Genomic DNA, 56,346 nt, shown 5'->3' on the forward strand with positions numbered 1-56,346 from the left:
ACGGCGGGCGCATCGCTCAGCGAGGCCGACGAGGCGCTGCGCCAGCGCCTGCAGCGCTATGGCGATCCGGCGGCCCTGGCGGGCAGCCGTGGCGTGGACGCGGCCCTGGTGCAGCTGCGCGCCGGCCTGGCGCGCGCCATGGGCGAGCTGCGCGAGGCCAACTGGCCGGGGCCGGACCAGCGGCCCGCCAAGGGCACCGAGGACGAACGGCAGCAGCTGCAGCGCGTGCTGCGGCTGCTGCTCGGTGAAGCGCTGGACCCGCCGCTGACGGCCTTGCCCTCTGAAGACGGCGGCGAGGTGTCCATCGCCCTGGGCCGCTTGCCCCCGCTGCAGGCCCAGCGCACCTTGCAGGAAAACGTGTTCGCCCGCGCCCAGGCCCTGTTCCAGCTGGCCAACGCGGGTCGGCGCACCCACCTGCAGGCGCTGCTGGAAGACGACCTGGCGGGGCTGGGCACGCAGTTTCGCCGCTACACCCGCCGCTCACCGGAGCGCAGTGCCACGGCGCTGCTGGTGCGTGAACTGCTGGGGCAGCCCCGGCTGGTGCCGCAGGCGGCCGGCCCGCGCCGTCGCATCACGGTGCAGCTGCAGCCGGTGCAGAACTCCGGTGACGACGCGGCGCTCAACAGCCCGGCGGGCCACACCCTGCGGCAACTGCTGGCGGAGTACTACCTGCGCTTTGACGAATACGACCAGATGTCGTTTCCGCTCTACTACGACACCGGCACCAGCGAGCCGGCCGCGGTCGAGGTGGTGCGGGTCAGCCCGGAGGACGCGCCCAGCCTGGTGCCGCCGCAGGTGGGGGGGCGGCGCAAGCTGGCGGGCGACAGCCTGTTCCACTTTGGCGGCTTCCTGGACGCCCGCTGGCGCCGCAACGACATCATGTGGGGCCGCCTGGACGGGGCCGAACGTCTGCTGGCCGCGTTGCTGCCCGGCGAGGACGATACCCGCCTGCGCGAGGCGCTGCTGGCCCAGGCCCAGCGCGCCATTCTGCGCGAGGAGATGGCGCCCGAGGGCTACGACGAGCTGGTGCACCGCTTCGCCGACGCGCTGCTGGCCCAGGGGCAGCCGACGCTGCAGCAGGCCTTCGGGGCGTTGTGGCAGCAGCTGGGGCCGGACGACGCCGCGCGCGGCCAGCGCACCGCGCAGGCCCTGAAAGCGGTGCTGGGCGATGGCGGTCTGCTGGCCTATGTGGCCGGGCAGTACGAGGTGAACCGCCAGCTGGACACGCCGCGCATGCTGGACAACGCCGCCCGTGCGGTCACCGTCACCGGGCGGCTGCTGCAGGCCCTGGAGCAGAAGCAGCGCATGCAGGCCAGCCGGGCGGTGTGGCTGACCCGGTCCGGCCTGGCGCTGCAGGCGCTGCTGGCGGTGTCGCTGCCCGGCAGTCTGCCGCGCGCGGTGCTGCGCCACGGGCTGGTGCTGCTGTACGGGGTGGAAGGGCTGGTGCTGCTGGGCGGCTGGCTGCTGGCCGCGCCGGGGGCGCGCAACTTCGCCCTGGCCGCCCTGGCCCTCACGGCGATGGTGCACCTGGCCACCGTGCTCACCGGCGACCTGATGGTGCGGCGCACCGGCCGGCTCAAGGCCGCGGCGGCGCTGCTGGCCCTGGTGCTGGGCTGCCTGGCCGGGGTGGGCGGCTGGACCCTGTGGCAGTTCGGGCCGACGGCGGTGCTGTGCACCGTGCCGGCCCTGGCCGATGGCCTGGGCCGGCTGTGTGACGAACCCACCGACCCCGCGCCCGATGGCTCGGACGAGGACGTCAGCCCGCCACCAACCTGAGCAGCGTGATCTCGGAGGGGGCGCCCACCCGCTTGGGCGGGCCCCAGTAGCCGGTGCCACGGCTGACGTAGACCCACATCTGCCGGACCCGGTGCAGGCCGGCCACGAAGGGCTGCTGCAGCGGCACGAACCAGCCCCAGGGCCAGAACTGGCCGCCGTGCGTGTGGCCCGAGAGCTGCAGGTCGAAACCGGCGGCCGCCGCCGCCTCGGCGCTGCGCGGCTGGTGGGCCAGCAACACCTTGGCGCCGGCCCCGGCCGGGGCGCCGGCCAGCGCGGCCTGCGGGTCGCTGCGGTGGCTGGGCTCGAAATGGTGGGCGCTGTAGTCGGCCACGCCGGCCAGCACCAGCGGGCTGCCATCGTGCTGCAGCGTCACATGCTCGTTCATCAGCACCCGCACACCCAGGCGCTGCACCTCGGCCACCCAGTCGGGGCCGCCGCTGTAGTACTCGTGGTTGCCGGTGACGAAGAAGGCCCCGTGGCGGGCCCGCAGCTGGGCCAGCGGGGCCACCTGTTCGGCCAGCTGCGCCACCGAGCCATCCACCAGGTCGCCGGTGATGGCCACCGCGTCCGCCTGCAGCGCGTTGACCGTGTCGACCATGGCTTGCAGCTGCGCGCGGCGGATCGTCGGGCCGATGTGGATGTCGCTGAGCTGGGCGATGGTGAAGCCCTGCAGTGCCGCGGGCAGGCCGGCGATGGGCACCTCCACCGTCACCACCGGCGGGCGGCGGCGGGCCTGCCAGGCGCCCCACAGCGTCAGCGCCAACGCTCCGGTCAGCACCGTGCCGGCGGAATCGGTGGCCAGGCCGGCGGTGTTCAGCGCCCACAGGCCCAGCGCGTGGCCGGCGGCGGCCGCGCCCAGCAGCACATCACGCAGCAGGGTGAGCACCAGCAGCGAGGACATCCAGCCCATGGCCACCAGCCCGGCGATGGTCAGGCCGCGGTGGGCACTGCCGTGGCCGCGCCGCCCCAGGCCTTGCGGCACCAGCCAGGCCGAGAGGATCAACAGGACGGCGGTCGCCACGGCCGCAGGGCCGGGCAGGGCAGGGAGCAGCCGCCAGCCCAGGTAGGCGTGCAGCAGGGCCGACAGGGTCGGCAACGTCAGGCGAGGCATCCTGATCAGATGGGGGCACTGGCCCGGGCTTCAAGCCAGCACGATGGAGCAGCCGGCGCGGCTGAGGGCTGCGTAGCCGGGTGTCTTGGCCGCACGGGGGTCGGTGATGAGTCGCTCGATGCGTTCCAGCGGGCAGAAGCTCACCCGGCTGGTCTGGCCGATCTTGCTGTGGTCGGCGAGGATCACGGTCTGGCTGGCCTGCCGGGACATGGCGCGGGCCACCTCGGCCTCGTGCAGCTCGTAGCTGCTGGCGCCCAGTTCGGCGCTGACGCCCACCGGCGAGAGCATGGCCCAGTCGGCCCGCCGGCTCAGGATGGCGGCGATGGTCTCATCCCCATAGGTGGCGCCGGTGGTCGGCCGAGGCTGCCCCCCCAGCAGCCGCACTGTGTGGCGGCACTGCGCGGCCGTGTCATCGGCCACCAGCTTCTGGGCCACGTCCAGCGAGTTGGTGATCACCGTCAGCCCGCGCAGCGAGGCCAGTTCATCGGCCAGCAGCGAGACGGTGCTGCCGGCGTCGACGAAGACCGTTTGCCCGGGCTGCAGCAGCCGGGCCGCGGCCCGCACGATGCTCCGCTTCTCCAGCAGATGGGCGCGGGCCCGCTGCTGCAGCGGCGGCTCCGGCAGGGCGGCGGTGCGTTGCACGCCACCATGCACCCGGCGCAGCGCACCGAGCGCTTCCAGGGCCACGACATCGCGTCGCACGGTCTCCCGCGAGACGTCCAGGTCCAGCGCGATCCGCTCCGTGGTCACCAGCTCGGCGTTGGCGAGCAGGGCGCGGATGCGCTGGTGGCGTTCCTCTTGCAGCATGGCCGCGATGATGCCGCAGGATGGCGGGCGTGCACGGTGCACGGGCCCGCCAGGGGGGCGGTCAGCCCACCTTCAGCTGGTCGGCCACGGCCGTGCCATGCATGGCCGGGTCGCTGATCGAGTCCTTGCCGGTCTCGACACGGCCCGCCACGCGGCGGCTGTAGCCGCTCAGCCCCTCCACGGTGATGCTGAAGTCATACCAGTGGCCGCTGTCCTTCAGGCCCCAGATGAGGGTCTCGGTCGCACCCGGCTGCACCGTGCGCTTCTTCGCGCTGGTGCTCAGGTAGGCGTTGGCCGTGATCTGGAAGGTGCAGGCCGCCGTGCCGGTGTTGTGCAGGGTCAGCTGCAGATCACCGTTGGCCACGTCGTAGCAGGTCTTCAGCTCGGGGTTGGGCTGGCTGGCGCTGGCGATCGCCGTGGCGTTGCCGGTGAAGTGGCGGTGGAAGCCGTTCGGGCCCAGCACCCACAGGTCGTAGGCGCCCTTGTCGGCGGCCACGTTCCAGACGCCCTCCAGCTGCTTGCCGGCTTCCACCGTGTAACGGCGGGGCTGGGCATCCAGGTGCAGGCGGTCGTAGACGTGGAACACCGCGGCGGCGCTGCCGGTGTTGGCGAAGTCCAGCGTCACGCTCTGGTCAGCCGGCACCACCTGGGCGTGTGCATGCAGCTCGTAGGGCAGGGCCCGCGAGGGGCGCACGCCCTGGACCTGCTGAGGCATCTGCGCATCGCTGGGCGGCAGCGGCGTGGTCCGACCCGGCAGGGCGCGGGCCTTGGCCGCCAGCGCGGTGGTGTCGGGCAGGCTGGCCAGGAAGCTGTCGTCGTTCGGGTTGGCGAAGTTCAGCGCGCTGGTGAGGTCACCGCACACGGCCCGGCGCCAGGCGGAGATGTTGGTCTCCTTCACGCCGAAACGCTTCTCGATGAACTGCAGCACCGAGGTGTGGTCGAACACCTGCGAGTTGACCCAGCCGCCCTTGCTCCACGGCGAGATCACGTACATCGGCACGCGCGGGCCCAGGCCGTAGGGGCGGTGCAGCAACTCGGCCTCGCTGGGCGTGTTGTGGTAGCTGACCAGGATCTCGTGGTACTCGGCCGTGGTGTCCACGGTGCTGGCACCGGCCAGCACGGCCTGGGCCGGGTCGGCGTTCCAGGTCACGTAAGACGGCGGGGCCGGGGGCGGCACATGGTCGAAGAAGCCGTCGTTCTCGTCGAAGTTCAGGATCAGGACGGTCTTGCTCCAGACGTCCGGGTTGGCCGTCAGCGCATCCAGCACCTGGGCGGTGTACTCCGCGCCCTGGGCGGGGCTGGACGGGCCGGGGTGCTCCGAGCCTTCGGCGGTGGCGATGATGAAGCTGACCTGGGGCAGGGTGCCGTTCAGCACGTCCTCCTTGAGCTTGTCCAGGTCGCGGGTGCTGACGCCGCGCTGGCGCAGGGATTCCGAGTAGCCCGGACGCTGGAACCAGGCGTCGCGGAAGCTGTGGAAGCCCGCCAGCGGGTTGTCGGTGAAGTTGTCGTCCATGTTCTCGTAGACCTGCCAGCTGATGCCGGCCGCTTCGAGACGCTCGGGGTAGGTGGTCCAGGTGTAGCCACCATCGCCGTTGTCGGCATCGAACCAGTCGTAGTCGTTGTAGGTGGCCGGCCCGTTGCCCTGACCCAGGCCGTCGTTGGTGCCGGTCCACTGGAACAGGCGGTTGGTGTTGGTGCCCGTCTGCGAGGCGCAGTGGTAGGCGTCGCAGATCGTGAAGGCGTTGGCCAGGGCGTACTGGAAGGGCATGTCCTTCGCGCCGAAATAGGCCATCGAGTGGTTGTTCTTGTAGGTGGTCCACTGGCCCATGCGGCCGTGGTCCCAGGCCCGCTGGGCATCGGACCAGCTGTGCGGCGTGCCGCTCACCCGCATGTACTCGAAGGTCTGCACCGTGTTGATGTGGAACGGCGCGATGACCGACGGGGCGGCGGTGGCGCTGGCATTGGGCTGCGACCAGACCGTCTTGCCGGCGATGTCACCGCTGTCGGGCACGGGGATGGGGAAGGGGTCGGCGAAGCCGCGCACGCCGTTCAGGCCGCCGAAGTAGTGGTCGAAGGAGCGGTTTTCCTGCATCAGGATGACGATGTGCTCGACGTCCTGGATGGTGCCGGTGCGCTGGTTGGCCGGAATGGCCAGCGCGCGCTGGATGGCCGGGGGGAAGGCGGAGAACGCGGTGGCGGCACCGGCGGTGCCAGCCAGCGAGCGAAGGAACTTGCGACGGGATTGCGTCATGGTGTGGGGTCCTGAGACAGCGAGGACGTGGGCGGAAGGGGCGGGATCAGGGCGCGCAGCGCAGGCTGCGGGGCTGGCCCTCGGAGCCGTTGTCGTTGCTGCTGTCGCCGCAGCCGGCCAGTGCCAGGCTCAGGCCCAGGCAGAGCGCCAGGCAGGCTCGCAGACCGAGCCAGCGGGACGTGCGGGTGCCGTTGGAGGTGAAGTGGGTCATGGTGTCGAGATCGGAGGAGCTGGGAAGGGAAGGCCCGGTCGGACGCCGGGATGCAGGTCATGCTATGTGTACTTATTTGCATTTGTGTGACTCTGTGCATTCAATTTCGGACCCCTCGTCGGGTGGCTTGTGACGGTGGGCGGTGCCCGAGGGCTGTGAAACGCGGACAATCCGAGGGCCTGTACTGCCTGCTTCCCATGACCGACGCCTCTTCTGCCCCGACCTTCAAGCTGCCCCAGCCCCGCCATGCCAGCCGTGTGCCGGCCCACATCACGCCGGAGCAGTTCGAGCGGGTGCGTCAGGCGGCCTACAACCTGCCGCAGGTGGTCAAGCCGGGGGATTTCCTGCCCGAGGACAGCCCCGACCTGGAGCAGCACCTGGACACGCTGGGGCTGATCCTGTTGCAGAAGGCCGTGCCGCATCAGCGGCCCAGCCGCTGGATCTCGCCCGCGCTGATCGACGGCGCGCTGCGCCACCTCGACGAGGTGGGCGTGGGCCGCGAGACGCGGGCCATCATGATCGAGCGGGCCGCCACGCTGGAGGCCCTGGGCATCACCCGGGCCACGCAGGAGGGGCCGGGCGATGGCTGGGAGCGCCAGTTCCGCCAGCCGCTGCCGGTGCGCCATGCCGCCTGGCAGGGCAAGGGCCGGCTGGAGGTGGCCTTCCGGGCCGCCATTCCCGCCGAGCCGGTCTGGGACTTCTTCCGCCATGGCGACAAGCGGGCCCTGCTGGGGGCCTTGGCCGATACCCCCACCTGGCCGCACGCGGCGGAACTGGCCGCCCACCTGGATGCGCTGGCCGAACGCAGCGCCTGGTGCGACGAGAAGGCGATGGACTCGCTGCTGCCGCGCCTGCAGGCCGAGTGCCTGCGGCCACAGAGCCTGGACGAGCTGAAGGCCGCCTGCACCCGCGCGCAGGATCGCTGGGAGCGCCAGGTCAATGAGCAGCAGACCCTCTCCAGCCTGAACCACGAGCTGGCCTTCCAGGGCTACCCGGACAGCTTCCCGATCGCCCGGCAGTTGAAGCGCCAGGTCACGCTGTTCGTCGGCCCACCCAACAGCGGCAAGACCCACGCGGCTTTCGAACGTCTGTCGCAGGCCATGGACGGCGCCTACCTGGCGCCGCTGCGCCTGTTGGCGCTGGAAGGCCGCGATCGCCTGGTGGCGCGCGGCGTGCCCTGTTCGCTGCTGACCGGCGAGGAGAACGTGCCCGCCGACGCGGCCCGTGTCGTCTCCTCCACGATCGAGATGGTCAACACCCGCGACCCGATCGACGTGGCGGTGATCGACGAGGCGCAGATGCTGTTCGACAACTCGCGTGGCTGGGCCTGGACCCAGGCCATCGTCGGGGTGCCGGCGCGCGAACTGATCATCATCTGTTCCGAGTACGCGGTGCCGGCCATCGAGAGCCTGCTCAACCTGTGTGGCGAGAGCCCGTTGGTGCGCAAGTTCGTGCGCAAGCAGCATGTGGAGCTGCTGAAGTCGCCGGTGCCCATCACCTCGCTGAAAAAGGGCGACGCGGTGGTGGCCTTCAGCCGGCGCGAGGTGCTGATGCTGCGTGACCAGATCGCCGCCAGCGGGGCGTTGGTGTCGGTGGTCTACGGTGCACTGCCACCCGAGGTGCGCCGGCGCGAGGCCGAGCGCTTTGCCTGCGGCGAGTCGCACATCCTGGTGGCCACCGATGCCATCGGCATGGGCCTGAACCTGCCGATCCGCCGGGTGCTGTTCTCCACCATGACCAAGTTCGACGGCGTGGGCGACCGGCCGCTGACCGAGTCCGAGGTGCACCAGATCGCCGGCCGGGCCGGGCGCTTCGGCCTGCACGAGGAAGGCTTCACCGGCGTGCTGCACGAGGCCGAGCCCGGCGCCGCACGCACGCTCAAGGAGCTGCTGCCCCGCGTGCCGCGGGCGCCGCGCAACTTCAAGGCGCCGGTGGCCCCCAACTGGTGGCATGTCAGCACCATCGCGCAACGCCTGGGCAAGCAGAAGCTGCACGAGGTGCTGACGGTGTTCATGGAACAGCTGCGTCTGGACAACGCCCACTTCCAGGTGGCCGAGCTGGAGCAGATGCTGGACCTGGCGACCGAGCTCGACCGCAATGCCCCGGGCCTGAGCCTGCGCGACCGTTTCGTCTATGCCCAGGCGCCGGTGGATGCGCGCACCGAATCGCTGGTGGAGGCCTTCCTGGGCTGGGCCTGGGAGCATGCGCAGAAGGGCAGCGTCAGCCGCCCCTCGGTGCTGGACGGGGTGGATGAACACAGCCGCCTGGACCGCATGGAGCAGGCGCTGCGCACCTGCACGCTGTGGCTGTGGCTGGACCTGCGCTTCCCTGGCATCTACGGCCAGGTCGACGAGGTGGTGGGCCTGCGCAGCCGCCTCAACGACGGCATCGAGCACCAGCTCAAGGGCAAGAAGCCGCTCTGGCAGATGCGCCAGCGGGGCCGTCGCTGACGCTCTGGAGCCTCAGGCCAGCCTGAAGAACGCCACTTCCTGGCTGAGCTGACGGGCCGAATCGGCCAGCGCGGTGGCGGCCGAGGTGGTCTGCTCCACCAGCGCGGCGTTCTGCTGCGTGGCGCTGTCCAGGGCCTGCACGGCCGATTCCACCTCGCCGATGCTGCGGGACTGGCTGCGTGCGGAGTCGGCCAGCGTGCCCATCAGGCCGCTGGCCTGGCTGGCATGGCTGACCACCTCGTGCATGATCTCGCCGGCCCGCGTCACCACCTGGGTGCCGCTTTCCACCTGCGCCATGCTGCTCTGGATCAGGTCCTTGATCTCGCGGGCAGCGGTGGCGGAGCGGCCGGCCAGGGCGCGCACCTCGGCGGCCACCACGGCAAAGCCGCGGCCCTGCTCGCCGGCGCGGGCCGCTTCCACCGCCGCGTTCAGGGCCAGGATGTTGGTTTGGAAGGCGATGCCGTCGATCACGCCGATGATCTCGCCGATCTTGGCCGAGGCCGTGCGGATGTCGTCCATCGTGCGAACCACCTCGCTGATCGCCGCGCCGCCGCGCTGGGCGGCCTGGGCGTTGGTGCTGGCGCTGTCGGCCGCGGAATGCACATGGTGGGCGGCCCCCTTCACCGAGTCGGCGATCTGGGCCATGCTGGCCGCGGTCTGCTGCAGGTTGGCGGCGTTCTGCTCGGTGCGCTGGGACAGGTCCTGGGACGCGGCGGCGATCTCCTGCGAGGCGGTCTGCACCGTGGCCGAGCCCGTCAGCACCACCGAGACGATGTGGCGCAGGCTGGCCTGCATCGCGCCCAGCGTGGTCATCAGCTGGGCGGCCTCGTCCTTGCCCCAGGGCGTGGGGACGGTGGTCAGGTTGCCCTCGGTGATGTGGCGCAGGTGCTCCGACACTTCTCGCAGGCCGCCCATCATCACGCGGTAGAAGGCCAGCAACAGGTAGGCGGCGATCGCGACGCAGACCAGGCTCACACCGAGCTTGAGCCCGAAGGCGTTCCAGAGCCGGTCGACCCGTGCCTGCAGCCGCAGGTCGAGCTGGCGGGCCACGGCGGCGCACAGGGCCGCCTGCCGCGCCACGGCCGACTGGCCAAGCTGCCGGAACTGGTCTGCGGTGCCGCCCATGGCCTCGCCCATCAGCTGCTGGGCGATGGCCTGGCGGAAGGCGTCTGAGGCTGCGTCGGTGCCTTTCATGTCGAACTGCGCAGCCACCGCGGGATAGGCCTCGATGCCTTCGGCGTATTCGTTCTCGACATCGTCGTCGAGGTACTGCTGCATCGTCTGCCACTCATCGAGCCGCTGACGGCGCTCCGGCGTCAGCTGCTGGCTGGCCAGGGCCAGGTGGCCCAGCGCCAGCAGCTTGGCGGTGTTCTCGTACTGGCGCGGGCCGCGCACCAGCGAGAACGCCATCATGTGATAGGTGTCCGCCTCGGGGTCCAGGATCAGGCCGGAGCCATCGGTGACCTCGCGCATCAGCGTCAGCAGGGCGGCCACATAGGCGTCGTGCTGCTCGAAGGTGGCGTCGGGCGCGGCCGCCACGGGTTGTGCCTGCAAGGCAGCCTGCAGCTGTGCCAGCTTGGCAAAGGCGTCGTCGGTCTTGAAGGCCTGACCGTGCTGCCCCTGTTGCGCGCGCACGGCCTCGAAACGGGTCTGGACCTCGTTCTGCAGGCGTGTCAGGTCGGGCGACTGTTCGACGGCCGCCAGGCGCCGTTCCTGGGCCACCTGGAGCAGGTCCAGCGCGGTCTTCACATAGCCCAGGCCCTGCTGCTCGGCATGGGTGGCGGCGATCTGGGTTCGGGTGTCCTGCCAGACCTGGCCCATCAGCATGGCCAGCGGGGTCAGAAAGGCCAGGGCGACCCAGGCGGCCTTGGCCGGGAAGCTGAGCCGGCGGAACAGCCGGATGCCTGGCGCGAGCCAGCCGTGGTAGCGGAAGAACTCACCAAAGCCGGAGGCAAACGAGTGGGGATCGGGGGAATGTGTGGCAGGGGCGGGCACGTGGGACGCTCTCTGTGTCAGGGATCGCCGGATTCTTGAGGCCCATGACGTTTACGTCACATGAAAAAAGACCCCTGCCAGCCCCCAATTCCCGGGCCGCCTCCCGGCCAGGTGGGGCGCCTTCAAAAACTGGTGGCGCACAGCACCACCACCGAGACCGCCATCAGCCCGGTGGCCGTCCAGCCCAGCAGCCGGTGGCGCAGGCTGATCGTCAGCGTGCCCATGCGCTCGCTCGACTGGCCGATCCGCAGCATCACCGCCATGATGGGCACCGAGATCACGCCGTTGACGATGGCGCTCCAGACCAGGGCCTGGATCGGGTCCAGCGCGAGGGCCCCCATCACGCTGCCGACCACCGTGGCGGCGATGATGAGCAGGTAGAAGCCGCGCGCCTCGCGAAAGCCGCGCGACAGGCCGGTCCGCCAGCCCGCCACCTCGCTGACCGCATAGGCGGCCGAGCCGGCCAGCACCGGCACGGCCAGCAGGCCGGTGCCCAGGATGCCCAGCGCGAACAGCGCGAAGGCCAGTTCGCCGGCCACCGGGCGCAGGGCTTCGGCGGCCTGGGCGGCGGTGTCGATGTGGGTGATGCCCTGGCGGTTGAGCGTCACCGCGGTGGCCACCACGATGCAGATGGCCACCAGGTTCGAGAACACCATGCCGACATAGGTGTCCAGGCGGATGCGGGCCAGGTGTTCGGCGGTGTAGGCCGGGTGCTGGCGCAGCGCGGCGGCCTCGGGGCGGCGCGCGTTGTCCTCGACCTCCTGGGCCGCCTGCCAGAAGAACAGGTAGGGGCTGATGGTGGTGCCCAACACCGCCACCACCATCGCGGCGTAGTCGTGCAGCGTGGTGCCCACCGGCAGGTGGCGCCAGGGGCGCAGCGTGGCGTCCAGCAGCTCGGCGCCCGGCACCGAGACGCTGAGCACCACGGCCACGTAGGCGAACAGCACCAGCGTCAGCCACTTGAGCAGGCGCACCGTGCGCTCATAGGTGAAGCCCAGCTGCATCGCCAGCGACAGCAGGCCAAAGCCCAGGCAGTGCAGCCACACCGGGCCGCCGGCCAGCAGGTGGCCGGCCGCGCCCATGGCGCTGATATCGGCCGCGATGTTGAGTGTGTTGGCCAGCACCAGCAGCCCCACCAGCCCGCGGGCCTGCCAGGGTGGGCAGCTGCGGGCGATGTTGCGCCCCAGGCCTTCGCCGGTGACCCAGCCGATGCGGGCCGACAGCAGCTGGATGCCGATCATCAGCGGCGTGGTGATCAGCAGCGTCCAGGCCAGCGAGAAGCGGAACTGCGCGCCGGCCTGGGAATAGGTGGCGATGCCGCTGGGGTCGTCATCGGCCGCGCCGGTGATCAGGCCGGGGCCCAGCTTGCGGGTGAATTCCTGGACCTTGGGGGCGCGGTTCATCCGCCGGCATGCTAACCGCAGCCAGGGTGCCCCGGTCCTCGGGCGATCCGCAGGGCCGGGGGGGCTTCAGGCCGGCCGCGTCAGGGCCTGCTGTTGCTGGCGGCGCGGGGGGCGGCCAGCTGGCAGTGGTCGTCCTCGCCGCAGGCCTGCTCGCGCACGTAGCGCTGCACCAGCGCGAAGAAGCGGTCGTAGAAATTGCCCGCCGGGATGGTCTCGCTGCCCACGCGCACCAGCGAGTCGTCGGACGAGGACAGCGGGATGGACAGCGAACCGACGGGCAAGCCCACGCTGGCCGAGGTGGAGGCCTTTTTCAGCGCGTAGCGTTCCTGCACCGCATTGACGAAGACGGTGGAGAGCTTGGGCTCGCGGGCGTCTGGTGCGCAGGTGACCGTGAAGTTGATCTCGATGTGCATGTCCCCGTCGGGCTGGAAGCGCTTGTTGCCGGTGACCACATCCTTGTTGGCGGTGTTGATCACATAGCCCTGGCTGAGCAGGGCCAGGCGCGCGGCCTCGCAGGTGGCGGCCGCATTGGCATCGAACAACCTGGAAAAGGTCTCATCGGGCTTGAAGTGCTCGTTCTGGTAGACCGAGGCCGCCTTGCGGGCTTCGGTGCCGCAACCCGCCAGGGCCAGCGCCAGCACCATGGCCCCGCCCATGCATCCCTGACGCCACCCACACCGTGGCAAAAACATTGTCATGCTCCTGAAGAGTCGTTTGCGACCGGGGGGTTCCCAGCGAAACCTGACCGAAACCTGTCGTGCAGGCGTTCAAATTATCCAGCCTTCACGCTCAACTGCCGGGCCCCCGTGTGGGATGACAGGCCCAGGGCCTGGGCCAGGCGTTCGCGCGGGGTGCGCTGCAGGCGGCACAGCAGGGCGTGGTCGGCCGGCCGGCCCGCCAGATCGGTGGCGAAGCGGGTCCGCAACTCGTCTTGCAGGCGGGCCAGCAGATGGGCGGTCAGGGTGGCGTCCGACAGGGCCCGGTGGGCCCGGCCATCGCGCGCCAGCCCCAGCCAGGCCGAGAGATCGCTCAGGCGGTGCGACGGGGCCTGGGGAAAGAGCCGCCGGCTCAGCAGCAGGGTGCAGGCGAAGTCCGGCGGGGTGGTGTCCAGGGCGCGGCCGGCCCGCCGGGCTTCGGCCAGCCAGAAGCCGCGGTCGAAGGCCGCGTTGTGGGCCACCAGCGGGGCCTCGCCCACGAAGTCCAGCACCTCGGCCATGACCTGTTCGGCCGGCGGGGCCTGGGCCAGCATCGCGTTGCTGATGCCGGTCAGCCGTTCGATGAACGGCGGCACCCGCACCTCGCTGCGCATCAGGTTCTGGTAGGTGCCCACCACCTCGCCGTCGCGCAGCAGCACGGCGGCGATCTCGGTCGCCCGCGCGCCCTGCTGCGGGCCCATGCCGGTGGTTTCGAAGTCGATCACCGCCACGGTCTGTGCTGCGGCGCTGTGCAGGCTGTGCATGGGCCGCATTGTGCCGCTGCTCCCAGGGCGGGCATGGATCATGCTCCCTGGAGCGGCATGTCCGAGTCCAATTCGATCACCCAGCACACGCCGTTCGAGGATGCCCAGGCCATCTTCACCGGCACGCTGTTCATCTCGCTGGCCATGATTCTCTTCGGCCAGGTGGGCCTCATCACCGGGGGCACGGCCGGGGTGGCCTTTGTGCTGCACCACCTCACCGGCATCAGCTTCGGCAAGCTGTTCTTCGCCATCAACCTGCCGTTTTACGGATTTTCCTGGAAGCGGATGGGGCGGGAATTCACACTCAAGACCTTCGGCGCCATCACCACCCTGTCGCTGATGACCGACCTCTCGCCCCAGCTGTTCGCCATCGAGCGGCTGCACCCGGCCTATGCCGCCGTGCTGGGCGGGCTGCTGCTGGGCTCGGGGGTGTTGTTCCTGGCGCGGCACCACGCCAGCCTGGGCGGCGCCACCGTGATCTCGCTCTACCTGCAAGAGGCCAAGCAATGGCGGGCCGGCAAGATCCAGATCGGCATGGACCTGGCCGTGCTGGCCATGGCCCTGCCGGTGCTGCCGCTGCGCCAGCTGGCCTACTCGGTGCTGGGCGCCGTGGTGATGGGCCTGTTCATCGCCATCAACCACCGGCCGGGGCGCTACACCGGCACCTGAGCGCGTCCTCTGCCCTGGGGAGTCCACCCGGTGGCCGGGCGGCTCCATTGCCTCTACAGTGGCCGGTCCACTGCCCGGAGGCGTGCCCGCCCATGCGCATTCTCTTTTCCGAGAAGCCCGACTGGATGCCCATCCTGCAGCAGGCGTTTGCCACCGAGGGAGGGCACACGCTGGGCTTTGCGCCGCTGACGACCGAGCGCATCCGCGACAGCGACCTGGTGGTGCCGCTCACCGTGCCGGCCCTGTTGGCACTCACCCCGGCGCAGCGGGATCTGCTGCGCGACAACCCCATTCCCATCCCCGCGGCGGACCAGGTCCAGCTGTGCGACGACAAGGCCCGGCTGAACCGTTTCTTCAGCGAACAGGGCTTTGGCGCGCACATCCCGGCCATGGGCGTGCGGGACCGCTATCCCTTCATCCTCAAGCGCAGCCAGGATGTCTGGGGGCGGCACAGCCACATCCTGCGCAGCCCGCAGGAGGCCCAGGCCTTCCAGCAGCAACTGGACGACCCGGCCTACTTCACCCAGGAACTGGTGCGGGGCACGGTGGAATACACCACCCACCTGATCCGCCGCCGCGGTCAGCTGGTGGCGGAGGTGACGCTGGCGATGCAGTTCCCGTCCGATCTCTTCGTCAAGGGGCCGGAGAAGCCGGTGAACCAGCGGCGCCTGTCCACACCCCACCTGCCGCTGTTGGAACGCATGCTGGCGGCGCTGGACTTCGAAGGTCTGTGCTGCTTCAACTACAAGGAACGGGATGGGGTGCCGATGGTGTTCGAACTGAACCCGCGCTTTGGCGCCAGCCTGTGCAAACCCTTTCCGGCGGTCGTGGCCCGGCTGTGAGCCGGCCGGCCAATGTTAAAGTTCGCAGCTGTTGGTGCCTGGGCCGTCCGTCGTGACAGCCTGGGGTAAACGGGAAGCAGGAAGACGGATCTCTCCGAGAGATGTCCAACCTGCGCTGCCCCCGCAACGGTAAGCGGACGTGGTGCTGAACAGGGTTCGGTGCTGCCGCTCGTGCTCCCAGTCACTGAGGGTGATCCCCTCGGGAAGACCGCACGGGTCGTTCCGCCAGCCCGGATACCGGCCAACGGGGGGCGTGGTGCCAAGGCACTGCGCCATGGGGTGAAGACTGGCGGGGAAGCCGGTCCTCACGTGGCCGTGATGGCTGTCGTGGTTGGTCGTGTCGCCTGGGTTCATCAGGCCCGCCGCCGCCAGCTGCCGGCTCTGTTCGAGAGTTCCTTCACATGTTCCTGCGCACGCCTGTCGCGCTCGCCGTGGCGCTGTCCGCGCCCTTGTTCGCGCACGCCCAGACCAGCGGCTCCGCCGACGCCTCCACCAACGACTACGTCGTCACCGCCAGCCGCATGCCCGAAGCGGCCCGGCAGGCCGTGCGTCCGGTCACCGTCATCACCGCCGAGGACATCCGCCAGGCCGGGGCCAGTTCCGTCATCGACCTGCTGCGCACCCTGGGCGGCGTCGAGGTGGTCCAGAACGGCGGCCTGGGCAGCGCCAGCAGCGTCTTCATCCGCGGTGCCAACAGCGACCACACCGTGGTGCTGGTCGATGGCGTGCGCATCGGTTCGGCCACCACCGGCACGGCCGCCTTCGAGGCCATTCCGCTGGCCCTGATCGACCGCATCGAGGTGCTGCCCGGTTCGTCCAGCAGCCTCTATGGCTCCGACGCCATCGGTGGCGTGATCCAGATCTTCACCAAGAGCGCGCAGCGTTCGCCGGGCGCCTCGGTGGCGCTGACCAGTGGCAGCCACGACCTGCGCCAGGCCACCGCCAGCTACGCGGCCCAGGTGGCCGAAGGCACGCAGCTGTCGCTGGGCCTGAGCTACCTGAGCACCGATGGCATCAATGCCACCGTGCCCTCCAACGCCTCTTACTACACGCCCGACCGCGATGGCTTTCTGCAGCGCAGCGGCCAGCTCAAGCTGACCCAGCAGGTGACGGCAGACCATGAGCTGGGTCTGCAGTGGCTGCGCAGCAGCGACAAGACCCACTACGACGCCTACGGCCCGGAGGACGCCTACGCCCAATCGGTCACCCAGACCCTGGGCGCGCACTGGAACGCCCAGTTCACCCAGGCCTGGCGCAGCGAGCTGAGCGTGGCTCGCTCCTTCGACCAGTACGAGGACGTCAGCAGCTACCCCAGCCAGTTCAACACCCGGCAGGACCAGGCCAGCTGGCTCAACCGCCTGCCGGCCTTCGGTGGCACGGCCACCGTAGGCCTGGAGTGGCTCAAGCAGGCGGTGGACGGCAGCACGGCCTACGATGTGGATGAGCGAACCACCCGCAGCGGCATGCTGGGCTGGAAGGGGCAGTTCGGCGCCCATTCCCTGCAGGCCGATGTGCGCGAAGACCGCAACAGCCAGTTCGGCCACCACACCACCGGCCAGTTGGCCTGGGGCTGGCAGTTCGACACCGACTGGCGGCTGCGCGCGGCCTGGGGCAGCGCCTTCCATGCGCCGACCTTCAACTACCTCTACTACCCCGGTTTCGGCAACCCGGACCTCAAGCCCGAGAAGTCCGACAGTTATGAACTGGGCCTGGACGGCAAGCTGGCGGGCCTGGAGCTGGGCGCCACGGTGTTCGACAACCACATCCGCGACCTGATCGCGGCCGATGGCACCACCGACTGGACGCCCGCCAACATCAACAAGGCCCGCATCACCGGGGTGAGCCTGAAGGCCGGTGGCGCGCTGATCGACCGCGACACCCGCTTCAAGCTCAACCTGACCTGGCAGGACCCGAAGAACGACGAAACCGACCAGTTGTTGCGCCGTCGGGCCCGTCTGTTCGGGGGGCTGCACCTGACCCACACCGCCGGTCCGGCCCAGATCGGCACCGACCTGAGCTGGGTGGGGCGTCGCTTCGACTCCAACGACCAGGCCGCCGGCACCGCCATGGGCGCCTATGGGCTGGTGGCCCTGTTCGGCAGTTGGACCTTCACGCCCGAGTGGCGCCTGGAAGCGCGGGTGAACAACCTGGGGGACAAGCGCTACACCACGGCCCAGGGCTACAACGCGCCGGGCCGCGAAGGGCAGGTGACCCTGCGCTGGACGCCGGCCTTCTGAGCCACGGAGCACGGGAGCACCGACCATGACCCTGCGCCCGCCCACCGAGCCCCCGCGCTGGCGGCGCGTCGGGCTGCCGCGTGCGGGCGGGGTGTTGGCGGTGTTGGCGTTGCACGGCGTGGCCGTGGCCGCCTGGTGGCTGGGCCTGCGGGCGGCGCCCCCGGCCGCGGCGGCCCCGGAGCGGGTCGGCCAGCTGGTGATGCTGAGTTGGCCGGTGGCGGCCGCTTTGCCGGTGCCCGCAGCGCCGGCGGTGCCGGCCCCTGCGCCAGCCCACCGGGCCGGTCGCACGGTGGCGCCCTCGACCACGCCCTCGCTGTCGGTGCCTGCCGCCACCCGGTCTTCGGCCCCCGTGGGCCCGAGCCACGACCAGCCCCCGCTGGCGACGGCGGGGGCGCCGGGCGCCGGTCCGCAGACATCGCCCGCCGCCTCGCAGGGTGGCACCACCGCCGTGGCCATGGCCGCGCCGGCCTCGGTGGCGGCGCCGGTGTCCCATCCACCGCGTGCCTTGGCGGGTAACCCGCTGCCCGCCTACCCGGAGGCCGCCCGCGAGGACGGCCTGGAAGGCTCGGTCCGCCTGGCGGTGGACGTGGATGCGCTGGGCCACGTGACCAGCGTGCGCTGGGACCGCCGCTCCGGCGTGATGCTGTTGGACGTGGCCGCGCGGGACGCGGTGCGCCAGTGGCGCTTCGAGCCCGCGCGCCATGCGGGCCAGGCCGTGTCCGCCACTGTGGCGGTGACCCTGCAATTCCGGCTGGACGCCCCGGTGCGCTGGCTGGCCCAAGCCGATAGCCGATGATCCTTCACCGTCCCGTCACCCTGGCGCGCGCCCTGGCCGTCTGCGGCGCGCTGCTCGCACTTGGCGTGCTGGTGCTGGTCTGGTCGCTGGCCAGCGGCAGCGATGCGCTGTCCTGGGCCGACCTGCCGCGCCTGCTGCTGTCGCCCGACGACAGCACCGCCTCGGAGATCCTGCACCGGCTGCGCCTGCCGCGCGCGCTGGCGGCGCTCAGCACCGGCGCCTTGCTGGCCTTGTCCGGGGCCTTGATGCAGGTGCTGCTGCGCAACCCGCTGGCCGATCCGTATGTGCTGGGCCTGTCGGGCACGGCCGCGCTGGGCGCCTTGCTGATGCTGGCGCTGGGCTGCAGTTTTCTGGCGGTGCAGGCCGGGGCGTTCGTGGGCGCGCTGGCGGCCATCGCCATCGTGTTCCTGCTGGCCCGGCACGACCTGGGCCGGCTGGAGGCCACCAGCAGCCAGGACAGCACGCCGCGCCTGCTGCTGACCGGCGTGATGCTGTCCTCCATGGCCATGGCCGGCGTCAGCCTGGTGCTGAGCCTGGCCCCCAATGAACAACTGCGCGGCATGCTGTTCTGGATGATGGGCGACCTCTCCGGCGCGGATGTGCCGGCCACCGTGCTGCTGCTGCCGGTGCTGCTGCTGGCCTTGCTGCTGCCCTTCGGGCGCGATCTGAACCTGCTGCTGCGCGGCCCGGGCCCGGCGCAGATGCTGGGTGTGCCGGTGCGGCGGGTGCGGGCGCTGATCTATCTGTGCGCCTCGGCGGCCGCGGCCACCGCCGTCACCGTCGCCGGCTCGGTCGGTTTCGTCGGCCTGGTGGTGCCGCACGCATTGCGCCTGCTGCTGGGCAACGACCAGCGCCTGCTGCTGCCGGCCAGCGCGCTGACCGGGGCCGCCTTTCTGCTGGCCGCCGACACCCTGGCCCGCACCCTGGCCGACCCGCTGCAACTGCCGGTGGGCGTCATCACCGCCCTGGTGGGCGCGCCCACCTTCATCGTGCTGCTGACGCGGCGGGGGCGGGCATGAGCCGGGCGCTGCAGGCCGTGCCCGGCGCGCCCTTGCTGGCGGCCCAGGGCCTGGGCGTGCAGGTGCCGGGGGCCCGGGGTGAGGCCCCGCGCTGGTTGCTGCGCGGCCTGACGCTGGCGGTGCAGCCCGGCCAGTGCTGGGCGCTGCTGGGGCGCAATGGCGCCGGCAAAACCCAACTGCTGCACACGCTGGCCGGGGCCCGCGCGCCGGCCGTGGGCACGCTGGCCGTCGCCGGTCAGCCGCTGGCGGCCTGGCCGTTGGGCGCGCTGGCCTGCTGGCGCGGCTACGTGCCCCAGCAGGTGGTGGACGCCTTTCCGGCGCCGGTGCTGGACGTGGTGCTGCAGGGCCGGCACCCGCACCTGTCGCGCTGGCACTGGGAGGGCGAGACCGACGAGGCCCTGGCCCGCGCCGCGCTGGCCCGGGTCGGCCTGGCCGGCTGGGAGGCGCGCGACGTGACCACCCTGTCCGGTGGTGAACGCCAGCGCGTGGCGCTGGCCACGCTGCTGACCCAGGACCCGCCGCTGGCGCTGCTGGACGAACCGCTGGCCCACCTGGACCTGGCGCAGCAGCTGCGCATGCTGGACCTGCTGGGCGAGGACGTGCGCAGCGGCCGCCGGGCGCTGATCGTCTCCATCCACGACCTGAGCCTGGCGCAGCGCGTGGCCACCCATGCCCTGCTGCTGGACGGGCAGGGCGGGCCGGCGCTGGCGGGGCCGGTGGCCGAGGTGATGCGCGAGGACACGCTCTCCGCCGCCTTCGACCACCCCCTGCGCCGCCGTGAAATGGACGGCCACATCTGGTGGCTGCCCGCCTGAAAGCCCCCGATGCCGGACCACGACACCCCGACCGACCCCGCCGCCACCGAGGCCCGCCACCAGGCCAAGATGCAGCGCCACAAGGCCGCGGTCGATGCCCGCATCGCCCGCGCCGACCAGGACGCCGGCCTGCTGCTGGTGCTGACCGGCCCCGGCAAGGGCAAGAGCAGCTCGGCCTTCGGCATGGTGGCCCGCACGCTGGGGCATGGCGGCAAGGTGGGCGTGGTGCAGTTCATCAAGGGCGCCATCCCGACCGGGGAGGAGCGCTTCTTCCGCCGCTTCCCCGACGAGGTCGAGTTCCACGTCACCGGCGAAGGCTTCACCTGGGAGACCCAGAACCGCGCCCGTGACATCGCGCGTGTCGAGGCCGGCTGGGCCATCGCCCGCGGCCTGCTGCAGCGTCCGGACATCGCGCTGGTGGTGCTGGACGAACTCAACATCGTGCTCGCGCACGATTACCTGCCGGTGGCCACCGTGCTGGCCGACCTGGCCGCCCGCCCGGCCGGGCAGCATGTGGTCGTCACCGGGCGCGGCGCCCCCGCGGCCCTGCTGGACGCCGCCCACACCGTCAGCGAGCTCAAGGTCGTCAAGCACGCCTTCAAGCAGGGCATCCGCGCCCAGGCCGGCATCGAATACTGAATCACCGCTCACCGAGAACCACACACCATGACCACCTTCCACGTTGAGATCCCCGCCCTGCCCAGCGCGCTGGACGCCGCGCTGCAGCACAAGATCGACACCAAGACCAAGCCGCTGGGCGCGCTGGGCCGGCTGGAGTCGCTGGCCTTCCAGATCGGCCGGGTGCAGCAGACGCTGACGCCGCGCCTGTCGCAGCCGCGCGTGCTGGTGTTCGCCGGCGACCACGGCATCGCGCTGGAAGGTGTCAGCGCCTATCCGCAGGACGTGACCTGGCAGATGGTGATGAACTTCCTGGCCGGCGGGGCCGCCGTCAACGTGCTGGCCCGTGACCAGGGCCTGTCGGTGCAGGTGGTGGATGCCGGCGTGAACCACGACTTCGGTGGCCTGCCGGGCCTGGTGCACGCCAAGATCGCCCCGGGCACCGCCAACAGCGCGGTGCAGCCCGCGATGACGCTGGCCCAGGCCGTGCAGGCGCTGGAGACCGGCCGCGCCATGGCCCGTCAGGCCCGCGAGCAGGGCTGCAACGTGCTGGCCTTCGGCGAGATGGGCATTGCCAACACCAGCGCGGCCTCGCTGCTGCTGCACAAGCTGGCCGACGTGCCGCTGGACGTGGCCACCGGCCGCGGCACCGGGGTGGACGAGGCCGGTCTGCAGCGCAAGCAGGCGGTGCTGGCCCGCGCGGCGGCCCGCACCGGCGCGCTGCGCGACCAGCCGCTGCAGGCGCTGGCCGAGTACGGCGGTTTCGAGATCGCGATGATGGCCGGCGCCATGCTGGGCGCGGCCGAAGCCGGCATGCTGGTGCTGGTCGACGGCTTCATCACCAGCAGCGCGATGCTGGTGGCCTCGCGCCTGGCGCCGGCCGTGCTGCAGTACGCGGTGTTCGCCCACCAGTCGGCCGAGCGCGGCCACCAGGCCATGCTGCAGGCCATGCAGGCCCAGCCGCTGATGATGCTGGACCTGCGCCTGGGCGAAGGCACGGGCGCGGTGCTGGCCTATGGCCTGGTGCGCGCCGCGGTGGCCTTCCTCAACGAGATGGCCAGCTTCGAGTCGGCCGGCGTGTCCAACAAGGACTGAGCCCGGTGGCCGCCTGCCGCGCACTGATGGTCAGCGCCCCGGCCTCTGGCCAGGGCAAGACCACCGTGACCGCCGCGCTGGCCCGCCTGTGGCGCCGCCAGGGCTGGCGGGTGCGGGTGTTCAAGACCGGGCCGGACTTTCTGGACCCGATGATCCATGCCCGCGCCAGCGGTCAGCCTTGCTGGCAGCTGGACCTGTGGATGGGCGGCGAGGCCCACTGCCGCCGCCTGCTGGCCGAGGCGGCGCAGCGCAATGACATCGTGCTGGTGGAAGGCGTGATGGGCCTGTTTGACGGCACCCCCAGCAGCGCCGACCTGGCCCAGACCTTCGATCTGCCCGTGCTGGCCGTGGTGGAAGCCGCCGCGATGGCCCAGACCTTTGGCGCGCTGGCGCTGGGCCTGCAGCAATACCGGCCGGGCCTGCCGTTCAGCGGCGTGCTGGCCAACCGGGTGGGCAGCCCCGGCCATGCGCAGATGCTGCGCGAGAGCCTGCCGCCCGGCCTGACCTGGTACGGCGCGCTGCCGCGCGAGGCGGGCTTTGAGCTGCCCTCCCGCCATCTGGGCCTGGTGCAGGCCGACGAGCTGGCCGACCTGGACGCCCGGCTGGACCGGGCCGCCGATGCCCTGGCCGCGCTGGACCTGCCCTTGCCGCCCGTGGTGGACTGGGCGCCGCCCGCACCCGACCCGGACGCGGCCGTCTATGCCGCCGCCCCGCTGGCCGGCCAGTGCATCGCCATCGCCCGCGACGCGGCCTTCGCCTTCCTGTACCCCGCCAATGTGGACGTGCTGCAGCGCCTGGGCGCCGGCATCTGCTTCTTCTCCCCGCTGGCCGGCGAGCCGGTGCCCACCGGCGCCACCGCGGTCTACCTGCCCGGCGGCTACCCGGAGCTGCATGCCGCCACGCTGGCCGCCCAGCACGGCGTGCGCGACAGCCTGGCGGCCCACTGCGCCGCCGGCCGGCCGCTGGTGGCCGAATGCGGCGGCATGCTGGCGCTGGCCGACGGCCTGACCGACGCGCAGGGCGTGCGCCATGCCGGCTGGGGCCTGCTGCCCGGCGAAGCCTGCATGCGCCCGCGGCTGGTCAACCTGGGCCTGCAGTCAGTGGATCTGCCCGAAGGCCCGGTGCGGGGCCACACCTTCCACCACGCCACTTTTGAGAGCCCGCTGACACCGATCGCCCAGACCCGGGCCCAGCGCCAGCACGGCCGACCCGAGGCCGTCTACCGCCAGGGACGCCTGCAGGCCAGCTTTCTGCACGCCTATTTCCCCAGCGCGCCGGCGGCGGTGGCGGGGTGGTTTGCGGTGGGGTGAAGGCCTTGGGTGGGGACAGGCAGGGATGCCTGTTGGATCCCGCGTGAGACGGCCGTTGGTTCACCGACGGCTTCACCAGCCAGACCCGCGTGCTCACCGCGCTCCTCGACCAGGCGCGCATCGCTGGCCGAGGCATTGGAGCGGCGCTCAGGCCTGACCAGGCCACCTGCATTCACCGAATTCTTCGCAGAGCGCTCAATCACCCGGCGCCTGATAATTGGCCAGAAGAAAAATACGCCGCAGGAGAATCACTGCAAGAGCCAAAAAAGCTGCTAAAAGTTGGCAGAGCATGAAAAGAAGCAGCGGCCCCATGTCGTGCATTTCACTCCAGGTCCGCCCCATGCCTCCCGGCAACGCGAGGAGGCCGAGAAGCGGCGTTGTCATGCATAGCAGAAAGGTGAGATATGTTTGCAACGATTTCCTTGGCCTGATCTCTGCTGAAGACATTTCTTCCGGCTTGGTTTTTTCGCCGCATTTCCTCATCCAAAAAAAGAATGCAACTTCTAGAAATGCCGCGCCGCTTGCAATGCAGGCAATAGCCAAAACTGCAGTTTCTATTGCAGTTTCTTCGGCATAAGCGGGATTGGTAATTTGAAGCAGTGCGCCTGTTAAGTTTGCTAAAAAGGAGAAGATGCTAGAGTAAAATATGAAAGGCAGTAACTTGTTGGAGAAATAAATCTGTATTTTATTAAGCCTAAATATAATTGATTGACTATTATTTTGCGGGTGAAAAGTCAGTGTGAAATACTCTGCATCACCATTTCGAAAGAACACCGGCCCTCCCTTTTTAATAGGTTTTCAAAAACTTGATTGTTCAATTGTAAATCAACAGTTGGCACGAAAATAGGCGTTCGCCCAGCACTTCGTCGAATATCATTGCATGTACCGCGTTGTACGTAGGTGGACGCCCGGAACAGAAGGCTGTTCAACCACCACCACCAGGTGAACCCGCTGGGCTACAGGCGCACCGAAGCCCCATCACCTTCGACAACGCACTGGTCAGACCGCGACCGTCTGACTTAAACCTACTGGCCTCCGCGAAACCCGGGGCGACTCAGTTCGCCGTGCACGGCATCAACGAGGCCGGACGTCCTGAACTGGTACGACCGGCGGTGCAGCGCAATAGGCTGCAGGCCCTGGTCTCGGCGCTGCCTCCCTGAGTGGTCGGCTTGGATGCCTGCTCTGTCGCCCACCACTGGGCTCGCAGAGGATACGCCGAGGCACGGTGGGTTAAACCCTCCGTGCCTCGACAGTAGGTGGGGCCCGGACTACACGGGCACAGGCCCTCAGAACGCCGGCACCACCGCGCCCTGGTACTTCTGCTCGATGAACTGGCGCGTCTCGGCGCTGTGCAGCTCGGCGTTGAGCTTTTGCAGCGCGGCGCTGTTCTTGTTGTCCGGCCGGGCGACCAGCACGTTGGCGTAGGGCGAGGTCTTCTCGATGAACAGCGCATCCTTGCGCGGCGAGAGCTTGGCCTCCAGCGCGTAGTTGGTGTTGATCAGCGCCAGGTCCACCTGGGGCAGCACGCGCGGCAGGGTGGCGGCTTCCAGTTCACGGAACTTCAGGTGCTTGGGGTTGCCCACCACGTCCTTGGGTGTGGCCAGGATGTTGGCCGGGTCCTTCAGCGTGACCAGCCCGTTGGCGGCCAGCAGCAGCAGCGCGCGGCCGGCGTTGGTGGGGTCGTTGGGCAGGGCCACGGTGGCGCCGTCCGGCAGCTCAGACACCTTCTTGTGCTTGACCGAATAGGCCGCGAAGGGCTCGATGTGCACCGGCTGGCCCACCACCACCAGGTGGGTGCTGCGGCTCTTGTTGAAGCTGTCCAGGTAGGGCACGTGCTGGAAGTAGTTGGCGTCCAGGTGCTTTTCCTCGACCTGCACATTGGGTTGCACGTAGTCGTTGAAGACCTTGATGTCCAGGTCCACGCCCTGTTTGGCCAGGCGCGGCTTGAGCTGTTCCAGGATCTCCGCGTGCGGCACGGGCGAGGCGGCCACGGTCAGCTTGACGTTCTGGGCCCAGGCGGACGCCGCAGCCAGCGGCAACAGGGCGGCCACCAGGGCGCGACGGGTGAAAACGGTCATGAAGAACTCCTTGTCAGAGCAGAGGGGTTGAAAGGCAGGGACGAAAACCCCCCGGGCGGGTGGCCATCGGCCACGTCACCCTCGGTCCGAGGTGGGGGGGAGGAAACGCTGGCGGCTCTGGCGGCCGCTCAGCGGGTGCGACATCGGCGGACCAGCCGGTCGCCGAGGGTCTGGAGGACTTGCACCAGCACCAGCATCAGGGCCACGGTGACGACCATGACCTCGGTCTGGAAGCGCTGGTAGCCGTAGCGCACGGCCAGGTCGCCCAGGCCGCCGCCGCCGATCACGCCGGACATGGCGGTGTAGGACACCAGGGCCACGGCGGTCACGGTGCTGGCGCCGATCAGGCCGGGCAGAGCCTCGGGCAGCAGCACCTTGAAGACCAGCTGGTGCAGGCGGGCGCCCATGGCCTGGCTGGCTTCCACCACGCCAGGGTCCACCTCGCGCAAGGTGTTCTCGGCCAGGCGGGCAAAGAACGGCGCGGCGGCGGCCACCAGCGGCGGGATGGCCCCGGCCACGCCCAGCGAGGTGCCCACCAGGCGCAGCGTGAGCGGGATCATCACGATCAGCAGGATGATGAAGGGCAGCGAGCGCAGCAGGTTGATGGCCAGCGACAGCGCCGCGTACAGGCGCGGGCGGGCCAGCAGCGCGCCCGGCGCGGTGAGGTACAGCAACACGCCCAGTGGCAGGCCGATCAGCACCGTGAACGCCAGGGCCAGGCCCAGCATGGTCAGGGTGTCGAGGCCGGCCGTGCCGATCTCGGGCCAGTCGATGGTCGCGAAGGCGGCCCAGTTCAGCTCGTTCATGCGCAGGCCTCCTCACGCTGCGGTGCGTCTTGCGGCGGGGAGAGCCATTCGGCTTCGGCCCCCAGCGCCGCGACCCGGGCTGGCAGTTCGCGCAGCGCCACGTCGGTGGCCAGCACCTCGGCGCGCAGCCGGGCCACCGGGATGCCTTTGAGGCGGGTCAGTCGGCCTTCCAGCAGGTTCACCCGCAGGCCGGTGCTGTCGCGCAGGGTCTCCAGCAGGGGCTGGCGCGCGGCGTCGCCAATGGCGGTCAGTTGCAGCACCGGCCGCCCGGAGTCGGGGGCATCCCCCTCGTCGAGCAGGAAGCCGGCGTTGGCCAGCAGAGCGCGTGTGGTGGTGTGGCGCGGATGCAGAAAGACGTCGATCACCGGGCCCTGCTCGACGATGCGGCCGCGCTCCAGCACGGCCACCCGGTCGCACAGGGCGTGGATGACGTGCATCTCGTGCGTGATGAGCAGGATGGTGAGCCGCAGCCGGCGGCTGATGTCGCCCAGCAGGGTCAGGATCTGTTCGGTGGTTTCCGGGTCCAGCGCGGAGGTGGCTTCATCGCACAGCAGCACCTCGGGTTGATTGGCCAGGGCGCGGGCGATGCCGACCCGCTGCTTCTGCCCGCCGGAGAGTTGCGCGGGGTGGCGGTCCCGCTGTTCGCTCAGGCCCACCAGGGCCAGCAGCTCGTCCACCCGGGCGTCCATCTGGGCGGCGCTGCGGCCGCCGGCCAGCTCCATCGGGAAGCGCACATTGCCGGCCACGGTGCGCGACTGCAGCAGGTTGAAGTGCTGGAACACCATGCCGATGCGCTGGCGCTGGCGTTGCAGTTCGCGGGCCGACAGGGCGGTCAGGTCGATGTCGCCCACGCGCACGGTGCCGCTGTCCGGACGCTCCAGCAGGTTGATGCTGCGGATCAGAGTGCTTTTGCCGGCGCCGGAGCGGCCGATGACGCCAAAGATTTCGCCGGCGGGGACGGTCAAGGAAACCTGGTCGAGGGCCAGGGTGGGTGGGGCGGAGGCGCCACGCGGGCTGGCGTAGCGCTTGGTCAGGCTGTCGAGTTGGATCACGGACACAAAGGCCGTCCGGGCAACAAGCCCCGGATCAGGGGCCGTGCCAGGTGGGGCAAAACGCCTTCTGGTGAGGCTGGAGAGCCAGTCTAGACAGCTTGAATCAGACGGGGAAGTTCTGAATTTCTATTTGTTTAGATGGCTATCTGAATAAGGACTCAGCGCAGCAGGGCGGCGGTGAGCCCGATCACCAGCAGGCCGAGGACCGCGCTGACGGTCTGCCAGAAGCGCACCGGGTGGCGTTCGATCAGCGGCAGCGGGCGGGGCTCGCTCACCGCCGGGCCGGGGGCCGTCAGGGCATGGGTGAACTCGGACAGCAGTTCGGGGCGGCGCTGCGGCTGGGGCTGCAGGGCGCGGTTCAGCACCGCCTCCAGCCAGGCCGGGAGGTCCGGCCGGTGCGCCCGCAGCGGCACCGCGCGGCGGTGGCGCCAGTCGGCCGGGCTGGGGGGCGTGGCGCCGGTGGCCGGGTAGGGCAGCTGGCCGCTCAGCATCTGGTAGGTCAGCACCGCCAGCGCGAACAGGTCAGCCTGCGGCCCGGGGGCGCCGCCGGCCCCGCACTCGGGCGCGCTGTAGGGCGAGGCGCTGGCGGCGTCGGGCGAGGGGGCGCTGTCTTCGGCCAGGCCGAAGGCGCGCACGGCGCCAAAGTCGATCAGCTGCACGGTGCCGGTGCGGTCGATCAGCACGTTGTCCGGGCTGAGCCCGCCATAGAGCAGGCCGCGCCGATGGAAGGCCTGCAGGCCACGGGCGATCTGCATCACCAGCTGGCGCACGGCGTCCAGCTCGGGGCGGGGGTGGTCGGCCATCCACTGGGCCAGGGTCTGGCCTTCCACATAGGCCAGCGCCACGCACAGGTAGCGGTGCGGGCGTTCGCTGGCGGCGGGCTTGCGCACATGCGGGTTGTCGATCCGGCGCGCCACCCATTCCTCATGCTGGAAGCGGGCCAGGGCGGCCAGGTCCTGCTGCAGCGCCGGGGCCGGCACCTTCAGCGCCAGGGTCTCGCCCTGTGCGCCGTCCACCGCCAGCCAGACCTGGCTGCGGGCGCTGTGGTGCAGCTCGCGCACCAGGGTGCAGCCCTCGAACGACATGCCGGCCTGCAGCGGCGGCGGGCAGGGCAGGTGGCTGTCGTCCTGGCGCGGTGCGTCGGTGCCGGGCGGCAGGGCGTCGATGCGCACCAGCAGCACGGTGATGTTGTCCTGGCTGCAGCGCTCCAGCGCCATCGCCGCCAGGGTGGAGGCGGCGGCGTCCAGTTGGTCGGGGTGACGGGCCAGCGCCGCCTGCACGTCGGCGGCGTTCAGGTACTCGTAGGCCCCTTCGGTGGTCAGCAGGTAGACCTCGCCCTGGGCCAGCGGCCAGTGGCGGTCGTCCACCGCCACCGTGGCGTCCAGGCCCAGCGCACGGCCCTGGTAGCCCAGCACCGCGGGGCCGCGCACCCGGTGGTCCTGCGTCAGCGGCTCCAGCGTCTGGGCCTGCAGCCGGTAGATGCGGCAGTCGCCCACATGCAGCAGGTGGCCTTCGCGCCCCCGCAGGATCAGCGCGCTGAAGGCGCAGACCTGGCCCTTGCGCGGGTCGGCCTGCGCGCCCAGGCTTTGCGTCTGGGCGTACAGGCGTTGGTTCAGTTCCTCCAGCACCGGCCGGGCCGCTTGCTCGACGCTGGCCGGGTGGTCCACTTGGTAGTAGGCCTGCAGAAAACCCTGCACAGCCTGCGCGCTGGCCTGGTGGCTGACCGGGCTGCCGCTCAGCCCGTCGGCCAGCGCCAGCGTGATGCCATGGCTGGCCAGGGCCTCGCCGGTGGGGACGCGCACGCCGTGGCTGTCCTGGTTGATGGGTTTGCGGCCGGCCAGCGAGTGCTGGCCGATCGAGACGCGCAGTTCCTGAGTCATGAGGGTGGCGGCACCGAGGCCTTCAGTGCGCAGTGGGGTCGCCCGCGGGGCGGGCAAAGGCCAGATCGGGCAGGGCCAGGGTGGCCTCGGCGATGTCCAGCAGGCGGCGGTTCTGGTCCATCGCGGTCTTCTGCAGCGTGCGGAAGGCGGTTTCCTCGGTCATGCCCAGGCGGGCCATCAGCACGCCCTTGGCCCGTTCGATGACCTTGCGTTCGTGCAGCGCCCGCTTGGCGGCTTCCAGCTCGATCTCCATGCGGGCCAGGCGGGCGCCCTGGGCCTGCAGCTGCTCGACCATCGAGGACAGCGCCTGCGTGTCGGCGGCGGGCAGGGTGGGGGCTCGGGGCGGTGGCTCGTCCTGGCTGAAGAAGGCGCTCACCGCGTCGGCATGGGCGGGCGGGTGTTCGCGCAGGCGCTGCATCAACCCTTCGGTGTCGGCCAACTCCTGCTCCAGGGTTTCCAGCTGGTTGGCGCAATAGAAGCGCAGGCCCTGGACCAGTTCGGTCTCCAGCTGCCAGAGGTCGGTGATGCGTTCGCTGGTGATGTCGAACCAGCGGTTGGTGAGCTCGGTGTCCAGGGCCGTGCCGGGCCGGGCGCTGCACAGCGTGCGCCGCAGGCGTTCCAGCTGGGCCACTTGGGGGGTGAGCTGCAGCCGGTCCCATTGCGCCTTCAGGCCGTCGTCGGCGAATTCGGCGAACACGGTCAGGTTGCGGTCCTGGGCCTCGATCAGGTGGGCCAGGCGTTGTTGCTGCGGGTCGCTGGCCAGGCCGGAGGCGAACAGCAGGCCGCCCAGCGCCCGCTCCTGGCCGGCGGCTTCCTTGCCCTGCACCAGGTGCACATAGGCCACCAGCCGGCGCGAGACCCCGGGGTGGATGGTCGGGTCGGCCAGCTGGGCCACCAGCTCGACCAGGCCGGCGATGATGCGGCTGAAGGCGGCGATGCAGTCCAGGGCCCCGATCTGGGCCTGGTCCACCTGCTGGCGCAGCGTGTCCAGCGCGGTCAGGTCCATCAGCACCCAGGCCGTCAGGGCCATGATGCGGGCGGTGGCGCAGCGGTTGGGCTGCAGCTGTTCGTCGAACTGCGCGCGCAACCGGTCGGCCAGCGGCTGGGCCATCTCGCGGGCCTGGTCCCTCAGGTCGGCCAGTTGCTGGCCCTGCGAGGCCAGGAAGACGGTGCTGGCGCCGCGTTCGCGCTGCAGCACCTGCACCAGCTGGCCGACCGTGGTGGCCAGCTCGGCCCGGCTGGCCAGGTTGCGGACGGATTCGATCTCCAGTTGCTTGGCGCGCAGAAGAAAACGGGAGGCAGGCAGCGGCATGGGCAGACAAACGGAAGCTTCCCTCGATTGTCTGCAAGTTGGGTGCCGCGTGGAACCGTCAGTGTGCGTCGGTGTTCACCAGCACCTGACCATCCTCCACCCGTACGCCGTAGGTGCGCACCGACCAGTCGGGCGATTCCAGGCATTCGCCGCTGCGCAGGTCGATGTGGTTCTTGTAGAGCGGCGAGGCGACGACCAGGTGCTCGCCCAGGTTGCCCACCAGCCCGCGCGAGAGCACGCTGGCGCCGGACTTGGGGTCCACGTTGTCGATGGCATGGAACTCGTGTTGGCCGATGCGGAAGATGGCCACCTGGTGGTCGTCCACCCGGGCGCAGACGCCGGTGTTGGGCAGGATGTCCTCGACCGCGCAGACCGCGGTCCAGTTCGAGACGGTGGTGTTCATGGGACAGGTCTCCGAAGCGGGTCAGGCGGTGGCATCGGTGGTGGTGTTGGTCGAAGCGTCCGTGCGCTCCTCCGGGCGGGCCGGGCGGATCTGGCCGCGTTCCTGCACGAACACGATGTGCTCGTCGGGCTGCGCGCTGTTGACGAAGCTGCGGAAGCGCTGGCGCACGGCGGGCGTGGTGACGGCGGTCTTCCATTCGCACTGGTAGGTGTCCACCACGTGCTGCATCTGGGCCTCCAGCTCGGCGGCCAGCCCCAGCGTGTCGCGCAGCAGCACGCCCTTCAGGTAGTCCAGGCCTCCCTCCAGGTTGTCGCGCCAGGTGCTGGTGCGCTGCAGGCGGTCGGCGGTGCGCACGTAGAACATCAGGAAGCGGTCGATCAGGCGAATCAACGCGTCTTGGGTCAGGTCGCTGGCGATCAGCTCGGCGTGGCGCGGCTTCATGCCGCCATTGCCGCAGACATAGAGGTTCCAGCCCTTGTCGGTGGCGATGATGCCCACGTCCTTGCTCTGGGCCTCGGCGCATTCGCGGGTGCAGCCCGAGACGCCGAACTTGATCTTGTGCGGTGCGCGCAGGCCCTTGTAGCGGTTCTCCAGCGCGATGGCCAGGCCAGTGCTGTCGTCCACCCCGTAGCGGCACCAGGTGCTGCCCACGCAGCTCTTCACGGTGCGCAGGCTCTTGCCATAGGCATGGCCGCTCTCGAAGCCGGCGGCGATCAGCTCCTCCCAGATCAGCGGCAGTTGCTCGACGCGGGCGCCGAACAGGTCGACCCGCTGGCCGCCGGTGATCTTGGTGTACAGGCCGTACTTCTTGGCCACCTGGCCCACGGCGATCAGGCCCTCGGGCGTCACCTCGCCGCCTGGCATGCGCGGCACCACCGAGTAGCTGCCATCCTTCTGGATGTTGCCCAGGAAGTAGTCGTTGCTGTCCTGCAGAGCGGCCAGTTCGGGTTGGAGCACGAAGTCGTTCCAGACCGAGGCCAGGATCGAGGCGGCGGTGGGCTTGCAGATGTCGCAGCCCAGGCCCTGGCCGTGCTGGGTCAGCAACTCCTCGAAGGTCTTGATCTGGCCGACGCGGATCAGGTGGAACAGCTCCTGGCGCGAGTAGGCAAAGTGCTCGCACAGGTGGTTGTCCACCGCCATGCCGCGCTTGGCCATCTCGGCCTTCATCACCTGGGTCACCAGGGGCACGCAGCCGCCGCAGGTGGCGCCAGCCTTGCAGCAGGCCTTGAGCGCGGCGATGCTGGTGGCGCCGCCGGCCACGGCCTCGGCGATCTGGCCCTTGCTGACATTGTTGCAGGAGCAGATGGGGGCGCTGTCGGGCAGGGCGTCCACGCCCAGGCCGGCCTTGGCCTGGCCGTCGCTGGCCGGCAGGATCAGCGATTCAGGGTGCTCGGGCAGGGCGATGCCGTTCAAGGCCATCTGCAGCAGGGTGCCGTACTCGGCGGCGTCGCCCACCAGCACCGCGCCCAACAGCTGGCGGCCGTCCCCGCTGACGACGATCTTCTTGTAGACGCCGTTCAGTTCGTCGGTGAAGGAGAAGCTGCGGCAGTGCGGCGTATTGCCGTGGGCATCGCCGATGCTGGCCACGTCCACACCCATCAGCTTGAGCTTGGTGCTCATGTCGGCGCCTGCGAAGGCGGCCGAGGCCTCGCCGGCGATGTGGCGCGCGGCCACGCGCGCCATCTCGTAGCCTGGGGCCACCAGGCCGAAGGTCTGTTCGTTCCAGGACGCGCATTCGCCGATGGCGTAGACATGCGGGTCGCTGCTGCGGCAGTGGTCGTCGATCACCACGCCGCCGCGCGGGCCGATGGCCAGCACGCATTGGCGGGCGAGTTCGTCGCGCGGCCGGATGCCGGCGGAGAAGACGATCAGGTCGGTCTCGAGGTGGCTGCCGTCCTCGAACACCATGCGGTGGCGGTGCTCGGCGCCGTCGGTGATCTGGGTGGTGCTGCGCCGGGTGTGCACGTGCACGCCCAGGGCCTCGATCTTCTCGCGCAGGATGCGGCCACCGCCCTCGTCCACCTGCACCGCCATCAGACGCGGGGCGAACTCGACCACATGGGTTTCCAGGCCCAGGTCACGCAGGGCCTTGGCGCATTCCAGGCCCAGCAGGCCACCGCCCACCACCACGCCGCGCCGGGCCTTGGCGCCGGCCGCCTGCATGGCCTCCAGGTCCTCGATGGTGCGGTAGACGAAGCAGTGGGGACGCTCGCGGCCGGCGATGGGGGGCACGAAGGGCACGGAGCCGGTGGCCAGCACCAGCACGTCGTAGGGCAGCACCTCGCCATCGGCGGTGGTGACGGTGCGCACCCGGCGATCCACCGCGGCGGCGCGGGCGGCCAGGCGCAGGTCGAAGCCGGTGCGCTCGAAGAAGCCGGGCTCGATCAACGACAGGTCCTGGGCGGACTTGCCGGCGAAGAACTCGGAAAGGTGGACCCGGTCGTAGGCCGGACGGGGTTCCTCGCACAGGACGGTGACCTGCACGTCCGTCAGGCCGGTCTCAGCGAGGCTTTCGAGAAATTTATGGCCGACCATGCCGTGGCCGGCGACGACGATCTTCATGTTGCGCTCCGTGGGAACTGGATGGGAAGCGCCGGCCAGGCCGGACGCCAACAGAAAACCGCCGTCGTTAGCGGTGGGCTCGTGCAACGACGCTGCTGCAGGAACCACGCGCCATCCCAAGCAAGTCTGGTGCCAAGCCTCAAGGGACCGGGAACCGGCCCCAACGGCCCGACATGCACCGGCAGCGCGCGGCGGGACGGCCGCACTGCCCTGGACTGGTGCCTCTCTTCCCGTCGCCTGCGCCCGGTCAAGCCCCGGTTGGGGGAGCCCGCCGACACTGAGCGCATGGCCAAGCGATTCCCTCTGCACCCGGCACATCCCGAACGCACCTGCTGGGGATGCGACCGCTACTGCCCCGCCCAGTCCATGGCCTGCGGCAATGGATCGGACCGCACCCAGCACCCCGAGGAGCTGTTCGGGGCGGATTGGGCCGACTGGGTGCCGCCCACGGAAGGTGGCGCTGAGGCTGAGATGGAGCCGCCGGCCCTGGCGCTGACGGCCGAGGTGGCCCAGGCGCCGGTCAGAACACCCCGCTCACCCAGTCGATGAAGGCCCGCAGGCGCGGGGAGGGCAGCCGGCCGCGGGCGTGGACCAGCGACACCGGGAGGGGCGGCGGGGGGCAGTCCTCCAGCAGCGCGACCAGGCGGCCGGCCGCCAGATCGTCCTGCAGCCGGTAGCGCGGCGCCTGGATGATGCCCAGCCCCGCCAGTGCCGCGCCGGCGTAGGCCTCCGCGCCGCTGACGCGCAAGCGGGTCGGCAGAGACACCTGCTGCAGGGCACCGCCGACGCTGAACACCAGCGGCAGCACCGCGCCCAGGGCCGAGGACTGGAACCCAACCATCGTGTGGCCGGCCTGCAGATCGTCCAGCTGGCGCGGCACACCGTGGCGGGCGCAGTAGTCCGCCGAGGCGCAGGTGACCTCCGGCAGCAGGGTCAGGCGCCGGGCGACCAGTTCGCTGTCGCGCAGCGGGCCGATGCGGATCGCGCAGTCCACCCCCTCCCGCACCAGGTCGACGAAGCGGTCGCCCTCGCTGATGTCCAGCGCGATCTCGGGGTAGCGGGTCAGGAACTCGGGCAGCCTGGGGCACAACAGCAGACGGGCCATCGTGCCATGGACCTCGATGCGCAGGCGGCCCCGCGGCTGGCCGGTGGAGAAGGCGTTTTCCGCGTCCTCCACCTCGGCGATCAGCTGCAGGCAGCGGCTGTAGAACGCCTCGCCCTCCAGCGTGGGCGCCACCTGGCGGGTGGTGCGCTGCAACAGCCGCACACCCAGACGCGCCTCCAGCGCCTGGATGGCCTCGGTCACCGTGGCCCGGGGCAGGTTCAGATCGGCGGCTGCGCGGGTGAAGCTGCGGCATTCCACGATGCGCGTGAAGACGCGCATGGCATCGAAGCGGTCCATGGGCTGTTGATTGTTCGGAATTGCGAATGGTGATGCCGATTCTGGCTTGTTTATCCGGATGGAGCGAATGCCTACAGTGAACCCACGCTGATCGAGCGGATGACAGGAGCCAACCCATGAATGAACTTTCACAGGCCCAGCCGGTGGCCATCGTGACCGGTGGATCGCGCGGCATCGGGGCCGCCATCGCCCAGCGCCTGGCCGCCGACGGCTTCGCGGTGGTCATCAACTACGCCGGCCACCGCGACGAGGCCGACGGCCTGGTGCGCCAGATCACCACCGCCGGTGGGCAGGCCCTGGCCGTCCAGGCCGATGTGAGCGATGCGGCCGCCGTGCGGCGGCTGTTCGACGCCGCCGAGGCGGCCTATGGCGGGGTGGACGTGTGGGTCAACAACGCCGGGGTGATGACGCTGGCCCCCTTGACCGAGGCCAGCGACGAGGACTTCGACCGGCTGGTGGCCGTCAACCTGCGCGGCACCTTCCACGGCATGCGCGAGGCCGGGCGCCGGCTGCGGACCGGCGGGCGCATCATCAACTTTTCCAGCAGCGTGGTCGGCCTGCGGCTGGAACGCTACGGCCTGTACGCCGCCACCAAGTCCGCGGTCGAGGCCCTGACCGCCATCCAGGCGCGCGAGCTGCGCGGCCGTGCGATCACGGTCAACGCGGTGGCGCCGGGGCCCACCGCCACTGCGCTGTTCCTGGAGGGCAAGTCGCCCGAGCTGATCGACACCCTGGCCCGCATGAACCCGCTGGAGCGCCTGGGCACGCCGCAGGACATTGCCGCGGTGGTGGCCTTCCTGGCCGGGCCGCAGGGCGGCTGGATCAACGGGCAGGTGATCCGCGCCAACGGCGGCATGGTCTGAACCGGGCGCCTGCCGCTAAGCCAGCGGGAGCTGCTCCACCAGCGTCCGGCAACGTGCCACCAGGAAGTCCCGCAGCTGCTGCAGGGCCGGGCTCAGGCTGGCCCGGTCGGGGCAGACCATCTGCAGCGGGGCCGGCTCACCCCAGGCCTGCGGAAAGAGCGCCACCAGCCGGCCGGCCTGCAGGTCGGCCGCCACATCCAGGGCCGATTTGTAGGTGACGCCGTGGCCGGCCAGGGCCCAGCGTCGCACCACCTCGCCATCGTCGCTGATGCGGTCGCCACGCACCGGCACGGCCTGCGGCCCCCCTTGCGCCGTGGGCAGCTGGAAGGTCCAGCGTTCGTGGGTGTGGTCCCCCATCACGTAGCGCAGGCAGTTGTGCTGCTTCAGCTCGGCCGGCGTGGCCGGGCGGCCATGGCGGGCCAGGTAGGTCGGGGCGGCACAGGCGATGCGCCGGTTGTCCGGCGCCAGTGGCAGCGAGACCAGGCCTGAGTCGGGCAGCTCACCGTAGCGGAGGCCGGCGTCCACGGTGGCGCGAAACAGGTCGGTGAAGCGGTCGCTGATGCGCAGCTGCAGCTGCAGACGCGGGTGCTGGGCCTGGAAGTCGTCCAGCCAGGGCAGCAGCACCTGCCGCCCCAGGTCGGAGGGCACCGACAGGCGCAGCGGCCCGCCGATCTCGGCGCGTCCCTGGTCCAGGGCCTCACGGCCGGCCGCCAGGGCGTCCAGCACACCACGGGCATGGGGCAGGTAGCGACTGCCTTCGTCCGACAGCCGCATGCTGCGGGTGGAGCGCACGAACAGGCGCAGCGCCAGCTCGCGTTCCAGCCGCTGCACCGCGCTGCTGGCCAGTGCCGGGGTCAGGTCCAGCTGTCGGGCGGCGGCCGAGAAGCTGCCCGCTTCCGCCGTCTGGACAAAGACCTGCAGGTCGTCGATGCGGATCATTTTCCTGTCCGTCAAGAAAGTATTTGAGATTGGCTGCGCTTTATCTGTTGCAGACGTTAAATCAAAGTGCCTGTCCATGCCGGGTCCCGGCCTTTGCAACATCTCTTGGGAGCGCATCGACATGCACCGTTCTTTGTCACCGTGGTGGTTGGCGGCCTGGTTGACCGTCGCGGGGTCCGTCCACGCCGAGGAGGCGCTGATCCAGGCCCGCACCCTGGTGGTGGATCCTCACCTCGACACCGTCCAGGCCCAGGGCGAGATCCTGGCGGCACGCCGCTATGGCACCTTCTGGTCCACCGGGGACGCCGCGCTGGCCCGCGCGGCCCTGGCGCCGGACTTCATGGACCGCACCCTGCCCCCCGGGCGGGCGCAGGGACTGCCAGGGCCGTTGGCCGCGTCCGAGGGCTTTCGCCAGGCGGTGCCGGACCTGCGCTGCGAGATCGAACAGATGATCGTCGCCGGTGACCGGGTCGTGTCGCACCTGCGTTTCACCGGGCACTTCAGCGGTCGGTTCCAGGGGCGCCAGGGGCAGGGGCAGGCGGTGAACTTCATCGCCACCGACATCTACCGGGTCCAGGACGGTCGCATTGCCGAAAACTGGCATCTCGAGGACAACCTGACCCTGCTGCAGCAAATGGGGCTGGTGGCCCTGTGAGCGGGGCTATTCGCGTCAGGTCACACTCCCCCTCTCAGGAGCATGCACATGAAGATTGATCTCACGGGCCGCGTGGCCCTCGTCACGGCCTCTTCGTCTGGCATCGGCCATGCCATCGCCCAGGGCCTGGCGGAAAGCGGTGCCGAGGTGGTGGTGCAGGGCCGCAGCAGCGCCACGGTGGAGCGCGCGCTGCAGGCCCTGCGGGCCGCGTTGCCCACCGCCCGGCTGCGCGGCGCGGTGGCGGACCTCAGCGACGCCGCCGGCGCCGAAGCCCTGCTGGCCGCCGTGCCGCAGGTGGACATCCTGGTCAACAACGCCGGCATCTACGGCCCGCAGGATTTCTTCGAGACCGATGACGCCACCTGGGAGCGCTACTGGCAGACCAACGTGATGTCGGGCGTGCGCCTGTCGCGTGCGCTGCTGCCAGCCATGGTGCGGCAGGGCTGGGGCCGGGTGGTGTTCATCGCCTCGGAATCGGCCCGCAACATCCCGGCCGACATGATCCATTACGGGGTCAGCAAGACGGCGCTGCTGGGGCTGTCCCGCGGCCTGGCCAAGCGGGTGGCGGGCAGCGGCGTGACGGTCAACAGCGTGCTGCCCGGCCCGACCCTGTCGGACGGCGTGGCCGAGATGCTCAAGGACGAGGTGGCCCGCAGCGGCCAGTCTCTGGAAGCCGTCTTCGACGGCTTCGTGCGGGCGCACCGGCCCAGCTCGGTGATCCAGCGCGCCGCCACGGTCGACGAGGTGGCGGCGATGGTGGTGTACGTCTGCTCGCCGCAGGCCTCGGCCACCACCGGCGCGGCGCTGCGGGTGGACGGTGGCGTGGTGGATGACATCGTCTGACACGGTGGCGGCGCCCCCGTCTCATCAACGAAGGATGTCTTGATGTTGCGCCGTGTTTCGCTGCCCTTGTGGTCCGTGCTGATCGGTGGGGCGGCCGGTCTGCCGCTGGCGGCCCATGCCACCAACGGCTATTTCTCGCACGGCTACGGGGTCCAGGCCGAAGGCATGGCCGGCCCCATTTCTTCATCCCCGAGTTCGGCTGGACGCACCAGTGGGACGACCGGCTCAGCCTGGGGCTGGCGGTCTATGGCAATGGGGGGATGAACACCCAGTACAACCACAGCCCGTTTGAGGCCTTCGGGGTCACCGGCCACACCGGGGTCAACCTCGAACAGCTGTTTGTGTCGCCCTCGGTGGCCTATCGGCTCAATGACAGCCATACCGTCAGCCTGGCGCTGAACCTGGCCCACCAGCGCTTCTCGGCCCAGGGCATCGGGCCCTTCGCGGCGGCCTCGGCCGCGCCGGAGGCGCTGAGCGACCAGGGCACCGACACCTCCACCGGCGTGGGCGTGCGGCTGGGCTGGATCGGGCAACTGAGCCCGCAATGGCGGGTGGGGGCCACCTGGTCGTCCAAGATCTCGGGCCGCTTTGACAAGTACAAGGGCCTGTTCGCCGACCAGGGCGGCTTCGACATCCCGGCCAACTACGGGGTCGGCCTGGCCTACCAGCCCACCGAGGCCTGGACCCTGGCGGCCGATTACCAGGTCATCCAGTACAGCCGTGTGGGCGCGGTGGGCAACCCGCTCAGCCGGCTGGCGGCCGGGGTGCCGCTGGGCGCCTCGGACGGGCCGGGCTTTGGCTGGCGGGATGTGAAGGTGATCAAGCTGGGGGCCGCCTACCAATGGCAGCCGAACCTGACCCTGCGGGCCGGCTACAGCCACGCCACCCAGCCCGTGCCCGCCAGCGAGACCTTCTTCAACATCCTGGCGCCGGGCGTGGTGCAGCACCATGTGACCGTCGGCTTCACCTGGAAGGCAAACCGGGCGGACAACTGGAGCGCCTTCTACGGCCATGCCTTCAACCGCACGGTGGCGGGCCAGCAATCCCTGCCCACCGCCTTCGGCGGTGGCGAGGCCCAGGTGCATCTGAAGGAAAACACCCTGGGCGTGGCCTGGGGCCGCGCCTTCTGACGGGGTTTGCCAGAATCCGGGGGTCTTCCCCATCCTGCGGCGGTTCAAGACCGGCCGCAGGACGCCGACAATAGGGATGAGGACCCGGTCCGAGGAAGTCGCTTTCCTGGTGAACGGGGGCGCGGTCACTTTCCCCAGGGCGGATTCCATGGCGACACTCTTATGGCTTCAAACCGGAGCCTGCGGCGGCGATTCCCTGGCCATCCTGAGTGCCGAGTCGCCCAGCCTGGAGCAGCTGCTGCAGGACAGCGGCGTCGAGTTGCTGTGGCATCCGTCCCTGTCGCATGGCCACGCCCGCCGGTTCGACCGGCTGGTTGACGACATCCTGTCCGGCCAACAGCCGCTGGACATCCTGTGCGTCGAGGGCAGCATCGTCACCGCGCCACGCGGCACCGGGCTGTACGACCCCTACCGCGGCCGCGGCAAGATGGACCTGGTGCGCGACCTGGCGGCTCGCGCCGACGTGGTGGTGGCCATGGGCACCTGCGCCGCGTTCGGCGGGGTGCATGCCGCGCCGCCCAACCCTTCGGACTGCATCGGCCTGCAGTTCGACCATGCCCAGCCGGGCGGGCTGTTGCCGGCCGACTGGCGGTCCCGCGGCGGCTGGCCGGTGGTCAATGTGGCCGGCTGCCCGGCCCATCCGCACACCATGACCCAGACCCTGGCCACGCTGGCGCTGGGCCTGCCGCTGCCGCTGGATGGCCTGAACCGGCCGGCCTCGCACTTCAGCACCGTGGTGCACCAGGGCTGCACCCGCAACGAATACCACGAGTACGACATCGAGGACAGCCAGCCCGGTGGCCGGGCCTGCCTGTTCTTCAACCTGGGGTGCCAGGGCCCGCTGACCCAGGCGGTCTGCAATGCCGACCTCTGGAATGGCGTCAGCAGCAAGACGCGCGCAGGCGTGCCGTGCTTTGGCTGCACCTCCCCCCAGTTCCCGCGCGATGGCGACCTGTTCCGCACCGAAAAGATGGGCGAGGTGCCCATCCGTTTGCCGCTGGGGGTGGAGCGCCCACGCTACATGGCTTACAAGAACCTGGCCCGCGCGGCGGCACCACAACGGGTGCGTGACAAGAAGATGAAGCCCTGAGCCACGGCTTGGGTAGCATCCCCGGACATGGCCCGCATTGAACTCAACGTCGATCTCAACCGCGTCGAAGGCGATCTCAGCATCCAGGTGACGCTGGAGGACGGCGTGGTGGTGGCGGCGCGCACCCAGGGCACGATGTACCGTGGCTTCGAGCAGATCCTGCTCGGCCGCGCGCCCCGCGACGCGATGGTCATCACGCCCCGGGTCTGCGGCATCTGCGGCACCGCCCACCTCTACGCCGGCGTGCTGGCGCTGGAGCAGATCTGGTCCACCCCGGTGCCGCCCCAGGCCACCCGCATTCGCAACCTGTGCCTGATCGCCGAAGGGCTGCAGAATGACCTGCGCCAGACCTTTCTGTTCTTCGCGCCGGACCTGTGCCACCCGCGGTACGCGGCCGACCCGCTCTACGCGCCGATGCTGCAGGCCTTCGAGCCCTTCAAGGGCACGGTCTACCGCGAGACGCTGGCCATCACCCGCAAGGTGCTGCAGATCGTCGCCCACTTTGGCGGCCAGTGGCCGCACTCGTCCTACATGCTGCCCGGCGGCGTGGTGACGCCGGTGGACACGGCCCGGCTGATTGCCTGCCGCAGCATCCTGGGCGATGTGCAGCGCTGGTACGAGCAACGGATCATCGGCGGCCCGCTGGACGACTGGCTGGCGCTGGCCTCGGCCGACGCCCTCTGGGGCTGGCTGGCGCGTCCCGCGGCGGCGGACGCGGCGCTGGGCCTGCTGACCCGCTTCCTGCGTGCCCGCGGCCTGGCCCGGTTGGGCGCGGGCACGCCGCACATGCTGTCCTTTGGCACCTGGTGCGATCCCGAACGCTGGGGGCCCGGGGCCTCGGCCCATGTGCTGCCGGCCGGCTTCTACGATGGCGAGACCGGCGCCATCGAGCGCCTGGATCCCGCGCAGATCTCCGAGCATGTGCGGCATTCCTGGTTTCGGCCGTATGAAGGGGGGCGCCACCCCTTCGACGGCGAGACCGTGCCCGATTACCAGCCCGGCACCGACCGCTACACCTGGGCCAAGGCCCCCCGTTACGGAGGCCGGGTGGTGCAGACCGGCCCGCTGGCGGAACTGGTGATCGCCGGCGACACGCTGGCGCGCGAGTTGCTGGCCTGCGAAGGCAGTGGTGCCTGGCTGCGCCAGTTCGCCCGGGTGCGCCACATTGGGGTGGCGCTGCGGCAGGCCTGGCGCACGCTCGACGAACTGGCGGCCGACCTGGGCAGCCCCCACTTCGTGCCGCCTGCGCCAGGCACCGAGGTCGATGGCGACGGGGCCGGCCTGCTGATGGCGGCCCGCGGTGCCTTGGGCCACTGGGTGCAGGTACGCGACGGGGTGGTGCACCGCTACCAGATCATCACCCCCACGGGCTGGAATGCCTCGCCGCGCGACAGCGCCGGCGTGCCCGGCCACTGGGAAGCCAGCCTGGTGGGGCTGCGCGTCGCCGACCCCGAGGACCCGATCGAGATCGGGCACCTGATTCGCTCGCACGACCCCTGCCTGGTCTGCACGGTGCATTTCGTTGGCGCCGACGGGGCGCCCGCGGGGGCGTTGAGGATCGGGACATGACCTCCCTTGCGGTCGACGCCGCGCCCCATCGCGTGCTGTGCTTTGGCAACGAGTTGCATGGCGATGATGGTTTCGCGTTGGCCGTTGGCCGGCAACTGGCGGCCCAGGGCCTGCCGGCCGGCTGGAGCCTGCACGAGGTTGGCACCCGCGGGCTGGACGCCCTGGCGCTGCTGCTTGACTGCCAGACGGCGCTGCTGCTGGACGCCGCGCAGCCCGCGGGCCAGCCCGGGCGCCTGGCTGAGCTCGACCCGCGGACCGTGCCGGTCGAAACCGGTCTGGCCGGCCATGCCATGGGCCTGGGTTACACCCTGCAGGCGCTGCGCAGCAGCGGGGCCCCCTGGCCCGCACTGCGCCTGTTGACCGCCGAGATGGCGGCGGTGCAACCGTACCGGCTGGGTCTGTCGGCGGCGGTGCAGCAGGCTGTGGCCCCCGCGGTGCAGCAGGTGCGGGCCTGGATGCAGGCGCAAGACACGGTGGAGCCGGCGCCATGAAGCAGCACGACGCCCTGCTGTCGTTCTGGCCCGCCGAGCCGGCCGTCCCGGCCGGCGATGCCCTGGACCTGCTGCGCACCGAACTCGAGGCCCTGCGCCTGGCCAATACCGCGTTGCAGGACGAGCTGACGCATGGCGCGGAGCAGGCGGACACGATGCTGCTGGCGCTGGAGCGCCAGCGGGCCGAACTGCAGGCGGCGCGCGACCGTGAACAGGCCCTGTCGGCCTTTGCCGAACGCATCATGGAGACGGTGGGCGGGGCGGTGCTGGTGCTGGACCCGTCCGGGCGGCTGCGGCACGGCAACGCGCATTGCACCCAGGTCCTGGCGCCGCTGGCGGAAGGCGAGAGCATCGACGCCCTGCTGCATCCTGCCGACCGCGCCGCCCTGGCGGCCGCGTTGCCGGCCCTGCCATGGGCCGTGCACTCGGTGCTGTTCGAGCAGGTGCGGCGTCAGGGACGCTACCGGGCCGAACACCGGCTGGCCATGCGCGATGGCAGCCACCGCTACCACCTGGTCGAGGGCGCAGTGCTCTACAGCGCCCAGGGCAAGGAGGAAGGCGCGGTCATCACCTGCACCGACATCTCGGTGCTCAAGCGCAAGGAGCAGGAGCTGCTGGCCAGCGATGCCCGCTTCAACCAGGCGGAGAGCGTGGCCCGGGTGGGCAGCTGGGAGCTGGACCCGCTCAGCGAGACCATGAGCTGGTCGGCCGAGACCCATCTGCTGCTGGATGTCCGGCCCGAGGTGTCGCCCAGCCTGGCCACGCTGTTCACCGCGATCCACCGCGAGGACCGGCTGGAGACGGCCCAGGCCTTCATGCTGGCGTTGAGCGCCCACGAGCCCTGCGACCTGGAATTCCGCATCGACACGGCCGACCAGTCGGTGCGCTGGGTCCACCTGCGGGCCAGTACCTTCGTGGCCGCCGACCGGACGCCCCGCAGCGTGGGCACGGTGCAGGACATCACCGCCCGCCGCCATGCCGAGGATGAGCTGCGCCTGGCCGCCACGGTGTTCGACAACAGCCTGAACGCGGTGCTGATCGCCGATGCCGAGGGCCGCATCCGCAAGATCAACCGCGCCTTCACCGCCATCCTGGGCTATGAAGAGGCCGACGTGCTGGGCCGCCAGCCCAATGTGATGAAGTCGGGCCAGCACCCGCCCAGCTTCTACCAGGACATGTGGGGCCAGTTGCACGAACGCGGTCACTGGGAGGGCGAGATCCTCAACCGCCACCGCGACGGCCACATCGTCTCCATCTGGCAGAACATCACCACCGTGCGGGGTGGGGCGGGCGAGATCAAGTACTACATCGGCATCTTCTCGGACATCACCGAGCAGAAGGCCCAGGCCCAGCGCATCCACCAACTGGCCTATTACGACGCCCTGACCGGCCTGCCCAACCGGGCCCTGCTGATGGACCGCTGCCGCCAGGCGCTGGCCCGCGCGCGGCGCTCGCACGGGCTGCTGGCGGTGCTGTTCATGGACCTGGACCGCTTCAAGCACATCAACGACAGCCTGGGTCACCCGGTGGGGGATGCGCTGCTGCAGGCGGTCGGGATCCGGCTGCAGCAGGTGGTGCGCGACACCGACACCGTGGCCCGCCTGGGCGGCGATGAGTTCGTGGTGCTGCTGGAGAACATCGACTCCCTGCTGGATGTCGAGGCCAGCGCGCACCGCATCATCCAGGCCTTCCACGAGCCCTTCGTGCTGGAGTCGCACACGCTGTCGGTGGCCACCACCATCGGCGTGAGCCTCTATCCCGAGCATGGTGCGGATGTCACCAGCCTGTTCAAGTTTGCCGACCTGGCGCTCTACCAGGCCAAGGAGACGGCCCGCGGCGGCTACCGGCTGTTTGAGCCGCACCTGAACGAGCTGGCGCTGGATCGGATGCGGCTGGAGAACGACCTGCGGCGCGCACTGGAGCGCGACGAGTTCGTGCTGAACTACCAGCCCGTCTATGCCCTGGGCGATGGCCGGCTGGTGGGCGCCGAGGTGCTGCTGCGCTGGCCCCACCCGGAGCTGGGGCCGGTCTCGCCGGCCACCTTCATCCCGGTGGCGGAGGACAGCGGCCTGATCATCCCGATCGGGGCCTGGGTGCTGGAGACGGCCTGCCGCCAGGCCCGGGCCTGGCTGGACGCCGGGTTGGAGATCGGCGTGATCGCCGTCAACGTGGCCGGCCTGCAGATCCAGCGCGGCGACCTGGCCGAGACGGTGGCTCGCGTGCTGCAGCACACCGGCTTGCCAGCGCAGCGGTTGGAGCTGGAGATCAGCGAGTCCTACATCATGCGGCATGCCGAGCGCGACCTGCAGCAGCTGGCCGATCTGCGCGCCCTGGGCGTGGCGCTGGCCATCGACGACTTCGGCACCGGACAGACCTCGCTCAGCCACCTCTGGCGCCTGCCGCTCAACAAGCTCAAGGTGGACCGCGCCTTCATCAAGGACCTGGAGCGTGACACCGCCGGTGCCACCGTGACCCGCGCCATCATCGGCCTGGGCCATGGCCTGGGCTTCGTGGTGCAGGCCGAGGGGGTGGAGACCGACGCCCAGGCCGAGTTCCTGCGCGCCCACAGTTGCGACCTGGTGCAGGGCTTCCGCTTCGCTCGCCCGCTGCCGGCGGAGGAATTCGCGCGCCGCTGTCCCTCGCGTTCGTGATGGACCCGGGAAAACCCGGGTTGCATCGGGGGGAAGCCCGACTCACCCCCGAGCGGGTAAACGCCTAACCTCTCCGGCAAAACCTTGGCAACAAAAAGGTCTTGCCCATGAGAGAAGTTAACAGCCCCCGCATCCGGCGCTACGGCCTCATCGCCGCCGCCGTGGTGGCCGTGGTCGGTGCGGCCGCGGTCTGGATGGCCATGCCGCCCAGCGTCGAGAACAAGGACCCTGGCTTCGGCGCCAAAGCCGATGACGCCCTGGTGGCCCAGGGCCGCTACGTGGCCCAGCTGGGCGATTGCGTGGCCTGCCACACCGCCCCGGGTGGCGGCGAGATGGCCGGTGGTCGCCCGCTGGAGACCCCGTTCGGCACCATCTACTCGACCAACATCACCCCCGACGCGCAGCACGGCATCGGCCAGTGGACCTACGGCCAGTTCGACCGCGCCATGCGCCATGGCGTGTCGGCCGACGGGCATCGGCTGTATCCGGCCATGCCTTACCCGTCGTACGCCAAGATGACTGACGCGGACATGAAGGCCTTGTGGGCCTACCTGCGCCAGGGGGTGCAGCCGGTGGCCCAGGCCAACCCGCCGCTGGGCATGCACTTCCCGTTCAACCAGCGCTGGGGCCTGGCCTACTGGGATGCGGTGTTCGCCGACAAGACCCCCTTCGTGCCCAACCCGCAGAAGGACGCGGTCTGGAACCGCGGCGCCTACCTGGTGCAGGGCCTGGGCCACTGCGGCGCCTGCCACACGCCGCGCGGCATCGGCTTCCAGGAGCAGGCCATGAGCGACATGGGCTCCAAGGGCAAGCTGTTCCTGTCGGGCGCCCAGGTCGAGCACTGGAATGCGGTGGAGCTGCGGGACCTCTGGACCGTGCCGGACACCGTTGAGATGCTCAAGACCGGGCAGAACCGCTTTGCCACCGCGTCGGGCAGCATGACCGACGTGATCCTGCACTCGACCCAGCATGTGAACGACCCGGACCTGGTGGCCATCGCCACCTATCTGAAGTCGCTGCCGTCGGACAAGCCCAAGACCGCCGCGCCAGCACCGGTGGCGGCCAGCACCGAAGCGCCGGCCAAGCTGTTCACCACCGCCGGTGGCCTGGGCTACACCCAGTTCTGCACCGACTGCCACCGCCCGAGCGGCAGCGGCGTGAAGGGCGTGTTCCCGGCCCTGGCCGGCAACCCGACGGTGGCGGCCAAGGACCCGGCCACGCTGATCCACATCACGCTGACGGGCTGGAAGACCGCCTCCACCGGCGCCCATCCGCGGGTCTACACCATGCCGGCCTTTGCCCGGCTCAGCGATGCCGAGATCGCCGAGATCCTGAGCTTCGTGCGCGAAAGCTGGGGGCAGGGCGCCGGTGCGGTGGCGGCGGCGGACGTGGCCGCAGCGCGCAAGAACCTGGACCCGAAGATCGACAAGTCGGCCTTTGAGACGCCGCGCCTGTCCAAGCTGCTGGCAGAGCCCAACGCGGCCCAACTGGTGCGCGGCATGCGGCTGAACTCGGAAACCCACATCCTGCTGCCCAAGAACGTTGGCAATGACCTGAACTGCACCTCCTGCCACCTGAATGCGGGGACGGTGGCCGATGGCTCGCCGTATGTGGGCATCACCGCCTTCTTCCCCTCGTATGCGCCGCGGGCCGGCAAGGTCATCACCATCGAGGACCGCATCAACGGCTGCTTCCGCCGCTCGATGAACGGCAAGCCGCTGCCGCCCGATTCGGACGACATGAAGGCGATGGTGGCCTACTTCGACTGGATGAAGGGCAACACCAAGAAGGAAGACAAGGTGCCCGGCCGCGGCGTGGGCAAGGTCGACCCGAAGATCGTGCCCAACCTGGCCAACGGTGAGAAGGTCTATGGCGCCCAATGCGCGGTCTGCCACGGTGCCAATGGCGAAGGCCTGAAGGACGCCGCCGGCCGCACCGTCTACCCGCCGCTGTGGGGCGACCGCTCCTTCAACATCGGTGCCGGCATGGCCCGCACCTACACCGCGGCCGCCTTCGTCAAGCGCAACATGCCCATCGGCTTCCATGAGAAGTTCCCGCTGGGCCAGGGCGGCCTGTCGGATCAGGATGCGGTGGACGTGGCCGAGTACTTCAGCCACCAGCCCCGCCCGGACTTCCCCGACAAGGTGAAGGACTGGCCGAAGGACCCCAAGCCCAAGGATGCGCGCTACTGATCCTCTGAAACTCCGTCAGGCCACTGAGACAACGGCCTGTTCGGCCGGTCCCCGCGAGGGGGCCGGCCTTTTTGCCTGTGCTAGCGTGCCCGGCGTGTTGCGCTCTCTCGTCCTTCCTTTCCTGATCCTGGCGGCGGCGGCCGGCGGGCCGACGCAGGCCCGGGCCGACACCGTGCGCATCGCCGTGCTGGCCTTCCAGGGCTCCGAGCGGGCGGCCAAGGACTTCGAGCCCACGCTGGCCTACCTCGGCCGGGCCCTGCCGCAGCACCGGTTCGAAATGGTGCCGCTGGACCCGGACGGCATCGAGCAGGCGGTGCAGGCCCACACGGTGGACTTCGTGGTCACCAACCCCGGCGACTATGTGGACCTGGAGGCCGGCCAGGGCGTCACCCGGCTGGCCACGCTGGAAAGCAGCGACCACGCGGTGCCGACGGACACCGTGGGCTCCACCGTCATCGTGCCGAACCGGCCCGGCCATCCCACCCGCTTCCAGGACCTGGCCCACCGCCGGCTGGCGGTGGTGTCGGACGACGCCTTCGGCGGCTGGCGCGTCATCTGGCGCGAGATGGTGGAGTCGGGTGTCGAACCCGAGCACCTGCAGGCCCTGGTGGTCACCGGCTTCCCGATGGAATCGGTGATCGAGGCGGTGCGCTCCGGCCGGGCGGCGGCCGGTGTGCTGCGCACCTGCCTGCTGGAGGAGGAGATCGCCGAGGGCCGGGTGCGGCCGGACGAATTCGCGGTGGTGGCCGAGCGCACCCAGCCCGGCTTCCCCTGCCGGCTGTCCTCGCGCCTGTACCCTGACTGGCCCTTCGCCCGCCTGGCCGGCACGCCGCCGGAGCTGGCCAAGGCGGTGACGGCCAGCCTGCTGACCATGCCGGCGGTGGATGGCCGGGCCTGGACCGCACCGCAGGACTACACCACCGTCCACGCGCTGTTCCGCGAGCTGAAGATCGGCCCCTACGCCTACCTGGCCCACACCACGGTGAGCGGCTTCGTCCGCGGTCACTGGCAGTGGTTCGTGGTGGCGGCCCTGGCGGTGCTGTGGTGGGTGTTCCATGTGGTGCGGGTCGAAACCCTGGTGCGGCGCCGCACCGCCGAGCTGACCCGGGCCATCGAAGGCCGTGAGGCGGCCGAGCGCGTGGCCCGCCAGCACCGCGAGGAGCGCGACCAGTTCTCCCGCCTGGGCATCCTGGGCGAAATGGCCTCCAACATCGCCCACGAGCTGAACCAGCCGCTGGCCGCCATCACCAACTACGCCGAGGGCATCACCCGCGTGATCGACGCCGGCCGCGTCGATCCGGCCTTCATCCGCAACGGCGCGCGCGGCATCGCCGGCCAGGCGGAGCGGGCCGGGGTCATCATCCGCCGCATCCGCGGCTTCGTGCGGCGGCGCGAGGTGAAGCTGGAGCACCTGAGCGTCAACGAGGTGGTGCGCGAAACGCTGGCGCTGTTCGAGGGCCAGGCCCTGCTGCGCGGGGTGCCGCTGTCGGTGCAGCTGGCCGAGGGCCTGCCGCGCATCGCGGCCGACCAGATCGAGGTCGAGCAGGTGCTGCTCAACCTGCTGCAGAACGCGCTGGACGTGATGGAAGGCAGCCCGAACAAGGCGCTGGGCATCACCGTGGCCACCCGCCGCACCGAGGACAACGTGGAGGTGGCCGTGCGCGACCACGGCAGCGGCCTGACACCCGAGGTGCAGGCCCACCTGTTCGATCCCTTCTTCACCACCAAGCCGCAGGGCCTGGGCCTGGGCCTGTCGATCTGCCGCACCATCGTCGAAAGCCATGGCGGGCACCTGTGGGCCACCAACGAACCCGAGGGCGGGCTGAGCATGCGCTTCACCCTGCCCGTTCTTGCGGAGGACACCCCGTGACCCCGAGCGCCGACCCGAGCGAGCTCAGCAGCCCGCTGATCCTGATCGTCGATGACGACGAGGCCATGCGCAGTTCGATGGCCTTTCTGTTCGCCTCCATTGGCCTGGCGGCGCAGAGCTTTCCGGATGCGGCCAGCTTCCTGGCCGCGCTGCCGCCCGAGGGCGCGCAGCGGCCCGGCGCGCTGGTGCTGGACGTGCGCATGCCCGGCATGAGCGGGCTGGAGCTGCAGCGGCTGCTGGCCGAGCGCCACTTCCCGCTGCCCATCCTGATCGTCACCGGCCACGGCGACGTGCCGATGGCGGTGCAGGCCCTGAAGGCCGGGGCCTACGACTTCATCGAGAAGCCCTTCAAGGAGCAGTACCTGCTGGACATGGTGGGCGCGGCGATCCGCGTCTCCGAGGAGACGCTGGCCCGGCAAAGCCGCCAGCGCTCCATCGCCGAGCGCCTGGCCCGCCTGGGCCGGCGCGAGCGCGAGGTTCTGGAGGGCATCCTGACGGGCAAGCTCAACAAGGTCATCGCCTATGAGCTGGACCTGTCGGTCAAGACGGTGGAGGCTTACCGGGCCTCGATCATGCTGAAGATGGAGGCCGGTTCGCTGGCCGAGTTGGCCAGGATGGTCCCGACGTCCGGCTGGGGCGAACCGTCCTGAAGACCTGATCCCACAGCGCGGTCGTGACCCCATAGAAGCCCGGCTGGTCACCGTGGTGGTGAAGCGAGTGGTGGCGTTTTCGCTGGCGCAGCCAGGCGTTGTCGGCGCGCCAGTGGTGGATGGCGTGGTGGGTGAGGGAATAGAACTGGTAGCCGATCAGCAAGCCCAGCGTCAGGGGGCAGGCGCGCCAGAGGCCGCCCAGAGCCCACGCGGGGGCGAACACCAGCCCCGCAAAGAGCGCGCCGCTGACCAGGGTGGGCGTGCAGATCAGCGCGGTGGGCCGTGCGTGGTGCTGCGCATGCCACCCGCAAAACGGGGGCAGGCCATGCAGCACGAAGCGGTGCATGGCGTACTCAATGAGCGTCCAGGCGCCCAGGCCCAGCCCGACCCAGGCCAGGCTCTGCCAGCGCAGCGGACCCGGCACGAACGCGATCACGAAGCCGCCGAGCGCGACGATGGCCAGGCCATACAGCAGCGCGTCGGCCCAGTAGACCGTCTTGCTGTGTTCGAGGGAAAGCAGGCTCATGGGCAGATCCTTTGCGGACCTCTCCGCGCGGGAGGCAGAGGGTCTTGTTGTCCTGGGGAAACCAGGCTTTGGAGGCCATGTGTACAGCAGGCGCCCTTCCTGGCCACGCTGTCGCGTTCCTGGCGCTTCACATTGAGATCGTCCGGATTCAGCTTACCTCACTGTTCCTGAACTGGGGGATGCCTTGTGCGCAGAGACCGTCGAGGACCTGGGTCACCAGGTCTTCATCGCCTTGTGTGCGCTGGCAGACAGTCGGGCCACACGGCTTGTGCCCACACTTCGAACGGACGGCGGGTGGTCCGGTCTGGAAGGACGCCTGCGACATCTGTCACCACTGACTTCGGGAGCGCCTGATGAGCCTGGGATCCTTCTTGCTGATTGTCTTGATCCTCATGCTGATCGGTGTCGTGCCGACCTGGCCACACAGCAGAGGCTGGGGTTATGGCCCCAGCGGTGCACTGGGCGTGGTGGTGCTGTTGCTCATCGTCTTGCTGTTGATGGGACGTCTCTGAGGACGCGGCGCAGTGCGGGGAGGGGCAGCCCTGCGGCTCCCGGGATGAGCGGGCCAAGAAGGTGGCCCGGCACATTGCCGATCGCAGGCACATCGTTCGCAACCTGGCCCATCGCGGCGAGACGCGCTCCACGCGGGGACAGCGTGCTGCTTGCCACCCGTGGAACGACCTTTGACCCCTGTCCGTATGTCCCGCTCAATTTGTTCTTGTCGATGCTGGCGGGCGGTTTCATCTGTGCGATGGCGCACAGCCAGTGGGGTGTGTGAGGGCTATGGTGCCGAGAGAGGTCCATCTGGGCCTCCCTCTGGGCCTGGCTGGCCCGGCCGCGCGCATGCAGTCGGCCACGGGACAGCACCGGCCTGCCATTGACGATTGAACAAGGACAGCGACATGACCATTCAAACCCCCCATCCCATTCGCCGGGCCGCGCTGTTCACCGCTGCGCTTGCCCTCGTGGGGGCCGGCAGCCTGTCGGCGAACGCCGCCACCACCGCGGAACTCGACCGGGATTCGGCCGAGACGCTGCAGGCCTTGTACAAGGTCAACCCGGTGGCCGAGGCCATCTCCAAGAAGGCCAAGGGCATTCTGATCTTCCCCAAGATCATCAAGGCGGGTCTGGTGTTTGGCGGCAGCTACGGCGAAGGGGTCCTGATGAAGGGATCCCAGATCAATGGGTACTTCAACTCCGTGTCGGGCTCGTGGGGCTGGCAGGCGGGCGCGGAGTCCTACGCCTATGTCGTCTTTCTGACCAGCAACAAGGCCATCAAGTACCTGGATGAGTCCAAGGGCTGGGAAATCGGTGTCGGGCCGAGCGTGGTGGTCGTGGATGCGGGCCGGGCCAAGAACCTGTCCACCTCGACCTTGAAGGACGATGCCTATGCCTTCATCACCGACCAGCAGGGCCTGATGGTGAGCCTCAGCATCGAAGGCACCAAGATCAGCCGCATCAAGAAGGATTGATGCCGTCGCTGGGGGACAGGGCCGCGGCGCAGCCCAACTCCCGCGTCATTTGGTGGTGTAGCCCCCATTGATCAGCAAGGTCTGGCCGGTGACCCACCAGCCATCGCTGACCAGATGGCGGATGAACGGGACCACGTCCTCGATGTCGGTCAGGCCGGTCTTGCTGAAGGCCGACAGGGCGGCGGCGGACTGGTGGTAGGCCACCGCGTCGGCCTGCTCCTGGCCGTAGAAGAAGGGCGTGTCCATGGGGCCGGGGCCGACGGCGGTGACCGAGATGCCGCGCGCCCCGAACTCCTTGGCCGCGGCGCGGGTGAAGTGCTCGACCGGGGCCTTGGTGCCCGCATAGGCGCTGTAAAAGGGCGTGAAGGCGCCCAGCAGTGAGGTGACCAGGGTGCAGATCTTGCCGTGGTCGTTGAGATGCCGGCCCGCCTCCTTCAGGAAGAAGAAGGCGGTCTTGGCGTTGACTGTGCTCATGGTGTCGTATTCGGCCTCGCTGATCTCCAGCAGCGGCTTCTTGAGCACCTTGCCGACGGTGTTGATCGCGATGTCGGGCCGGCCCACCGCGGCCACCGCATCGGCGAACAGCTTCTCCATCGCCGCGGCCGTGCTCAGGTCCGCCTGCAGGGCCACGGCCTGCGCGCCGGCCGCCTGCACGGCCGCCACGGTGGCCTCGGCGTCGGCCCGGGTGGCCGCGCTGTTGTAGTGGATGGCCACCGCCTTGGCGCCGTGCTGGGCCAGGTCGCGGGCGATCAGGCCGCCCAGGTTCTTCGCACCACCGGCGATCAGCACCACCTTGCCTTCGAGACTGTGCCGTGAGGACATGTCGAGCTCCTTGAATGGGTTGTGATGGCGCAGCAGCTTATTGGTTTGACAGAATAGATAAATGCGTCTTTCAATACAGGACTATTCAGTGATTGATACCAATTGAGCGATGGATCGGATCGACACCCTGCGGGTCTTTTTGCGCGTGGCGGCCACGGGCAGCTTCTCGCTGGCGGCAGACCAACTGGGCCTGCCCCGGCCCTCCGTCTCGCTGGCCATCCAGCAGCTGGAGGCGCGGCTGGGCGTGCGGGTGTTCCACCGCACCACGCGCAAGGTGACCTTGACCCAGGATGGCCAAGCCCTGCTGGAGCGGGCCTCGGCCCTGGTCGGCGACATGGAGGACCTGGAAGCCCGCTTCCACCCCCCGGGCGAAGGCGGGGTGGTGGGACGGCTGCGGGTGGACGTGCCCAGCCGCATTGGCCGCCGGCTGATCGCCCCGGCCCTGCCGGAGCTGTTGGCACGCCACCCAAGGCTGGAGATCGAGCTGGGCTCCACCGACCGGGCGGTCGACCTGGTGGCCGAAGGCATCGACTGCGCGCTGCGTGTCGGGGCGCTGGGCGACAGCAGCCTGGTGGCGCATCCGCTGGGCCAGTTCACCCTGATCAACTGCGCCAGCCCGGCCTATGTGCAGCGCTTCGGCGTGCCGCAGTCCCCCAAGGACCTGGCACAGCACCAGGTGGTGCAGTACCTCTCACCGTCCACCGGGCAGGCGGTGCCCTGGGAGTGGCAGGAGGGCGGAACCTGCCGCAGCTTGCCGCTGGCTGGGCGGGTGGGGGTGAACAATGCCGAGACCTACATCGCTTGCGCGCTGGCGGGCCTGGGCCTGATCCAGATCCCCCGCTTCGACGTGCGGGAACACCTGGACGACGGCAGCCTGGTCGAGCTGCTGCCGCAGCACCGGCCGGCGCCCATGCCAGTGCAGGTGGTGTATCCGCACCGCCGTCATCTGTCCCGTCGGGTGCAGGTCTTCATGGCCTGGACGGCCGAACTGCTGAGCGATCAGAGCCCGTGAGCTCTAGAATATAGGGTTTTCCCTAAAAATACAGTGTCTCAGAACACTGACAACACCATGCGCTCTGTCCTGACCTTACTGAAAGACCTGTTCCACACCGCCCCGTCCTCGCTGGAGGACAGCCGTGCGGCCTATCTGGCCGAAGCGGCCCATCTGGGTGACGCCGAGCGTCGCCGCTGCGAAATCGAGCACCGTCAGCGCACCCTGCTGATGTTGGCGCCGCAGCTCACCCCGTTCATCCGCTGAACGGGCTGGCGCCCGCCGGGGATCGGAGGGCGCCTCCTTATTTCTCCATGTCCAGCCAGGCCCGATGCGCGATCTGGTTGCGCCCAGCCTGCTTGGCTTGATAGAGCAGCTGGTCCACCTGCCCCAGGGCCTGCTGCGGGCTGAAGCCCTCCGAGGGCATCACCGTGCCCACCCCGATGCTGGCCGTGACCCGCTGGCCATGCGGTGACTGCGCGTGGGGCAGCGCCAGCTTCTCGATCAGGCGCTGGCAGCGCTCGGCCACCCGCAGTGCACCCTCGCCATCGGTCTCGGGCAGGACCAGCACGAACTCCTCGCCGCCGTAGCGCGCCACCAGATCGCGCGGGCCCACCAGGGCCAGGCTGAGCATCTGCGCAATTTCGCGCAGGCAGGTGTCGCCCTGCAGATGGCCGTACAGGTCGTTGTACTGCTTGAACAGGTCCACATCGACCAGCAGCAGGGACAAGGGCTGCTGGCTGTGGCGTGCGCTGTCCCATTCGAGGGCCAGGCTGGTGTCGAGTTGGCGCCGGTTGGCGATGCCGGTCAGGCCGTCCTTGAAGGACAGGGCCTCCAGTTCCTTTTGCAGGGCCAGCAGCTTCTCCTCGGTCTTCTTGCGTTCGCTGATGTCGAACATGAAGCCGACCAGGGCCTCGACTTCCCCCGCGCCGTTGCGCACCACATGCACCACGTCGCGGATCCAGACGTAGCCGTTGTCCTGCGTCAGCGCCCGGTAGTCGGCTTCGTGGTCCACCCCGGCCTGGGACTGGGCGATGCAGAAGTTCACCACCCGCTCCCGGTCCTCGGGGTGGATGCGGCTGGCCCAGTCGTTGGCGCTGACCCAGCTGTCCTGGCGCCAACCCAGCAGCGGTTCGATCTGCGGGCCGATGTAGCCGAAGGTCATCATGGGCCAGTCGATCTTCCAGGGAATGGCCTGGGTGGATTCGAGAAGGGTCTTGTAGACGGCGCTGTCGGTCTGGAGCTCGCGGATCTCAGGCATGGGAGGTGCTGCAGGTGTCCAAGGCACCGCATTCTCCCCGGGTCTTCATCGGGCTGCGGTGACACCGCAGTCACCCTGGTCACGCCATGGCCACCCGCACGGGAATGCGCCGCCGCGCTTGGCCGGTGGCGGGCGGCGCGCCGAAGCGGCCCGCCAGCAGGGCGCCGCAGTGCGGGCAGCGGCCCTCGGGCGTCAGTTCGTAGTGCAGGATCTCGTGCCAATCCCGCACGATCAGCGGCGCACCGCAGCCGCTGCAGAAGGTGGTGCCGCCCGCCGGGTCGTGCACATTGCCGGTGTAGACATGGTGCAGCCCGTTGTCCCTGGCGATGCGGCAGGCGCGTTGCAGTGTGGCGGCGGGGGTGGGCGCCACCTCGGTCAGCTTGTAGTCGGGGTGAAAGGCGGTGAAGTGCAGCGGCACGTCCGGCCCCAGGTGCTCGGCCACCCAGCGGGTCAGGGCCTGCAACTCGGCGTCGCTGTCGTTCAGGCCGGGAATCAGCAGCGTGGTCAGCTCCAGCCAGCAGTCGGTCTCGTGCTGCACGTATTCCAGCGTCTCCAGCACCGGGGCCAGGTGGGCGCCGGTCTGCTGGAAGTAGAAGTCGTCGGTGAAGCCCTTCAGGTCGATGTTGGCCGCGTCCATCTTGGCGAAGAATTCCCGCCGCGGTTCGGCGTGGATGTAGCCGGCCGTCACCGCCACCGTCTTCAGGCCCAGCGCGTGGCAGGCATCGGCGGTGTCCATCGCGTATTCGGCAAAGATGACCGGGTCGTTGTAGGTGAAGGCCACGCTGGCGCAGCCAGCGTCCCGCGCCACCTGGGCGATCTGTGCCGGGCTGGCCTGGTCCATCAGCCGGTCCATCTCGCGGCTCTTGGAGATGTCCCAGTTCTGGCAGAACTTGCAAGCCAGGTTGCAGCCGGCGGTGCCGAAGCTGAACACCTGGCTGCCGGGCAGGAAGTGGTTGAGCGGCTTCTTCTCGATCGGGTCGATGCAGAAGCCTGAGCTGCGGCCATAGGTGGTCAGCACCATGGCCTCGCCCACGCGCTGGCGCACGAAGCACAGGCCGCGTTGGCCTTCGTGCAGCTTGCAGTCGCGCGGGCAGAGGTCGCACTGGATGCGGCCATCGTCCAGCCGGTGCCACCAGCGCGCGGGGTGCTGGTCCGCAGGGGCGATCGGGGCGGTCAGGGGGTTCGGGGTCATGACGGGTCTCGCGCCGCGTCGGTGGGGGGCTGCTCTTCGAAGGCGCACACGCGGTAGCGCGCCAGCGTCAGGTCTTCGGCCCAGAAGTCGGCCGGCAAGCCGGCCTTGCGCTTGAGGGCGGCCAGGAAATCCATCGGGTCGGGCAGCTGTTGCCAGACCTGAGGCAAAAAGGTGGCCTGCCGGCCGCGCCAGTTCAGGATCACGCCGTCCACCCCGGGGTGCAGCCGGGCGCAGGCATCGGCCTCGTCGCGCACCGGCAGGGGCTCGGGTGCGGTCAGCAGCGAGACTTCCAGCTGCAGGTCGGGCCACTCTTCGGCGGTCAGCGGGGCGAAGCGCGGGTCTTCAAAGGCGGCGTTCCGGGCGTTGCGGCGAACATCTTCGTCCAGCGAATGGCGGCCCGCCTCCAGCCGGCCGATGCAGCCGCGCAGCGCGCCGCCCCGGTGCAGCGTGACGAAGGTGGCGCCGGGCAGCGCCAGGGCCGGGTGCGCGGGCTCGGGGCGCAGCGGCAAGTTCAGCACGCTGGCGATGGCGTTGCGTGCCCGGGCCAGCAGGGCGCGGCCCAGCAGCGGGTCGGCATCGGGGTCCAGGGGCGCGGTCGGGCGGTCCGGGGGCGCGGCCTCGGCCGACGCCGCAAAGGCCAGGGCGGCATAGCCGACCACCCGGCTGCGGTCACCCGCGGTGTCGCCGGAATTGCGCAGATCCAGCAGGCGGGGCGCCAGGTGGTGGCGCCGGGCGCACAGCAACGCGCCGTTCAGCGGCATGGCGCCGCAGGCCTCCTGC

General features: G+C 70.0%; 51 protein-coding genes and 1 riboswitch (2 of these 52 cut by a window edge). Of the genes, 28 read left to right on the top strand and 23 right to left on the bottom strand.

Features of this window, described 5'->3' with window-relative positions; all coding sequences use genetic code 11:
• On the top strand, positions 1–1,776 hold the 3' portion of the coding sequence (locus KGA65_RS03825; protein WP_225861819.1) for a patatin-like protein. The gene continues 1,665 nt to the left of window position 1, outside the view; only the last 1,776 of its 3,441 coding nucleotides appear in the window; the start codon falls outside the window, past its left edge; it ends in the stop codon at positions 1,774–1,776.
• Here the strand turns inward: KGA65_RS03825 and KGA65_RS03830 are convergent.
• The 4 genes from KGA65_RS03830 to KGA65_RS03845 are packed head-to-tail and all read right to left on the bottom strand — an operon-like array spanning position 1,757 to position 6,156.
• Positions 1,757–2,887: a metallophosphoesterase gene (locus KGA65_RS03830; RefSeq protein WP_225861820.1), complete on the bottom strand. Its 1,131-nt coding sequence runs from the start codon at positions 2,885–2,887 to the stop codon at positions 1,757–1,759. The genes KGA65_RS03825 and KGA65_RS03830 overlap by 20 nt on opposite strands.
• Positions 2,888–2,917: 30 nt before the next feature.
• Complete coding sequence (locus KGA65_RS03835) at positions 2,918–3,736, bottom strand: DeoR/GlpR family DNA-binding transcription regulator (RefSeq protein ID WP_310740934.1); 819 nt, start codon at positions 3,734–3,736, stop codon at positions 2,918–2,920.
• 19 nt (positions 3,737–3,755) lie between these two features.
• A complete protein-coding gene (locus KGA65_RS03840; protein WP_225861821.1) occupies positions 3,756–5,945 on the bottom strand; it encodes a phosphocholine-specific phospholipase C in 2,190 nt (729 codons plus the stop codon).
• Between the two features lie 46 nt (positions 5,946–5,991).
• Positions 5,992–6,156: a hypothetical protein gene (locus KGA65_RS03845; protein WP_225861822.1), complete on the bottom strand. Its 165-nt coding sequence runs from the start codon at positions 6,154–6,156 to the stop codon at positions 5,992–5,994.
• A 197-nt stretch (positions 6,157–6,353) separates the two neighbouring features.
• Between KGA65_RS03845 and KGA65_RS03850 the strand changes: the two genes are divergently transcribed.
• Positions 6,354–8,606, top strand: coding sequence for a helicase-related protein (locus tag KGA65_RS03850; RefSeq protein ID WP_225861823.1), 2,253 nt, complete (start codon positions 6,354–6,356; stop codon positions 8,604–8,606).
• A gap of 12 nt (positions 8,607–8,618) precedes the next feature.
• Here the strand turns inward: KGA65_RS03850 and KGA65_RS21020 are convergent, their stop codons facing one another.
• The 4 genes from KGA65_RS21020 to KGA65_RS03870 all read right to left on the bottom strand — a co-directional run bounded on the left by KGA65_RS21020 (position 8,619) and on the right by KGA65_RS03870 (position 13,463).
• Positions 8,619–10,601, bottom strand: a complete 1,983-nt coding sequence (locus KGA65_RS21020; RefSeq protein WP_225861824.1) for a methyl-accepting chemotaxis protein — start codon at positions 10,599–10,601, stop codon at positions 8,619–8,621.
• 122 nt (positions 10,602–10,723) lie between these two features.
• Positions 10,724–12,004, bottom strand: coding sequence for an NRAMP family divalent metal transporter (locus KGA65_RS03860; RefSeq protein ID WP_225861825.1), 1,281 nt, complete (start codon positions 12,002–12,004; stop codon positions 10,724–10,726).
• Positions 12,005–12,084: 80 nt separating this feature from the next.
• The gene (locus tag KGA65_RS03865) at positions 12,085–12,660 is read right to left on the bottom strand and encodes a DUF2242 domain-containing protein (RefSeq protein ID WP_225861826.1); all 576 of its coding nucleotides are present in this window, start codon (positions 12,658–12,660) and stop codon (positions 12,085–12,087) included.
• Positions 12,661–12,776: 116 nt separating this feature from the next.
• Positions 12,777–13,463 (bottom strand): 3'-5' exonuclease, encoded by a 687-nt coding sequence (locus tag KGA65_RS03870; protein ID WP_225861827.1) that lies wholly within the window; start codon positions 13,461–13,463, stop codon positions 12,777–12,779.
• A 57-nt stretch (positions 13,464–13,520) separates the two neighbouring features.
• On the opposite strand from KGA65_RS03870, the gene KGA65_RS03875 reads away from it, so the two are divergent.
• The 9 genes from KGA65_RS03875 to KGA65_RS03915 all read left to right on the top strand — a co-directional run bounded on the left by KGA65_RS03875 (position 13,521) and on the right by KGA65_RS03915 (position 22,864).
• A complete protein-coding gene (locus tag KGA65_RS03875) occupies positions 13,521–14,132 on the top strand; it encodes a DUF6198 family protein (RefSeq protein WP_225861828.1) in 612 nt (203 codons plus the stop codon).
• 92 nt (positions 14,133–14,224) lie between these two features.
• A complete protein-coding gene (locus KGA65_RS03880; protein WP_225861829.1) occupies positions 14,225–14,974 on the top strand; it encodes an ATP-grasp domain-containing protein in 750 nt (249 codons plus the stop codon).
• Positions 14,975–14,989: 15 nt separating this feature from the next.
• Positions 14,990–15,234: riboswitch (cobalamin riboswitch) on the top strand.
• 141 nt (positions 15,235–15,375) lie between these two features.
• Entirely contained in the window at positions 15,376–17,211 is a 1,836-nt protein-coding gene (locus KGA65_RS03885) for a TonB-dependent receptor domain-containing protein (protein ID WP_225861830.1), read from the top strand.
• 25 nt (positions 17,212–17,236) lie between these two features.
• Positions 17,237–18,007, top strand: coding sequence for an energy transducer TonB (locus KGA65_RS03890; RefSeq protein ID WP_225861831.1), 771 nt, complete (start codon positions 17,237–17,239; stop codon positions 18,005–18,007).
• A complete protein-coding gene (locus KGA65_RS03895) occupies positions 18,004–19,026 on the top strand; it encodes a FecCD family ABC transporter permease (protein ID WP_225861832.1) in 1,023 nt (340 codons plus the stop codon). The genes KGA65_RS03890 and KGA65_RS03895 overlap by 4 nt, the downstream gene beginning before the upstream one ends.
• Positions 19,023–19,841, top strand: coding sequence for an ABC transporter ATP-binding protein (locus tag KGA65_RS03900; RefSeq protein ID WP_225861833.1), 819 nt, complete (start codon positions 19,023–19,025; stop codon positions 19,839–19,841). The genes KGA65_RS03895 and KGA65_RS03900 overlap by 4 nt, the downstream gene beginning before the upstream one ends.
• 9 nt (positions 19,842–19,850) lie before the next feature.
• Positions 19,851–20,480 carry a cob(I)yrinic acid a,c-diamide adenosyltransferase gene (gene cobO, locus KGA65_RS03905; RefSeq protein WP_225861834.1) on the top strand — a complete coding sequence of 210 codons (630 nt, stop codon included), beginning with the start codon at positions 19,851–19,853 and terminating at the stop codon, positions 20,478–20,480.
• Between the two features lie 27 nt (positions 20,481–20,507).
• On the top strand, positions 20,508–21,554 hold the full coding sequence (cobT, locus tag KGA65_RS03910; protein ID WP_225861835.1) for a nicotinate-nucleotide--dimethylbenzimidazole phosphoribosyltransferase: 1,047 nt from the start codon (positions 20,508–20,510) through the stop codon (positions 21,552–21,554).
• A gap of 5 nt (positions 21,555–21,559) precedes the next feature.
• Entirely contained in the window at positions 21,560–22,864 is a 1,305-nt protein-coding gene (locus KGA65_RS03915; protein WP_225861836.1) for a cobyrinic acid a,c-diamide synthase CobB, read from the top strand.
• Positions 22,865–23,059: 195 nt separating this feature from the next.
• On the opposite strand, the gene KGA65_RS03920 is transcribed toward KGA65_RS03915, so the two are convergent.
• From KGA65_RS03920 to nirB, 8 genes are all read right to left on the bottom strand, one after another.
• Positions 23,060–23,638 carry a hypothetical protein gene (locus KGA65_RS03920; protein WP_225861837.1) on the bottom strand — a complete coding sequence of 193 codons (579 nt, stop codon included), beginning with the start codon at positions 23,636–23,638 and terminating at the stop codon, positions 23,060–23,062.
• Positions 23,639–24,150: 512 nt separating this feature from the next.
• Positions 24,151–24,942: a MetQ/NlpA family ABC transporter substrate-binding protein gene (locus tag KGA65_RS03925; protein ID WP_225861838.1), complete on the bottom strand. Its 792-nt coding sequence runs from the start codon at positions 24,940–24,942 to the stop codon at positions 24,151–24,153.
• 128 nt (positions 24,943–25,070) lie between these two features.
• A complete protein-coding gene (locus KGA65_RS03930) occupies positions 25,071–25,748 on the bottom strand; it encodes a methionine ABC transporter permease (protein WP_225861839.1) in 678 nt (225 codons plus the stop codon).
• Positions 25,745–26,800 (bottom strand): methionine ABC transporter ATP-binding protein, encoded by a 1,056-nt coding sequence (locus KGA65_RS21025; RefSeq protein ID WP_310740935.1) that lies wholly within the window; start codon positions 26,798–26,800, stop codon positions 25,745–25,747. The genes KGA65_RS03930 and KGA65_RS21025 overlap by 4 nt, the downstream gene beginning before the upstream one ends.
• A gap of 158 nt (positions 26,801–26,958) precedes the next feature.
• Positions 26,959–28,680: a bifunctional protein-serine/threonine kinase/phosphatase gene (locus KGA65_RS03945; RefSeq protein ID WP_225861840.1), complete on the bottom strand. Its 1,722-nt coding sequence runs from the start codon at positions 28,678–28,680 to the stop codon at positions 26,959–26,961.
• A 22-nt stretch (positions 28,681–28,702) separates the two neighbouring features.
• Entirely contained in the window at positions 28,703–29,992 is a 1,290-nt protein-coding gene (locus KGA65_RS03950) for a nitrate- and nitrite sensing domain-containing protein (RefSeq protein ID WP_225861841.1), read from the bottom strand.
• Between the two features lie 58 nt (positions 29,993–30,050).
• A complete protein-coding gene (nirD, locus tag KGA65_RS03955; RefSeq protein WP_225861842.1) occupies positions 30,051–30,395 on the bottom strand; it encodes a nitrite reductase small subunit NirD in 345 nt (114 codons plus the stop codon).
• A gap of 21 nt (positions 30,396–30,416) precedes the next feature.
• On the bottom strand, positions 30,417–32,957 hold the full coding sequence (nirB, locus tag KGA65_RS03960) for a nitrite reductase large subunit NirB (RefSeq protein WP_225861843.1): 2,541 nt from the start codon (positions 32,955–32,957) through the stop codon (positions 30,417–30,419).
• A gap of 285 nt (positions 32,958–33,242) precedes the next feature.
• Between nirB and KGA65_RS03965 the strand changes: the two genes are divergently transcribed.
• On the top strand, positions 33,243–33,506 hold the full coding sequence (locus KGA65_RS03965; RefSeq protein WP_225861844.1) for a DUF3079 domain-containing protein: 264 nt from the start codon (positions 33,243–33,245) through the stop codon (positions 33,504–33,506).
• Here the strand turns inward: KGA65_RS03965 and KGA65_RS03970 are convergent.
• A complete protein-coding gene (locus KGA65_RS03970) occupies positions 33,478–34,359 on the bottom strand; it encodes a LysR family transcriptional regulator (RefSeq protein WP_225861845.1) in 882 nt (293 codons plus the stop codon). The genes KGA65_RS03965 and KGA65_RS03970 overlap by 29 nt on opposite strands.
• 116 nt (positions 34,360–34,475) lie before the next feature.
• Between KGA65_RS03970 and KGA65_RS03975 the strand changes: the two genes are divergently transcribed.
• Positions 34,476–35,222 (top strand): SDR family oxidoreductase, encoded by a 747-nt coding sequence (locus KGA65_RS03975; protein WP_225861846.1) that lies wholly within the window; start codon positions 34,476–34,478, stop codon positions 35,220–35,222.
• A 15-nt stretch (positions 35,223–35,237) separates the two neighbouring features.
• Here the strand turns inward: KGA65_RS03975 and KGA65_RS03980 are convergent, their stop codons facing one another.
• Positions 35,238–36,161, bottom strand: coding sequence for a LysR family transcriptional regulator (locus KGA65_RS03980; protein ID WP_225861847.1), 924 nt, complete (start codon positions 36,159–36,161; stop codon positions 35,238–35,240).
• A 121-nt stretch (positions 36,162–36,282) separates the two neighbouring features.
• On the opposite strand from KGA65_RS03980, the gene KGA65_RS03985 reads away from it, so the two are divergent.
• The 11 genes from KGA65_RS03985 to KGA65_RS21030 all read left to right on the top strand — a co-directional run bounded on the left by KGA65_RS03985 (position 36,283) and on the right by KGA65_RS21030 (position 49,302).
• A complete protein-coding gene (locus KGA65_RS03985) occupies positions 36,283–36,816 on the top strand; it encodes an ester cyclase (RefSeq protein ID WP_225861848.1) in 534 nt (177 codons plus the stop codon).
• A gap of 48 nt (positions 36,817–36,864) precedes the next feature.
• Positions 36,865–37,659 carry an SDR family NAD(P)-dependent oxidoreductase gene (locus KGA65_RS03990; RefSeq protein WP_225861849.1) on the top strand — a complete coding sequence of 265 codons (795 nt, stop codon included), beginning with the start codon at positions 36,865–36,867 and terminating at the stop codon, positions 37,657–37,659.
• 42 nt (positions 37,660–37,701) lie between these two features.
• Positions 37,702–37,923, top strand: a complete 222-nt coding sequence (locus KGA65_RS03995) for a hypothetical protein (RefSeq protein ID WP_225862193.1) — start codon at positions 37,702–37,704, stop codon at positions 37,921–37,923.
• The gene (locus KGA65_RS04000) at positions 37,896–38,789 is read left to right on the top strand and encodes an OmpP1/FadL family transporter (protein ID WP_255650444.1); all 894 of its coding nucleotides are present in this window, start codon (positions 37,896–37,898) and stop codon (positions 38,787–38,789) included. The genes KGA65_RS03995 and KGA65_RS04000 overlap by 28 nt, the downstream gene beginning before the upstream one ends.
• Positions 38,790–38,937: 148 nt before the next feature.
• The gene (locus KGA65_RS04005; RefSeq protein ID WP_225861850.1) at positions 38,938–39,879 is read left to right on the top strand and encodes an NADH-quinone oxidoreductase subunit B family protein; all 942 of its coding nucleotides are present in this window, start codon (positions 38,938–38,940) and stop codon (positions 39,877–39,879) included.
• A 27-nt stretch (positions 39,880–39,906) separates the two neighbouring features.
• Positions 39,907–41,448: a nickel-dependent hydrogenase large subunit gene (locus tag KGA65_RS04010; RefSeq protein WP_225861851.1), complete on the top strand. Its 1,542-nt coding sequence runs from the start codon at positions 39,907–39,909 to the stop codon at positions 41,446–41,448.
• Positions 41,445–41,939 (top strand): hydrogenase maturation protease, encoded by a 495-nt coding sequence (locus tag KGA65_RS04015; protein WP_225861852.1) that lies wholly within the window; start codon positions 41,445–41,447, stop codon positions 41,937–41,939. The genes KGA65_RS04010 and KGA65_RS04015 overlap by 4 nt, the downstream gene beginning before the upstream one ends.
• Positions 41,936–44,590 carry a sensor domain-containing protein gene (locus KGA65_RS04020; RefSeq protein WP_225861853.1) on the top strand — a complete coding sequence of 885 codons (2,655 nt, stop codon included), beginning with the start codon at positions 41,936–41,938 and terminating at the stop codon, positions 44,588–44,590. Before KGA65_RS04015 ends, KGA65_RS04020 begins: the two co-directional genes overlap by 4 nt.
• A gap of 194 nt (positions 44,591–44,784) precedes the next feature.
• Positions 44,785–46,782, top strand: a complete 1,998-nt coding sequence (locus KGA65_RS04025; RefSeq protein ID WP_375142609.1) for a c-type cytochrome — start codon at positions 44,785–44,787, stop codon at positions 46,780–46,782.
• 94 nt (positions 46,783–46,876) lie between these two features.
• Entirely contained in the window at positions 46,877–48,652 is a 1,776-nt protein-coding gene (locus tag KGA65_RS04030; RefSeq protein ID WP_225861854.1) for a sensor histidine kinase, read from the top strand.
• On the top strand, positions 48,649–49,302 hold the full coding sequence (locus KGA65_RS21030; protein ID WP_310740936.1) for a response regulator transcription factor: 654 nt from the start codon (positions 48,649–48,651) through the stop codon (positions 49,300–49,302). The genes KGA65_RS04030 and KGA65_RS21030 overlap by 4 nt, the downstream gene beginning before the upstream one ends.
• On the opposite strand, the gene KGA65_RS04045 is transcribed toward KGA65_RS21030, so the two are convergent.
• On the bottom strand, positions 49,223–49,828 hold the full coding sequence (locus tag KGA65_RS04045) for a sterol desaturase family protein (RefSeq protein WP_225861855.1): 606 nt from the start codon (positions 49,826–49,828) through the stop codon (positions 49,223–49,225). The two genes, KGA65_RS21030 and KGA65_RS04045, sit on opposite strands and share 80 nt — an antisense overlap.
• Before the next feature lie 353 nt (positions 49,829–50,181).
• Between KGA65_RS04045 and KGA65_RS04050 the strand changes: the two genes are divergently transcribed.
• Both KGA65_RS04050 and KGA65_RS04055 read left to right on the top strand, forming a co-directional pair.
• Complete coding sequence (locus KGA65_RS04050) at positions 50,182–50,340, top strand: DUF3309 family protein (protein WP_225861856.1); 159 nt, start codon at positions 50,182–50,184, stop codon at positions 50,338–50,340.
• 390 nt (positions 50,341–50,730) lie between these two features.
• A complete protein-coding gene (locus tag KGA65_RS04055) occupies positions 50,731–51,300 on the top strand; it encodes a lipid-binding SYLF domain-containing protein (protein WP_225861857.1) in 570 nt (189 codons plus the stop codon).
• A 45-nt stretch (positions 51,301–51,345) separates the two neighbouring features.
• Here KGA65_RS04055 and KGA65_RS04060 read toward each other — a convergent pair whose 3' ends face one another.
• On the bottom strand, positions 51,346–52,122 hold the full coding sequence (locus tag KGA65_RS04060) for an SDR family oxidoreductase (RefSeq protein WP_225861858.1): 777 nt from the start codon (positions 52,120–52,122) through the stop codon (positions 51,346–51,348).
• Between the two features lie 109 nt (positions 52,123–52,231).
• On the opposite strand from KGA65_RS04060, the gene KGA65_RS04065 reads away from it, so the two are divergent.
• Together KGA65_RS04065 and KGA65_RS04070 are read left to right on the top strand one after the other, a co-directional pair.
• Positions 52,232–53,134, top strand: coding sequence for a LysR family transcriptional regulator (locus KGA65_RS04065; RefSeq protein WP_225861859.1), 903 nt, complete (start codon positions 52,232–52,234; stop codon positions 53,132–53,134).
• A gap of 57 nt (positions 53,135–53,191) precedes the next feature.
• Positions 53,192–53,380 (top strand): hypothetical protein, encoded by a 189-nt coding sequence (locus tag KGA65_RS04070; protein WP_225861860.1) that lies wholly within the window; start codon positions 53,192–53,194, stop codon positions 53,378–53,380.
• A gap of 37 nt (positions 53,381–53,417) precedes the next feature.
• Here the strand turns inward: KGA65_RS04070 and KGA65_RS04075 are convergent, their stop codons facing one another.
• The 3 genes from KGA65_RS04075 to amrB all read right to left on the bottom strand — a co-directional run.
• Positions 53,418–54,374 (bottom strand): sensor domain-containing diguanylate cyclase, encoded by a 957-nt coding sequence (locus tag KGA65_RS04075; RefSeq protein ID WP_225861861.1) that lies wholly within the window; start codon positions 54,372–54,374, stop codon positions 53,418–53,420.
• Positions 54,375–54,453: 79 nt separating this feature from the next.
• On the bottom strand, positions 54,454–55,566 hold the full coding sequence (gene amrS / locus KGA65_RS04080; RefSeq protein ID WP_225861862.1) for an AmmeMemoRadiSam system radical SAM enzyme: 1,113 nt from the start codon (positions 55,564–55,566) through the stop codon (positions 54,454–54,456).
• Positions 55,563–56,346, bottom strand: the 3' portion of a protein-coding gene (gene amrB, locus KGA65_RS04085) for an AmmeMemoRadiSam system protein B (protein WP_225861863.1). Its footprint extends 644 nt past the window's final position; 784 of the gene's 1,428 nt are visible here — the last part of the coding sequence; its start codon lies off the right edge, out of view; its stop codon occupies positions 55,563–55,565. Before amrB ends, amrS begins: the two co-directional genes overlap by 4 nt.

Source organism: Ideonella benzenivorans (genome assembly GCF_020387415.1).
GTDB lineage: Bacteria > Pseudomonadota > Gammaproteobacteria > Burkholderiales > Burkholderiaceae_C > Ideonella > Ideonella benzenivorans.

Bases quoted from the DNA above. Each gene is read 5' to 3' on its own strand.
- KGA65_RS03985 (WP_225861848.1), top strand. From the start codon at position 36,283: ATGCACCGTTCTTTGTCACCGTGGTGGTTGGCGGCCTGGTTGACCGTC.
- nirD (WP_225861842.1), bottom strand. From the start codon at position 30,395: ATGAACACCACCGTCTCGAACTGGACCGCGGTCTGCGCGGTCGAGGAC.
- KGA65_RS04060 (WP_225861858.1), bottom strand. From the start codon at position 52,122: ATGTCCTCACGGCACAGTCTCGAAGGCAAGGTGGTGCTGATCGCCGGT.
- KGA65_RS03950 (WP_225861841.1), bottom strand. From the start codon at position 29,992: ATGCCGCTGCCTGCCTCCCGTTTTCTTCTGCGCGCCAAGCAACTGGAG.
- KGA65_RS04065 (WP_225861859.1), top strand. From the start codon at position 52,232: ATGGATCGGATCGACACCCTGCGGGTCTTTTTGCGCGTGGCGGCCACG.
- KGA65_RS03830 (WP_225861820.1), bottom strand. From the start codon at position 2,887: ATGCCTCGCCTGACGTTGCCGACCCTGTCGGCCCTGCTGCACGCCTAC.
- amrS (WP_225861862.1), bottom strand. From the start codon at position 55,566: ATGACCCCGAACCCCCTGACCGCCCCGATCGCCCCTGCGGACCAGCAC.
- KGA65_RS03865 (WP_225861826.1), bottom strand. From the start codon at position 12,660: ATGGGCGGGGCCATGGTGCTGGCGCTGGCCCTGGCGGGTTGCGGCACC.
- KGA65_RS03895 (WP_225861832.1), top strand. From the start codon at position 18,004: ATGATCCTTCACCGTCCCGTCACCCTGGCGCGCGCCCTGGCCGTCTGC.
- KGA65_RS03880 (WP_225861829.1), top strand. From the start codon at position 14,225: ATGCGCATTCTCTTTTCCGAGAAGCCCGACTGGATGCCCATCCTGCAG.
- KGA65_RS03900 (WP_225861833.1), top strand. From the start codon at position 19,023: ATGAGCCGGGCGCTGCAGGCCGTGCCCGGCGCGCCCTTGCTGGCGGCC.
- KGA65_RS03840 (WP_225861821.1), bottom strand. From the start codon at position 5,945: ATGACGCAATCCCGTCGCAAGTTCCTTCGCTCGCTGGCTGGCACCGCC.
- KGA65_RS03870 (WP_225861827.1), bottom strand. From the start codon at position 13,463: ATGCACAGCCTGCACAGCGCCGCAGCACAGACCGTGGCGGTGATCGAC.
- KGA65_RS03845 (WP_225861822.1), bottom strand. From the start codon at position 6,156: ATGACCCACTTCACCTCCAACGGCACCCGCACGTCCCGCTGGCTCGGT.
- KGA65_RS04070 (WP_225861860.1), top strand. From the start codon at position 53,192: ATGCGCTCTGTCCTGACCTTACTGAAAGACCTGTTCCACACCGCCCCG.
- KGA65_RS03875 (WP_225861828.1), top strand. From the start codon at position 13,521: ATGTCCGAGTCCAATTCGATCACCCAGCACACGCCGTTCGAGGATGCC.
- KGA65_RS04025 (WP_375142609.1), top strand. From the start codon at position 44,785: ATGGCCATGCCGCCCAGCGTCGAGAACAAGGACCCTGGCTTCGGCGCC.
- KGA65_RS03890 (WP_225861831.1), top strand. From the start codon at position 17,237: ATGACCCTGCGCCCGCCCACCGAGCCCCCGCGCTGGCGGCGCGTCGGG.
- KGA65_RS03945 (WP_225861840.1), bottom strand. From the start codon at position 28,680: ATGACTCAGGAACTGCGCGTCTCGATCGGCCAGCACTCGCTGGCCGGC.
- KGA65_RS04050 (WP_225861856.1), top strand. From the start codon at position 50,182: ATGAGCCTGGGATCCTTCTTGCTGATTGTCTTGATCCTCATGCTGATC.
- KGA65_RS04055 (WP_225861857.1), top strand. From the start codon at position 50,731: ATGACCATTCAAACCCCCCATCCCATTCGCCGGGCCGCGCTGTTCACC.
- KGA65_RS04045 (WP_225861855.1), bottom strand. From the start codon at position 49,828: ATGAGCCTGCTTTCCCTCGAACACAGCAAGACGGTCTACTGGGCCGAC.
- KGA65_RS03925 (WP_225861838.1), bottom strand. From the start codon at position 24,942: ATGACCGTTTTCACCCGTCGCGCCCTGGTGGCCGCCCTGTTGCCGCTG.
- KGA65_RS03975 (WP_225861846.1), top strand. From the start codon at position 34,476: ATGAATGAACTTTCACAGGCCCAGCCGGTGGCCATCGTGACCGGTGGA.
- KGA65_RS03990 (WP_225861849.1), top strand. From the start codon at position 36,865: ATGAAGATTGATCTCACGGGCCGCGTGGCCCTCGTCACGGCCTCTTCG.
- KGA65_RS03860 (WP_225861825.1), bottom strand. From the start codon at position 12,004: ATGAACCGCGCCCCCAAGGTCCAGGAATTCACCCGCAAGCTGGGCCCC.
- KGA65_RS03850 (WP_225861823.1), top strand. From the start codon at position 6,354: ATGACCGACGCCTCTTCTGCCCCGACCTTCAAGCTGCCCCAGCCCCGC.
- KGA65_RS04020 (WP_225861853.1), top strand. From the start codon at position 41,936: ATGAAGCAGCACGACGCCCTGCTGTCGTTCTGGCCCGCCGAGCCGGCC.
- KGA65_RS03965 (WP_225861844.1), top strand. From the start codon at position 33,243: ATGGCCAAGCGATTCCCTCTGCACCCGGCACATCCCGAACGCACCTGC.
- KGA65_RS04005 (WP_225861850.1), top strand. From the start codon at position 38,938: ATGGCGACACTCTTATGGCTTCAAACCGGAGCCTGCGGCGGCGATTCC.
- KGA65_RS04015 (WP_225861852.1), top strand. From the start codon at position 41,445: ATGACCTCCCTTGCGGTCGACGCCGCGCCCCATCGCGTGCTGTGCTTT.
- KGA65_RS04075 (WP_225861861.1), bottom strand. From the start codon at position 54,374: ATGCCTGAGATCCGCGAGCTCCAGACCGACAGCGCCGTCTACAAGACC.
- cobT (WP_225861835.1), top strand. From the start codon at position 20,508: ATGACCACCTTCCACGTTGAGATCCCCGCCCTGCCCAGCGCGCTGGAC.
- cobO (WP_225861834.1), top strand. From the start codon at position 19,851: ATGCCGGACCACGACACCCCGACCGACCCCGCCGCCACCGAGGCCCGC.
- KGA65_RS04010 (WP_225861851.1), top strand. From the start codon at position 39,907: ATGGCCCGCATTGAACTCAACGTCGATCTCAACCGCGTCGAAGGCGAT.
- KGA65_RS03995 (WP_225862193.1), top strand. From the start codon at position 37,702: ATGTTGCGCCGTGTTTCGCTGCCCTTGTGGTCCGTGCTGATCGGTGGG.
- KGA65_RS03980 (WP_225861847.1), bottom strand. From the start codon at position 36,161: ATGATCCGCATCGACGACCTGCAGGTCTTTGTCCAGACGGCGGAAGCG.
- KGA65_RS03970 (WP_225861845.1), bottom strand. From the start codon at position 34,359: ATGGACCGCTTCGATGCCATGCGCGTCTTCACGCGCATCGTGGAATGC.
- KGA65_RS03930 (WP_225861839.1), bottom strand. From the start codon at position 25,748: ATGAACGAGCTGAACTGGGCCGCCTTCGCGACCATCGACTGGCCCGAG.
- KGA65_RS03885 (WP_225861830.1), top strand. From the start codon at position 15,376: ATGTTCCTGCGCACGCCTGTCGCGCTCGCCGTGGCGCTGTCCGCGCCC.
- nirB (WP_225861843.1), bottom strand. From the start codon at position 32,957: ATGAAGATCGTCGTCGCCGGCCACGGCATGGTCGGCCATAAATTTCTC.